Annotated in this window: 44 protein-coding genes and 2 pseudogenes; 15 read left to right on the top strand and 31 right to left on the bottom strand. The window is 62.4% G+C overall.

Features of this window, described 5'->3' with window-relative positions; genetic code table 11:
- Positions 1-128: 128 nt before the first annotated feature.
- Entirely contained in the window at positions 129-1,577 is a 1,449-nt protein-coding gene (gene cysS / locus LB577_RS28640; RefSeq protein ID WP_224689862.1) for a cysteine--tRNA ligase, read from the bottom strand.
- Between the two features lie 417 nt (positions 1,578-1,994).
- Between cysS and LB577_RS28635 the strand changes: the two genes are divergently transcribed.
- Complete coding sequence (locus LB577_RS28635; RefSeq protein WP_013896350.1) at positions 1,995-2,150, top strand: hypothetical protein; 156 nt, start codon at positions 1,995-1,997, stop codon at positions 2,148-2,150.
- Between the two features lie 79 nt (positions 2,151-2,229).
- Here LB577_RS28635 and LB577_RS28630 read toward each other — a convergent pair whose 3' ends face one another.
- Positions 2,230-2,991 (bottom strand): SOS response-associated peptidase, encoded by a 762-nt coding sequence (locus tag LB577_RS28630; RefSeq protein WP_224689861.1) that lies wholly within the window; start codon positions 2,989-2,991, stop codon positions 2,230-2,232.
- Between the two features lie 137 nt (positions 2,992-3,128).
- On the opposite strand from LB577_RS28630, the gene LB577_RS28625 reads away from it, so the two are divergent.
- The 4 genes from LB577_RS28625 (at position 3,129) to LB577_RS28610 (ending at position 5,526) form a co-directional block, all read left to right on the top strand.
- Positions 3,129-3,563 (top strand): NUDIX hydrolase, encoded by a 435-nt coding sequence (locus LB577_RS28625; RefSeq protein ID WP_013896352.1) that lies wholly within the window; start codon positions 3,129-3,131, stop codon positions 3,561-3,563.
- Positions 3,564-3,625: 62 nt separating this feature from the next.
- Positions 3,626-4,003 carry a TIGR02301 family protein gene (locus LB577_RS28620; protein ID WP_224689860.1) on the top strand — a complete coding sequence of 126 codons (378 nt, stop codon included), beginning with the start codon at positions 3,626-3,628 and terminating at the stop codon, positions 4,001-4,003.
- 409 nt (positions 4,004-4,412) lie between these two features.
- Positions 4,413-4,670: a hypothetical protein gene (locus LB577_RS28615; protein ID WP_008874920.1), complete on the top strand. Its 258-nt coding sequence runs from the start codon at positions 4,413-4,415 to the stop codon at positions 4,668-4,670.
- A gap of 70 nt (positions 4,671-4,740) precedes the next feature.
- Positions 4,741-5,526 carry an alanine and proline-rich secreted protein Apa gene (locus tag LB577_RS28610; protein WP_224689859.1) on the top strand — a complete coding sequence of 262 codons (786 nt, stop codon included), beginning with the start codon at positions 4,741-4,743 and terminating at the stop codon, positions 5,524-5,526.
- A 6-nt stretch (positions 5,527-5,532) separates the two neighbouring features.
- Here LB577_RS28610 and LB577_RS28605 read toward each other — a convergent pair whose 3' ends face one another.
- From LB577_RS28605 to LB577_RS28595, 3 genes are all read right to left on the bottom strand, one after another.
- Positions 5,533-6,270 carry a nucleotidyl transferase AbiEii/AbiGii toxin family protein gene (locus LB577_RS28605; RefSeq protein ID WP_224689858.1) on the bottom strand — a complete coding sequence of 246 codons (738 nt, stop codon included), beginning with the start codon at positions 6,268-6,270 and terminating at the stop codon, positions 5,533-5,535.
- 64 nt (positions 6,271-6,334) lie between these two features.
- Positions 6,335-6,541, bottom strand: coding sequence for a hypothetical protein (locus LB577_RS28600; RefSeq protein WP_224689864.1), 207 nt, complete (start codon positions 6,539-6,541; stop codon positions 6,335-6,337).
- A 70-nt stretch (positions 6,542-6,611) separates the two neighbouring features.
- Positions 6,612-7,943 carry a dihydroorotase gene (locus tag LB577_RS28595; RefSeq protein ID WP_224689857.1) on the bottom strand — a complete coding sequence of 444 codons (1,332 nt, stop codon included), beginning with the start codon at positions 7,941-7,943 and terminating at the stop codon, positions 6,612-6,614.
- Positions 7,944-8,018: 75 nt separating this feature from the next.
- On the opposite strand from LB577_RS28595, the gene LB577_RS28590 reads away from it, so the two are divergent.
- The 3 genes from LB577_RS28590 (at position 8,019) to LB577_RS28580 (ending at position 11,721) form a co-directional block, all read left to right on the top strand.
- Complete coding sequence (locus tag LB577_RS28590) at positions 8,019-8,879, top strand: YgfZ/GcvT domain-containing protein (RefSeq protein ID WP_224689856.1); 861 nt, start codon at positions 8,019-8,021, stop codon at positions 8,877-8,879.
- Positions 8,879-9,514 carry a YfbR-like 5'-deoxynucleotidase gene (locus tag LB577_RS28585; RefSeq protein ID WP_224689855.1) on the top strand — a complete coding sequence of 212 codons (636 nt, stop codon included), beginning with the start codon at positions 8,879-8,881 and terminating at the stop codon, positions 9,512-9,514. Before LB577_RS28590 ends, LB577_RS28585 begins: the two co-directional genes overlap by 1 nt.
- A 65-nt stretch (positions 9,515-9,579) precedes the next feature.
- A complete protein-coding gene (locus tag LB577_RS28580; protein ID WP_224689854.1) occupies positions 9,580-11,721 on the top strand; it encodes a putative bifunctional diguanylate cyclase/phosphodiesterase in 2,142 nt (713 codons plus the stop codon).
- Between the two features lie 10 nt (positions 11,722-11,731).
- On the opposite strand, the gene LB577_RS28575 is transcribed toward LB577_RS28580, so the two are convergent.
- Positions 11,732-12,622 (bottom strand): fatty acid desaturase family protein, encoded by an 891-nt coding sequence (locus tag LB577_RS28575; RefSeq protein ID WP_224689853.1) that lies wholly within the window; start codon positions 12,620-12,622, stop codon positions 11,732-11,734.
- A gap of 112 nt (positions 12,623-12,734) precedes the next feature.
- On the opposite strand from LB577_RS28575, the gene LB577_RS28570 reads away from it, so the two are divergent.
- The gene (locus LB577_RS28570; protein WP_224689852.1) at positions 12,735-13,652 is read left to right on the top strand and encodes a LysR substrate-binding domain-containing protein; all 918 of its coding nucleotides are present in this window, start codon (positions 12,735-12,737) and stop codon (positions 13,650-13,652) included.
- A gap of 20 nt (positions 13,653-13,672) precedes the next feature.
- Here the strand turns inward: LB577_RS28570 and LB577_RS28565 are convergent, their stop codons facing one another.
- From LB577_RS28565 to LB577_RS28515, 11 genes are all read right to left on the bottom strand, one after another.
- The gene (locus LB577_RS28565; protein ID WP_023768467.1) at positions 13,673-13,945 is read right to left on the bottom strand and encodes a DUF3303 domain-containing protein; all 273 of its coding nucleotides are present in this window, start codon (positions 13,943-13,945) and stop codon (positions 13,673-13,675) included.
- Between the two features lie 18 nt (positions 13,946-13,963).
- The gene (locus tag LB577_RS28560; protein WP_013896362.1) at positions 13,964-15,427 is read right to left on the bottom strand and encodes a RimK family alpha-L-glutamate ligase; all 1,464 of its coding nucleotides are present in this window, start codon (positions 15,425-15,427) and stop codon (positions 13,964-13,966) included.
- On the bottom strand, positions 15,427-16,524 hold the full coding sequence (locus LB577_RS28555) for a peptidase C39 family protein (protein ID WP_224689863.1): 1,098 nt from the start codon (positions 16,522-16,524) through the stop codon (positions 15,427-15,429). The genes LB577_RS28560 and LB577_RS28555 overlap by 1 nt, the downstream gene beginning before the upstream one ends.
- 206 nt (positions 16,525-16,730) lie before the next feature.
- Positions 16,731-17,522, bottom strand: a complete 792-nt coding sequence (locus LB577_RS28550) for an anti-sigma factor family protein (RefSeq protein ID WP_224689851.1) — start codon at positions 17,520-17,522, stop codon at positions 16,731-16,733.
- Complete coding sequence (locus LB577_RS28545) at positions 17,519-18,037, bottom strand: RNA polymerase sigma factor (RefSeq protein WP_013896365.1); 519 nt, start codon at positions 18,035-18,037, stop codon at positions 17,519-17,521. Before LB577_RS28545 ends, LB577_RS28550 begins: the two co-directional genes overlap by 4 nt.
- A gap of 163 nt (positions 18,038-18,200) precedes the next feature.
- Positions 18,201-18,617, bottom strand: coding sequence for a type II toxin-antitoxin system VapC family toxin (locus tag LB577_RS28540; RefSeq protein ID WP_224689850.1), 417 nt, complete (start codon positions 18,615-18,617; stop codon positions 18,201-18,203).
- The gene (locus tag LB577_RS28535; RefSeq protein ID WP_023768472.1) at positions 18,617-18,859 is read right to left on the bottom strand and encodes a type II toxin-antitoxin system VapB family antitoxin; all 243 of its coding nucleotides are present in this window, start codon (positions 18,857-18,859) and stop codon (positions 18,617-18,619) included. The genes LB577_RS28540 and LB577_RS28535 overlap by 1 nt, the downstream gene beginning before the upstream one ends.
- Positions 18,860-18,906: 47 nt before the next feature.
- The gene (locus LB577_RS28530) at positions 18,907-21,657 is read right to left on the bottom strand and encodes a DUF2339 domain-containing protein (RefSeq protein ID WP_224689849.1); all 2,751 of its coding nucleotides are present in this window, start codon (positions 21,655-21,657) and stop codon (positions 18,907-18,909) included.
- Positions 21,658-21,751: 94 nt separating this feature from the next.
- Entirely contained in the window at positions 21,752-22,270 is a 519-nt protein-coding gene (locus tag LB577_RS28525; protein ID WP_224689848.1) for a PaaI family thioesterase, read from the bottom strand.
- On the bottom strand, positions 22,267-23,043 hold the full coding sequence (recO, locus tag LB577_RS28520; RefSeq protein WP_224689847.1) for a DNA repair protein RecO: 777 nt from the start codon (positions 23,041-23,043) through the stop codon (positions 22,267-22,269). The genes LB577_RS28525 and recO overlap by 4 nt, the downstream gene beginning before the upstream one ends.
- A 133-nt stretch (positions 23,044-23,176) precedes the next feature.
- Positions 23,177-24,343 carry a porin gene (locus LB577_RS28515; protein ID WP_224689846.1) on the bottom strand — a complete coding sequence of 389 codons (1,167 nt, stop codon included), beginning with the start codon at positions 24,341-24,343 and terminating at the stop codon, positions 23,177-23,179.
- Between the two features lie 745 nt (positions 24,344-25,088).
- Here LB577_RS28515 and LB577_RS28510 point away from each other — a divergent pair.
- Both LB577_RS28510 and LB577_RS28505 read left to right on the top strand, forming a co-directional pair.
- A complete protein-coding gene (locus LB577_RS28510; protein ID WP_224689845.1) occupies positions 25,089-25,892 on the top strand; it encodes a CPBP family intramembrane glutamic endopeptidase in 804 nt (267 codons plus the stop codon).
- Between the two features lie 128 nt (positions 25,893-26,020).
- Positions 26,021-27,526, top strand: coding sequence for a winged helix-turn-helix domain-containing tetratricopeptide repeat protein (locus LB577_RS28505; protein WP_224689844.1), 1,506 nt, complete (start codon positions 26,021-26,023; stop codon positions 27,524-27,526).
- 74 nt (positions 27,527-27,600) lie between these two features.
- Here LB577_RS28505 and era read toward each other — a convergent pair whose 3' ends face one another.
- The 9 genes from era to rpoZ form a co-directional block, all read right to left on the bottom strand.
- Positions 27,601-28,533 carry a GTPase Era gene (gene era / locus LB577_RS28500; protein ID WP_224689843.1) on the bottom strand — a complete coding sequence of 311 codons (933 nt, stop codon included), beginning with the start codon at positions 28,531-28,533 and terminating at the stop codon, positions 27,601-27,603.
- On the bottom strand, positions 28,518-29,231 hold the full coding sequence (rnc, locus tag LB577_RS28495) for a ribonuclease III (RefSeq protein WP_013896375.1): 714 nt from the start codon (positions 29,229-29,231) through the stop codon (positions 28,518-28,520). Before rnc ends, era begins: the two co-directional genes overlap by 16 nt.
- 2 nt (positions 29,232-29,233) lie before the next feature.
- Entirely contained in the window at positions 29,234-29,983 is a 750-nt protein-coding gene (lepB, locus tag LB577_RS28490; RefSeq protein ID WP_224689842.1) for a signal peptidase I, read from the bottom strand.
- 78 nt (positions 29,984-30,061) lie between these two features.
- Positions 30,062-30,475, bottom strand: a complete 414-nt coding sequence (acpS, locus tag LB577_RS28485; protein WP_224689841.1) for a holo-ACP synthase — start codon at positions 30,473-30,475, stop codon at positions 30,062-30,064.
- Complete coding sequence (locus tag LB577_RS28480; protein ID WP_023768482.1) at positions 30,472-31,071, bottom strand: DUF2062 domain-containing protein; 600 nt, start codon at positions 31,069-31,071, stop codon at positions 30,472-30,474. Before LB577_RS28480 ends, acpS begins: the two co-directional genes overlap by 4 nt.
- 264 nt (positions 31,072-31,335) lie before the next feature.
- Positions 31,336-31,716, bottom strand: a complete 381-nt coding sequence (locus LB577_RS28475; RefSeq protein WP_411969350.1) for a VOC family protein — start codon at positions 31,714-31,716, stop codon at positions 31,336-31,338.
- A 126-nt stretch (positions 31,717-31,842) separates the two neighbouring features.
- On the bottom strand, positions 31,843-32,421 hold the full coding sequence (gene pyrE, locus LB577_RS28470; protein WP_224689839.1) for an orotate phosphoribosyltransferase: 579 nt from the start codon (positions 32,419-32,421) through the stop codon (positions 31,843-31,845).
- Between the two features lie 196 nt (positions 32,422-32,617).
- On the bottom strand, positions 32,618-34,846 hold the full coding sequence (locus LB577_RS28465) for a RelA/SpoT family protein (protein WP_013896381.1): 2,229 nt from the start codon (positions 34,844-34,846) through the stop codon (positions 32,618-32,620).
- 133 nt (positions 34,847-34,979) lie between these two features.
- Positions 34,980-35,381, bottom strand: coding sequence for a DNA-directed RNA polymerase subunit omega (gene rpoZ, locus LB577_RS28460; RefSeq protein WP_013896382.1), 402 nt, complete (start codon positions 35,379-35,381; stop codon positions 34,980-34,982).
- Between the two features lie 341 nt (positions 35,382-35,722).
- Here rpoZ and LB577_RS28455 point away from each other — a divergent pair, with 341 nt between their 5' ends.
- Both LB577_RS28455 and LB577_RS28450 read left to right on the top strand, forming a co-directional pair.
- A complete protein-coding gene (locus LB577_RS28455; protein WP_013896383.1) occupies positions 35,723-36,304 on the top strand; it encodes an NYN domain-containing protein in 582 nt (193 codons plus the stop codon).
- 11 nt (positions 36,305-36,315) lie between these two features.
- On the top strand, positions 36,316-36,972 hold the full coding sequence (locus LB577_RS28450) for a uracil-DNA glycosylase (RefSeq protein WP_224689838.1): 657 nt from the start codon (positions 36,316-36,318) through the stop codon (positions 36,970-36,972).
- A 46-nt stretch (positions 36,973-37,018) separates the two neighbouring features.
- Here LB577_RS28450 and LB577_RS28445 read toward each other — a convergent pair.
- From LB577_RS28445 to dapA, 4 genes and pseudogenes are all read right to left on the bottom strand, one after another.
- Positions 37,019-37,246: pseudogene (locus tag LB577_RS28445) on the bottom strand (zinc-binding dehydrogenase); the annotation flags it as partial.
- A 229-nt stretch (positions 37,247-37,475) separates the two neighbouring features.
- On the bottom strand, positions 37,476-38,186 hold the full coding sequence (locus LB577_RS28440; RefSeq protein WP_224689837.1) for a GH25 family lysozyme: 711 nt from the start codon (positions 38,184-38,186) through the stop codon (positions 37,476-37,478).
- 89 nt (positions 38,187-38,275) lie between these two features.
- Positions 38,276-38,755, bottom strand: a complete 480-nt coding sequence (gene smpB / locus LB577_RS28435) for an SsrA-binding protein SmpB (protein ID WP_013896388.1) — start codon at positions 38,753-38,755, stop codon at positions 38,276-38,278.
- Positions 38,756-38,906: 151 nt separating this feature from the next.
- Positions 38,907-39,788: a 4-hydroxy-tetrahydrodipicolinate synthase gene (gene dapA, locus LB577_RS28430; RefSeq protein ID WP_224689836.1), complete on the bottom strand. Its 882-nt coding sequence runs from the start codon at positions 39,786-39,788 to the stop codon at positions 38,907-38,909.
- Positions 39,789-40,089: 301 nt separating this feature from the next.
- Between dapA and LB577_RS28425 the strand changes: the two genes are divergently transcribed.
- Entirely contained in the window at positions 40,090-42,150 is a 2,061-nt protein-coding gene (locus LB577_RS28425; RefSeq protein WP_224689835.1) for a lytic transglycosylase domain-containing protein, read from the top strand.
- A gap of 278 nt (positions 42,151-42,428) precedes the next feature.
- A complete protein-coding gene (locus LB577_RS28420; protein ID WP_224689834.1) occupies positions 42,429-43,334 on the top strand; it encodes an alpha/beta fold hydrolase in 906 nt (301 codons plus the stop codon).
- Between the two features lie 45 nt (positions 43,335-43,379).
- Here the strand turns inward: LB577_RS28420 and LB577_RS28415 are convergent.
- Positions 43,380-44,042: pseudogene (locus tag LB577_RS28415) on the bottom strand (site-specific integrase); the annotation flags it as partial.
- Positions 44,043-44,173: the final 131 nt, after the last annotated feature.

Below are 44,173 nucleotides of genomic sequence, written 5' to 3'. Positions count from 1 at the left end.
CTCTGCAGACGATAAGTGACAAAACTGTTCGCGATGTCCTCGCACACCTGTTCGCGATGTCCCCGGTCCAAACACCCCCTTGAGGGGGAGATGCCCGGCAGGGCAGAGGGGGGCGCTTGGCGCCGCCCTCACCGCTTCACCTCCCACGTCGTCACACGTTCGCCGGTGACCGGATCCTTGCCGTCCTTCAACTGCACACCTTGCGCCAAGAGGTCGTCGCGGATGCGGTCGGCTTCGGCCCAGTTCTTGGCGGCGATCAATTCCAGGCGCCTGGCGATCAACCTCGCGACCTCGGCCTCGTCGACCCTGGCCGCGCCGATGTCGAAGCCGAGGAAGAGAAGTGCGGCTTTCAGCGAAGCGGCGGCGGCGTTCTCGCCATGGCCTTCGACTTCGCTCGCCTCGCCGGCAAGCTGGGTCAATTGCTGGAAGGCAGCGTAGGTGGCCAGGTCGTCGGAAAGGGCTTCCACGACCTTAGTCGGCAATTGTCCCGCCGCCGGCGCCAGATCGGCCGCGCGTTTCCATTTGCGCAGCGTGTTCTCCGCTTCCTCCAGCTTGCGCACCGAAAAGTCGATCGGCTCGCGGTAGTGCGTCATCAGCATCGCCAGCCGCAGAACCTCGCCCGGCCAGCTGCGGCCGCCGAAGGTCTCGGTCTCCAGCAGTTCGTGGATCGAGTAGAAATTGCCGAGGCTCTTCGACATCTTCTGCCCTTCGACCTGCAGGAAGCCGTTGTGCATCCAGACATTGGCCATGACATCGGTGCCGTGGGCGCAGCGCGACTGGGCGATCTCGTTCTCATGGTGCGGGAAGATCAGGTCGAGGCCGCCGCCATGGATGTCGAAGACTTCGCCGAGATAAGCCGCCGACATCGCCGAGCATTCGATGTGCCAGCCTGGCCTGCCCCTGCCCCACGGGCTCTTCCAACCCGGCTCTTCGGGCGAAGACAGTTTCCACAGCACGAAATCGCCAGGGTTCTTCTTGTGCGCGTCGACGGCGATGCGGGCACCAGCCTGCTGCTCGTCGAGATTGCGCTTCGACAACTGGCCGTAGTCGGGCATCGACGCCGTGTCGAACAGAACTTCACCTGCAGCGACATAGGCATGGCCGCGTTCGATCAGGCTTTGAATCAAGCTGATCATGTCGGCCTTGCCGTCGGCGCGAGGCTCGACGAATTCGGTGGCGCGCGGTTCGACGGTCGGCTCCAGGCAGCCAAGCGTGGCGACATCGCTGTGGAACTGGTCGGCGGTCTTTTCGGTCACCCGCCGGATAGCTTCGTTGAGCGACAGCTTTCCGGCTGATATCTCGTCGCCGAAATCGCGCAACGCGCGCGCGTTGATCTTGTCGTCGACGTCCGTGATGTTGCGCACATACGTGACATGCGTTTCGCCGTATACATGGCGCAGCAAGCGAAACAGCACATCGAAAACGATCACCGGCCTGGCATTGCCGATATGGGCGAAATCGTAGACGGTCGGGCCGCAGACATACATGCGCACATTCAGCGCATCGATCGGCGTGAAGTCCGCCTTCGTCCGCGTCAGCGTGTTGTAGAGGCGCAGGCCCTTCGATGCGTCAGACATTCCATGCCTTCCCGGTTCCGAACTTTTTGTCTGGATGGAGCCGGCCCCGCGCCGAGGCGCAAATCAGGCTCCAGCCTGCTGGCCGGGGCGTTTGTCCAATCTAGGGGAAGATGAGGCGAAAACGTCCGGACCAGCGCGAGGCTAGCCAATAATGCAAATGCCACAAATGGCGAAAGACGTTTTCATGGGCGGCTTTATCGCCTTGGCCAGTGTTGCCGTCAAGTCGCTGATCCCAGGAAAAACGTCATAAAGACGGGTAAGCGCGTCGCTCGATCACGCGGAATCAGGCAGTGAAACATTTTATTAAACATGTCGGCACAGTCATGAAACATTCGCCGGCTAGATCACCAAGCGTCACGATTTGGTCGGAATCAACCATCAAACGCAGACACGAAGACGTTACCAGGGAAGAGAAAGATGCCTCGAAGCAAGCAAGACGCCAACCGCGCCAAGCAACCGGCGCTGGCCAGCCACTATCGCGCAATCGGTCCGGCCGCGATCGTCGCCGCCCTTCTTCACACCGCTAAGAAGAAGAAGCCGGCGCAGAAGATCGTATCGCCCCGCGCCGCCTGAAGCGATGCGCAGCCGGCGCAACCGCCGGCGATCAGGGCGCGAACAGGCGCCTTGGAAATGAAGCCCTCGACGGGCTTGGCTAGAACAGCGTCATCTGATCGTCGTGCGCGCCAGGCTTCTGGCGCCTGACCTTCTCGGGCTCCGGTCCGGTCTCGCCCCTCTCCTGAATTTCCGGTCCGGTATTGGCGACCTTGTTGACGAGGTCGGACACGGGAATCGCTTCGAAGAAATCAACCTGCGCCGGCCGCAGCAGGTCGGCGACATCGCGCGGCTCGAGCGTGCGGCAATCCAGCCAGCGGGCGAAATCCCCGGGATCGACGACCACCGGCATCCGGTCGTGGATATGGGCGATGTCGGCATTGGCGTTGACGGTCAGGATCGCGCCGGTATCCATTTCCGAACCGCCCGGCTCGGCATAGGTTTCGATCAGGCCGGCAAAGGCCACCAACCCGCCATGCCGGGGCCGTATCCAGTAGGGTTGCCCCTTCTTGCCGCCGGTTTGCCGCCACTCATAGAAGCCGGATGCCGGCACCAGAGCGCGGCGATGGCGCATGGCCGCCTTGAACGAGGCCTTCTCGATCGCGCCTTCCGAGCGCGCGTTGAACAGCAGCGGAAACTCCCTGGTGTCCTTGACCCAGGTGGGAATGAGGCCCCAGCGCACCAGCATCGACTGGCGGTCCGGCAGGTTGGAGCGTGGCGCCCGCGGCACCCCGGAGAGCGCCATCAGCACTGGCTGCGTCGGCGCGATGTTGTAGCGCGCCGGAAATTCCTCCAGCTCAGCCAAGCCCAGAAAGGCGGCGGTCTGGCCCGGCGTGGCGGTCAAGGCAAAGCGTCCGCACATGATCGATCGTGGCTCTCGAATAATTCCGCCGAATGGTTCCGCAAGAAAGTGGCGATGGAACAGCCGCACTGCAACCGCTAAAGCTGTCCGGCACTGGCCGTCCACAGCGGGCTGCGGCGATCGAACGGTTGGGAGCCATGAACGAACAACGAAAGATACTGCCGGCAGTCTCGGTCGCGGTGGTGCGTGGTGACACCGTGCTCTTGGTCAAGCGCGCAAGGCCGCCTTCGCAGGGGCTCTACGCCTTTCCGGGCGGCAAGGTCGAGGCCGGCGAGACACTGGAGGTTGCCGCGAAGCGCGAGTTGCTGGAAGAAACCGGTTTGCACGCCGCCGGTTTTCGCCCGCTTCGGGAAATCCATATCGACGGCAGGGATGAGAGCCATCCGGTCGACTACCGCCTCACGGTCTTCGGCGCCGCTTATGCCGGCGGCGAGGCGGTGGCCAGCGACGACGCCGAGACAGCCGCGTTCTATACGCTCAGCGAGATGGCGGCGTTGCCGCTCGCCGGTTCGGTGTTCGCGGTGGCACAAGATCTGCTGGGGCGACCCGACGGTTCCCCTGCAAGCCGCTGAAATCCGCAACCGTCCCGCTGGAAACGCCTTGCAGGCGACAAATTGTTTGGCCAGATAGACATATGAGCCGCACTTCCCTTCTCGTCGTTTTGTGCCTTGCCGCCAGCACGGGCCTAGCGGTGCGGCCGGCATCGAGCGCGGAGGCGCCGTTCGAGCCTGGCTTGATGCGGCTGGCCGAGGTTTTGGGATCGCTGCATTTCCTGCGTAATCTGTGTGGCGAGAAGGGCGACCAGTGGCGCGTCGAGATGGAAAAACTGCTCGATTCGGAAAATCCGGATGCCGGACGGCGGGCCCGCTTCATCGCCAGCTTCAACCGCGGCTACCGCTCTTTCGGCGGCACCTATACGCAATGCACTGCATCAGCCACCGAAGCCATCAGCCGCTACATGAAGGAAGGCGAGACGCTGACGCGCGACATCGCCTCGCGCTACGGCAATTAGGTCAATTCCAGAAAAAGTGTGACGCGGTTTTCTCTGGGGACAACGGCGAAGCTCTCCAGGCGTCCATCAACAGATATCCGGGCAGTTGAGAGCGGCGGCGGGCATATCCGGCTTGTGCCAGCCAGTGTCTTGGTGCAATCCTGATGTTGCACTTCTGCAACAGCGTTAATCAAACGTTAGCACACAAATGTGGAATTAACTCAAACTGAAGGTTTTCGCCCCGCAGGCCGGCCTAATCGGCTAAGTTTGATCCGAGTTGAATGCAGCTTCGCCAAGCGCAGCCGCCCTTTGTAAAGCACGATCAAAAAAATGTCGTATTTACAAATACTTACTTGGGGCTGCGTGTAAACGAAACAGATCAAGCCTGATTCACACGGATGGATCGCCGCTTGAAAGGGTGGACATCGCTATGGAACATGGTGTCAACGACATCGACGCGCTGGTCAGGGAAGAAAAGCGCCTGACGGCGGTGGAGAGCCACAGCGAAGCTTGGGCGGAAGGCCTTTCGGCCGGCATCGAGCCCGAGATCATTGCCGAGGCGGCGCTCGAGACCGCATTCGGTGAAATGTTGCGCGCCAATGGCGAGACATCGGCCCTTGCCCTGCTCGACCGCATGCGCGAGAAGGTGATTGCTGGCGCCTTCGAACCCGAGCGGCTGCGGCACTGAACCGATATCAGGTTCTTTGACCATCAAGTGCCGTTCGGGCATCATGCCCGGAATCAGGGAGATACGGGCAGTGAATTTTCCGATGTCAGGCAAGCCGAAGGGCTTGGTCCTTTACATCCGTCTCGCTGCTTGCTGTGCCGCGTTTACACTGGTGGCTTGCCTTGAGAGCAGCCCTGCCCATGCGTTGAGCCAGATCCAGCGCGAAGAGCTTCCCTCCCCTGTCACGCCGCCGACGGATAGCGACAGTTCGGCACCCGGAAGCACAGTCCCGATGCCGGATCCCGTGGGGACGCCTTCGACCAGCCAGCCGGCTGCTCCGGACGCGGCAGAGCCCGACAGCCCATCGGATGGCAGCAGCAATAGGCCGCGCGTCGACCCCGAAGCGCCCCTGCCGGAGGTGGTCTATGACCTCGCCAAGCTGCCCGAGCCCGTGCGGCGCATGCACGACCTGATTATCGAGGCTTGCAGGACCGGCGACATCGAAAAGCTCAGGCCGTTGATCGGCACGGGCGACAGCATGACCCAACTGTCGCTGGCCGACATCGACGGCGACGCCATCGCCTTCCTCAAGGGGCTCTCCGGCGACCCGGACGGCCAGGAAATCCTGGCCATTCTGGAAGAAGTGCTCAGTGCCGGCTATGTCCATGTCGACGCCGGGACGCCGCAGGAACTCTATGTCTGGCCATATTTCTTCGCGCTGCCGCTCGACAAGCTCGACGCCAAGCAGCGGGTCGAACTGTTCAAGATCGTCACCGCCGGCGATTTCGACGACATGAAGCAGTTCGGCGCCTACATCTTCTACCGCGTCGGCATCACGCCCGCCGGGCAGTGGACCTTCTTCGTCGCTGGGGATTGAACCTGCCTATGTAGTCGGGCGTTCAGGACTCTTGTCTATGCCGGCATGCGGCCAGATACGAATGCCTTCCTTTCGAAGAGCGGCAATCGCATCGAGCGCCTTGTCGTCCTCCATCTGCAAAATCCTCGCTGCGTGGCGCAGTTCATCGGTCTCACCGAGTCTGTTCACCACCCAGGCGATTTTGCGCCGGATGTCAGCACCGTATGCGGTTTGCGCCTTGTCGACCGCATCGCCCGGGATCTCGCCGTAGGCATTGATAAGCATACCGAGGTCGAACGCATCGCGATAAGCCACCGACCGATCCTGACAACGATCGGCGTTAGCCAGCAGCTTCTCAGCGAACATGTCGGTGCAAACCAGTGCAGGCACATTCAGATCGGGGTCGAAATGCCCCTGCAAGGGGATACGGGCTTCACGCACAATTTCGAATTTGAACTGCTGCCCCTTCAACCGCACGACCGTCCTCAGACCGTATTGATCGATCTGGAAATCTCGGACGGCCTCGACAGGATCGGGAAAGAATGCCCTGACGCCACGTTCGACAGCCAATGTTCTCAGGTCGCGATACCCATTGGCATCCGCGCACAAAAAGTCGACATCCAAAGACCGCCGAAATTCCCCCAGTTTCAACACGATCGCTGTGCCGCCACCGAACCAGCATTGGCTCGCGAACAGGAAATTCCGGTCCATCGATGCGAGGGCTTCGCCGATGATGCGATGTTCAGGCCTCGTGAATTCCTTCATGATCCGCTCGCGCTCAGTTCAGTTCAGTGTTGCCAACGCGAGACGAAAACAGACAAGAGAGACTTCAGCCAGCCGTCAGAAGGATACCATGGCCGAATTCGTCGGCCAGATTTTGTATAAGCAGCTTTTCGCGCACCGTAAGCCGCGTTTGATCGACGAAACGCCAATTGCGTTCGTACAAGGCAAACGCTTCCTCTGCGGAGATCGGCCGGGTAACGTCACGGTTCCACAAGAGCGCCTGTAGCTCCGGAAACTCAGCGGGGACAATCATAGGTCGCGTATATGTGGCCATAGCGTCCTGAACATAGTGCAGAACGCTATAGAATCAAAGGCATGGCTGCCTATGCCGACAGCGCCTCGGAAAACTCGACGGGCCTGCCCTGGCTCGGCGTGACAATTTCGCCTTCCCACATGATGCGGCGACCACGAATGACGGTGCCGACCGGCCAGCCGGTGACCTGCTTGCCGTCATAGGGTGTCCAGCCCGCCTTCGAGCCGGCCTGCGCGTTGGTGATGGTTTCTCGCCGCTTCATATCGACGACGGTGAAGTCGGCGTCATAGCCGGCGGCGATGCGGCCTTTTCCAGCCATGCCGAAGATGCGTTGCGGGCCGTGGCTGGACAGGTCGACGAAACGCTGCAGGGTCAGCCGGCCGGCATTGACGTGGTCGAGCATGACCGGCACCAGCGTCTGTACGCCGGTCATGCCCGAGGGCGAAGCTGGATAGGTTTTTGCCTTTTCGGCCAATGTGTGGGGCGCATGGTCGGAGCCGAGCACGTCGACGATGCCTTGCGCGATGCCATGCCAGACACCGTCGCGGTGGCGTGCGGCACGCACCGGCGGGTTCATCTGGATCAGCGTGCCGAGCCGCGCATAGTCGTCGGCGCTCAGCGTCAGATGGTGCGGCGTCGCCTCGCAGGTCGCGACATCCTTGTGCTGCTCGAGGAACAGGATCTCCTCGGCGGTCGAAATGTGCAGGACATGGATGCGGGCGCGAACGCTGCGCGCAACGCGCACCAGCCGTTCGGTGCAACGCAAGGCGGCGATCTCGTCACGCCAGACCGGATGCGATTTCGGGTCGCCCTCGATGCGTTCGCCAAGGCGCTCGCGCAGCCGAAACTCATCCTCCGAGTGAAAGGCCGCACGGCGGCGGGTATTCCGCAGGATCGAGGCGACGCCTTCATCATCCTCGACCAGCAGGTCGCCGGTTGACGATCCCATGAAGACCTTTATGCCCGCCGCGCCGGGCAACCGCTCAAGTTCGTCAACGTCCTTGGCGTTCTCGCGGGTACCGCCGACCCAGAACGCAAAATCGCAATGCATGCGGCCACTGCCGCGCCGAACCTTGTCGGCAAGCGTTGCCTCGCTGGTGGTCAACGGATTGGTGTTGGGCATTTCGAACACGGCTGTGACGCCGCCGAGCACCGCCGCCCGCGAGCCGGATTCCAGATCCTCCTTGTGCTCCAGTCCGGGCTCGCGAAAATGCACCTGGCTGTCGACGACGCCCGGCAGGATATGCAAGCCGCGGCAGTCGATCGTCTCGCCGGCCGAGGCTTGGCCGAGGTCGCCTATCGCGGCGATCCGCCCGCCCTTCACGCCGACGTCGCGAAGACCCTCGCCGTCATGGTTGACCACGGTGCCGCCTGTCAGGATGAGGTCGTAGGTCATGGTCATGCTCTCTTGCGGGGGGAGTGTCAGCGGCTTACGTAATGGCCAACCGTTTTGCAAGATCAGGCTTTTATTCGCCCCATGCCCTTTACCCTTCTGAAAGACCGCGCGCTGATTTCCGTCTCGGGTCCGGATGCCGAGCACTTCCTGCAGAACATCCTCACCACCGACCTCGATGCGCTGGGTGAAAGCGAGGCAAGACCGGGCGCGCTGTTGACGCCGCAAGGCAAGATCCTGTTCGACTTCCTGATCTCGCGTGCTGGTGAAAACGCCTTCCGGCTCGAATGCCGTGCCGATATCTCGGATGATTTCGTTCGCCGGCTGATGCTCTACAAGCTTCGCGCCAAGGTCGAGATTGCCAAGTCGGAACAGGCACTTGTCTCTGTTGCGTGGGGAAACGAGTCAATCGCCTCACGAAGTGATTCAACGGCGGTTGCCGACAGGCGCTTTGATGACGAGAGCGTCACGCGCTCCTATGCCGGCGCTGCGCAAGCCGACGATGGCGCCGCATGGCAGGCCTTCCGCATCGCTCACGGCATTGCCGAAAGCGGGGCTGACTATGCGCTCGGCGATGCTTTCCCGCACGACGTGCTGCTCGACGAGACAGGCGGCGTCGGCTTCAGGAAGGGCTGCTATGTCGGCCAGGAAGTCGTCTCGCGCATGCAGCATCGCGGCACGGCCAGGCGGCGTGTGTTGATTGTCCAGTCCGAGCTTCCCCTGCCCGCCGCGGGCACCGAGCTGACCGTCGAGGGACGGCCGGTCGGCGCGCTCGGCTCGAGTGCTGGCACGATTGGGCTTGCCATCGCGCGCATCGACAGGGTCAAGGCGGCGCTGGACGCCGGCCGGCCGATCCTGGCGGGCGACGTGCCGGTGACGCTAATCATCCCCACCTGGGCCAAATTCAGTTTCCCGCAGGAAACCGTCGGCGCGGAGGAAGCCTGATGGCGGCGGACCGCACCGGCGCGCCGCCACGCGCCTGGCAGCGCATGCTGTCCGGCCGCCGGCTTGACCTGCTCGACCCATCGCCGCTCGACATCGAGGTTTCGGACATTGCCCATGGGCTCGCCCGCGTTGCCCGATGGAACGGCCAGACCAGCGGCGAGCATGCCTTTTCGGTCGCCCAGCATTCGCTGCTGGTGGAGGCGCTGTTCAACGAACTGATGCCCACGGCTTCGGCCGACGACCGGCTGGCGGCGCTGCTGCACGATGCACCCGAATATGTCATCGGCGACATGATCTCGCCGTTCAAGTCGGTGATGGGCGGCAGCTACAAGGACTGCGAATTGCGCTTGCAGCGCGCCATCCATCTGCGCTTCTCGCTGCCTCCCGACCTGGCGGCGGCGTTGCGCAAGGAAATCAAGCGCGCCGACCAGATCGCCGCCTATTTCGAGGCAACGCTGCTCGCCGGCTTTTCGACCGCCGAGGCAACGGAGTTCTTCGGCCGCCCGCGCGGTTTTTCCGCCGAACGTTTCGATTTCGCACCGCGTTCGGTGACCTGGGCACAGAATGCCTTCCTGAAGAGGTTTTCGGCGATCGAGAAATCGCGGCAGCAGGCCCCGGCACCCGCGATAGGGTAGAAAACGCTAAATTAACCGGAAGCGTCAACAGTGTGATGTTCGATCACGCACCGCAGGCGCGCCCCATGCCCGTCGTGGACGTCAAGGATGGTTCGATCGTCCCGGAACGGGCGGCCGAAGGCATGGAACGCTCACGCCGCATGGAAGACGAACTGCGCGAACAGAACGAACGCTTTTCGGCTGCTGTCGAGAACATGTCGCATGGCCTTTGCATGTTCGACGCCGACGAGCGCATGATCATCTGCAACGGCAACTACATCGACATCTTCTGCCTCGACGCCAAGGTGGTGCGGCCCGGCATCCGTTTCATCGACATCCTGCGGCACAGCGTCGACATTGGCGTCGCGTCGCAAAGCGCCAATGAACTCTACGCCATCCGCAAGCCCTATATCGACCAGGCGAAACCCTCGATCTACGAGGAGGCGCTGGCGGACGGCCGCATCATCCGCATTTCGCACCGCCCGCTGGCCTTGGGCGGCTGGGTCTCGATCTATGAGGACATCACCGAACAGCGCCGCGCCGAGCAGGATCTGAAGGAACAGCATCGCCGCTTCGACGCCGCGCTCGCCAACATGTCGCAAGGCCTGCTGATGTACGACGCCGACGGCAAGATGATCGTGCGCAACGAGCGTTTTCTGGAGCTTTACAAGGTCAAGGCGGCGGATTTCCCGCTTGGGACGACGCATCGCGACGCGCTCGAACGGTTGCTTGAACTCGGCATCTATACGCAGATCGACGTCGACAGCGAAGTTGCCAAGACCGAAGCCTGCCGGCGGGCGGGAAAAATCCATTCGGCCTATCGGCATCTTGCCGACGGCAGGACAATCCTGGTCACACGCCGGCCAATGAGCGGCGGCGGCTGGGTGGCGACTTTCGACGACGTCACCGAGCGCCGCCGCACCGAAGAGCGCATGACCCATCTTGCGCATCACGACATGCTGACCGGGCTGCCCAACCGCTCGATGTTTCGCGAACGGCTCGACCTCGCCCTGGAAGACGCGGCGGCCGCACGGTTGGCGATCTTCTCGCTCGATCTCGACCGCTTCAAGGCGATCAACGACAGCTGGGGGCACCTGGCCGGCGATTGGCTGTTGAAATGCGTCGCCGAGAGGCTGCAGCGTTGCCTGCGCAATGAGACAGACATTGTCGCCCGCTTCGGCGGCGACGAGTTCGTTGTCATGCAGTTCAATTTCAAGGGCATCGCCGATGCCGAGAAACTGGCGAAGCGCATCATCGAAGCGGTCGCAAAGCCGTTTCGCGACAAGAGCCGGGACATGCATGTCGGCATCAGCCTGGGCATCGCCGTTTTCCCCGACGACGGCAGGGACGCCGATGCGCTGTTGAAAAACGCCGATACGGCACTCTATCGGGCGAAGAGCGAAGGACGAAACCTCTATCGCTTCTTCGAACCCAAGATGGACGCCATGGTGCAGACCCGCCGGGCGCTTGAAGTCGACCTCGAGACAGCCTTGCCGCGTCAGGAATTCGATCTCGATTTCCAGCCCATCATGAACATCGCCTCCGGCGAGATCACCGGCGCCGAGGCCTTGATGCGCTGGCATTCCCCGGTGCGGGGGACTGTCGCGCCGGACCAATTCATTCCGGTCGCCGAAGACATCGGACTGATCGTGCCGCTCGGCGAGTGGGCGCTGAGGAAGGCCTGCGCGGCGGCGGCCGGCTGGCCACCAGGCCTGCGTATAGCGGTCAATGTCTCGGCCGTGCAGCTCAGAAGCGACGGATTTGCCCGCAGCGTCATCTCGGCACTGGCTTTTTCTGGGGTGCCGGCCGGGCAGCTGGAACTGGAAATCACTGAAACCGTGCTGATGGACGAGAGCAAAGCCGTCTTGAAGGCGCTGCGGCAATTGCGTGACCTCGGCATTCGCATCGCGCTGGATGATTTCGGCACCGGCTATTCCTCGCTCGGCTACCTCAGGCGGTTCCCGGTCGACAAGATCAAGATCGACCGTTCGTTCATCCGCGACATCGGCAATCGCGACACGGCGGCGATCGTTCGCACCATTATCGGGCTCGGTACGGAGCTTGGCATCGTCGTCACGGCCGAGGGCGTCGAGACGGAGGTGCAACTCGACATGCTGCGCGACAATGGTTGCACGGAGGCGCAGGGTTATCTGATCGGCGTGCCGTCGAAGGCGGCGGACATCCAGCGCCTGTTGAAATCGCGTGCGCCGCGCAGCCAGACCGGCTGAGACAGGCCGCTCAACGCAGTGTCTCGATGTAATTCTCGTGGAAGCTGACATAACCCGGTTCGACCACCTTGAGATGCCGTTCGATCAGCGCGTGAAACCGCGGCAGTTGATGAAACGGCACGCCGGGATAGGCATGATGCTCGGCATGAAAGGGCATGTTCCAGGCGAGCTTGCGCACCACCCAGTTGGTCAGTGTCGTCCTGGTGTTCTCCAGCATGTTGGCGACGAAGGGACAGCGGCCATGCTCGGCCAGCAGATAGAGGCGCAGGAACGGCTGTCCGAGCAAAGCGGGAACGATCCAGACATAGAGAAGCACGGAGAGCCGGAAATAGACGGCGAGCAGAATGACCACGGCATAGATCGCAATCATCACGCGCGCTTCGACCCGTACCTTGGGGCGGCCCTTCGGCGGCACATAGCTGTCCTGGCTGCGCCCAATGGCATTGGCATAGAGCGTCTTGAAATGGCCCCACCACACCGGAATGCCGGAAACATGCACGAGGTACTGCCGCAGCGTCTCCGGTTTCGGGGACGCCAGTTCCGGGTCGTTGTCCGGATCCTGTGTGAAGCGGTGATGGGCGAAATGGAAGTAGCGGAACCAGTCGGCCGGCAGCGCGATCGCCAAGCTGCACACCCGCGCCACCGCATCGTTCAGCCTTTGCGTCTCAAACGCCGTGCGATGAACCGTCTCATGAAGGAGCGTGAACAGGAACACGATCAGGATGCCTTGCGGCAGCATCAGCAGCGGCCAGAATGGCACCTTGGCCGCAATCAGCGCTCCAATGACCGCGATCGCGCCCCAATGGGCGCCAAGCTGAACGAGACCCGCGGCATCGGACTTGGCGGTCAGACGATTGCGCTCTTCCGGGGTCAATGACGCGATGATGTCGCGATGGTCCATCGGCTTCGATCCTGGCTGGGATTTGATGACATCCATTGTAGCCGATGAAAAAACTTTCCAAAAACGACCATTTCTGCGATTTAGATAAGGTGAACTTATCTATCCGGTGATCATGGTTACATCTCCATCGCTGAAAGGACTGCAGGCTTTCGAGGCAGCGGCGCGCACAGGCAGCTTTGCCGCGGCGGCGGAAGAGCTTTCGGTTTCGCCTGCCGCGGTCAGCCAGCTCGTCCGCTCGGTCGAAGAACAGATGGACCGCAAGCTGTTCCATCGCGTCAACCGCCGCGTCGTCCTCACCGAGGCGGGCGTGGAAATGCTGCCACGGCTAACCATGGCCTTCCAGGAAATCGGCAGCGTCGCGCGCGAACTGGGCGGCGACGTCTTCCGCCCGCGCCTGGTGGTGTCGGTCCCGCCATCCATGGCCATGGGTTGGCTTTCGCAGCGCCTGGCCGGCTTCGTCGCAAGCCATGGCGCCGCCGATGTTTCGCTCCGGGGCGATGACGATCCTGTGCCGTTCGATCGCGAGCTGATCGATGTCAGGCTGTCTTACGGCCCGCATTATCGCGAGCACCCGACCGAGGACATCGTCCGTGACGCGGTTTATCCCGTTTGCGCGCCAAAGCTTGCCAGCATGGTCAAGGCAGATGGCGGACCGCTCGCCGGGCTGCCGCTGATCCACACGGACTGGGGGCCGACCGGCGCGTCTTTTCCGTCCTGGGGCAACTGGTTCGACGCGGCCGGCATCCAGCCCGACCGGGCAACGCAGCGCGGCCTTTCGGCCAACTCGTCACGCGCGGCGCTCGACCTTGCCATTTCGGGATTGGGCGTGGCGCTGGCGCAAGGGGTCTATTGCGCCGAGGCTCTGGAGGACGGCAGGCTGGTCCGGCCCGCCGCCAGGGCGATCGCGCTGCGCCAGCCCTATTGCCTGACGATCCCGGAAAGAAGCGGCCGGCGCGACGTCGTGGCGGCGTTCCGCGATTGGCTGATCCGTGAATGCCAGCGCGCAGTGGGTTCGCCGGCATTCCGTTGACACAGCAGGCGGCGAGACGATCAGAGGTGCCCGCTCAATGCTTGCGTCATATCCTTGCTGGTTGCCACGGGAACGATCTCGAACTCGACCAGATCCGCCCATTCGATGACCCAACGTTGCAGCAGTGTGACGTCATCGGCTTCGACCAGCAGGAAGCAGCGGCTCATATCCGCCGCGATCCAGCTGTGGTGCACGACAAGCTCATCCGGCTTCAGGCGGCCCCGATCGCGAAAACGGCGGTAGATCTCCTTGCGGTCGCTGCCGGTGAAATCCTCGATCACGATGAACTGCATGGTTTCTCCTCGGTTGAATTACCGTCCCGGCCTGTCCAGCCGCTCCAGGAACCACTGCGTCAACCGCACCCAGACCTCATCCTTCTCGCCGGAATCCTCCCAGCCATGGTCGAGGTTGGGATTATCGTTGACCTCGATGACGAAGACACCATCCTTGGTCTCCTTGAGGTCGACGCCGTAGAGGCCGTCGCCGATGCATCGCGCCGCCTTGACCGCGGTCTCGACGACATGGGGCGGCGTCTCCTTCAGCGTGAAGGTCTTGATGCCACCCTGGTCGGGCTTGCCATTGGCCTTGTGGTTGACGATCTGCCAGTGCTTCTTGGCCATCAGGTAATGGACCGCAAATAGAGGCTGCCCACCGAGCACGCCGACACGCCAGTCATATTCGGTCGGGATGAATTTCTGCGCGATCAGAAGATCGGAATCCTCCAGCCACTCGGTCGCGAGCCGCGTCAGCTCCTCGAGGTTGGCGCATTTCTTGACGCCGCGCGAGAAAGAGGAGTCCGGGATCTTCAGAACCAACGGAAAGCCCAGCGTCTGCGCGGCGAGTTCGAGATCCGAGGTGCCGGCGATCATCACCGTGGGAGGCACCGGCACCTTGTTGTAGGCCATCAACTCGTTGAGATAGACCTTGTTGGTGCAGCGGATCATCGACAGCGGATCGTCGATGACCGGCATGCCCTCCTGCTGGGCGCGGCGGGCGAAACGATAGGTGTGGTTGGAGATCGAGGTGGTCTCGCGGATGAACAGCGCATCGTAGTTGGCGAGCTTGGCGAGATCCTTCCTGGTGATGGGCTCGATTTCGACCCCCATCTTTTCGGCGATCTTGGCCCAGTAGCGCAACGACGAGATTTCCGACGGCGGCAGTTCCTCATGCGGATCGACAAGCGTGGCGAAGGTGTAGCGCGCCGGCGTGCGGCCCTTGGTGTCGCGCCACTCGCGGTTGGTGTAGGTCTCCAGGCACTGGATGAAGCTTTTTTCCTCGTCCTCGGTCATGCGCGCCAGGGGATGGAAACCGATCTTGCGGATCGAGGCCCATTCGGCGCTGTCCTTGATGTGGACCTCCAGCGCCGGTGCCCTGAACCAGTCGAACAACAGCTTGGCGAAACGGTCCCAAACTTTCGACGGCCCGATGCCGAAAAAGATGCACACCTTCGCCGGAAAGGCGCCGCCGAGATCCTTGCGGCATTTGTTGAGCGCCAATTCCAGTTCCGGCAGCGCATGTTCGTAGAGCTTGCGCTCGGACAGATCGATCATCGTCTCGACGGTCGGGATGACCTTGTGGCCGCGCGAGCCCGCCAGCAGCGAGGCATAGTAGCCGCGACTCTGGTAACCGTAGTTGTTCGACAGGTTGATGACCTTCGGCCGCTGGCCGCGGAACAGCGAGGGATGCGCGAGATACTCGCGATTGGTGATGATCTTGTGCGGTGTCGCCACCTGGTCGAGATCGCTCTGCCTGCCGGTAAGAATGACCCAGGTCATTATCTCTTTCCCAAAGTGATGGCGGCACGCAGTCCGTCGCGGCCGAACTGCGCCATGTTCATGAAGATGCTGTAAGGCACGGGAATGTTGGCGGCATCAAGGATGGTTTCCTGCCTTTCATCCTCGACCCAGGGATCGTGGATCAGGATATGGTCGCCATCGTCGCCGATGGCCAGTACCCAGTGAGGCACCTTCTTGCCGAACATCAGGAAGCCGCTGATCAGCACCAGCACTAGCTTTCCCCCAGCGATCGCGGTTCTGATATCGTCGATGGTGAACGGACGGTAATTCACCGGGATACCGTAAAGTTCCGCGCGGCGGCGAAAGTCGACCTGGGCCAGCTCCATCACCCGGCGCTTGTCCTCGCTGCGCACCGACTGCAGGAACAGCGCGCCGTAGAAGGAAACGAAAATCTCCGCCGCGAGTCCGCTTTCGTAACCCGAGACCGCCAGGCCGAACGGCTCGCAGCCGCCAGGTCCAGACATCATGAAGACGGTCGTCGCCTCGCGCCAGAGGCGGATTTCCATCACCGGGTCCGGCACGAAGCCCCGGTCGAAATTGGCCATGGCCATCATCAGGCAGCACGGACCGCAGGTGAACTCGCAGGTCTGCTGATAGAACGGCACCTTGGTGGCGACCGGGAGATCGCCGCGCAGTGTCTTTTCATAACGAAGCGCGGTCTCGCCGTCGGAGTAGTAGCCCGGCTCGCGGCCGATCTTGCGATAGCCGGCCTGTTCGTAGATGCGGATGGCCCGGTTGTTGTCCTCGCGCACTTCGAGGCGCAGCATCATGCGGTCGTGCTCGAAGGCTGCCTCCTCGGCCGCCGACAGCAGCTGGCGGCCGACACCGAGTCCCCCGAAAAACGGGCCGACAGCTATGGAATAGAGCCGCGCGACCCCGCTGCCCTTGCGAAACAGCACGATCGAATAGCCGGCGACGCGGCCATCGATTTCGGCGACCAGCGCCTCGGCTGTCTCACGCTCGATGAACTGGCGAAAGGAGCGGCGGGAGATGCGGTCGCTCGAGAACACAGCTTTCTCGATGGCGGCGAGATCATCGACGTCGGACGCGCGGGCCGTGCGGATCTCGGCAGGCATGCGGCTTGAGGAAACCTCGATTGCGTTGCGGAAACGGCCCCGGTCAGAAACGTCGCGAACACCGGCCGAAGCGCCGGTATTCATCAAGCGCTATCGCTCCTTGATTAGGGCCGAATTGTGACAGTTTCGGTGACGGCAGCGAAGCCGGCAAGCTTTGCGCAAGATCGCCGTTTGAAGCCTGCCCGTTGCGGAAGATCACAGCCCGCTCAGCTCGCGAGACCAGCCAAAAGCTGGCCATAGGCATTTTTGGCCACGACCGCCAATTGCTCGCGCGGCAGCGAGCCGACGACGGCGCAGCCATAGCCCTTGTCCAGCCAATAGACGGCCTGCGGCCCGTCCTGCGCCGCAGCATAGGTGCCCTTGGCGTTCTCCGTCGATTCCGCGGTGACGAAGAGCGATATGCGCTCACCCTTGTCGTCCTCGTAGAGCAGCATCGCGGCCTTGCTTTCGCCGGCCGGCAGCAGCCGTCCGCCGATCAGTTGAAAACCGTTGGCTGTCAGGTCCGGGGCGACCAGCCTCAAGCCGACCCGATTGGACAGCCAGGTCTGCAAATGATCCTTGTCGCTGGCAGGCACTTCCACGGCATGCCGCTTCTCGGCGGCGAAGATGACATGGGCGGCGATCGCCTGTTCGGCGAGCCTGTCTTCAGCCGGATCCTCCTGCCCGATGCCGTCGATGCCGGCAAAGTAGCCGCCAAATCCGCCCGCGGCCAGAAGCACGGCCGCGGCAGCAGCAAGCCACCAGCGCGAGCGTGGCGCGGCGACCCTGAGCGGTGCCTCGCCGAGCACCACCTTGCGCAAACGCAGGGGTACAGCCTCATCCAGCACACCGCCAAAGGCGGCGCGCAATGCCTCCCGGTCGGCGCTGAAGCGGACGCTCCTGGCCTTCATCTCGGGATTGGCTTCGAGCCAGGCATCGTAGGCGGCACGCTCGTCGGCCGGCAGCTCGCCGTCGAGCGCCATGTGGATGTCACGTTCGGAAAAATCGCGGCGGATCATTTCTCGACGATCCTTATCGTGCGGCGGCGCGCCGTATCATCCAGCAACCCACGCAATTCCTCACGCCCACGCGCGATGCGTGACATCAGCGTGCCGGCGGGCACGCCCAGGATGTTGGCGGCTTCGGCATAGGAAAAGCCCTCGATCGCGACCATGACAAGCGCGGCGCGACGATCGGGGCTGATCGCCTGCAAAGCATTGATGATCTCGCGCGAGGCGATGCCCTCCAACTGTTCGGCCGGCTGGGCAACCGCCTCGCCCGCTTCCAGCGGCAGCATCGCCGCCTCGCCGCGGCGGTTCACCTTGCGCATCTGGTCGATGAACAAATGATGCATGATCGTAAACAGCCACCTCCTGGGGCTCTCTCCCGTCTGCCAGTTCTCGAGCCGCAGCAGTGCGCGTTCGAGGCAGTCCTGGACGAGGTCGTCGGCAGAATCGCGGTCGCGCAAAAGCGAGCGTGCGTAGCGGCGCAGGCGCGGTATTTCGCCAAGGATTGCTGCCTTCTTTTCGTCCATGACCGCTGGTTTCTGAGGTCGCCTTTGTTGATCTCGATTGAACGCGCCTTCCCGGCGCGGCGCAAGCGGCCAGCGCGAAGCGGTCCGCCGCCCCGGTCACCCAAGCAATGAGATAACGAGCCCGTCGGCCGATTTATTCCCGGCAATCAACAAGAAAGCCGAATTATCCCAAATCGGTAAACGGGAAATCATTGCCCTTGTAGAGCAGCGGAACATTGAGACTTTTGGCACAAGCGTAGGCGAAACAGTCGCCGAAATTCAGTTGGGCCTGATGGCCGACAGCCTTGCCATAGCGCCCACTTGCATCAATGGCCTGGGAGCCAATGTCTTCGCCGATGACCACATCTTCCGCGCCAATTTCCACAATGAAACGATCGATCAGATCGCGAGCCCTGAGAAGGGTTTCAGCATCCGGCCTGTGGGAGCCCGCGGCTGCGCGCGCCACTGCCTGCGTCGCCTCGAAACGCACCAGCGCAGATACGTAGAGCGGGCCGGCAAAACCGGAAAGCCGCTTGACCAGTTCCTCCCACCCAGGTTCCCAATAGAGAATTCCGACGATCACCGATGCGTCGACGAACATCAGTCTTCCCACATCTCGTCGGTGAATTTCTTCATGTCGAAATCGGGGTTGGGCAGGCCAAGCTTCCTGGCCTCGGCTTGCAACCTCGCAATCCGATCGCGAAGCGGCACCGTGGCGCGATTGCGCTCAAGTTCGTGTACCAAGGCGATCCGAACCGCCTCCGTTTTGCTCGGGGCGTTGGTCTCGCGCTGCAATTTGGTTGCCAGCGCATCCACCTCATCGTCACGGATGTAGAGCGGCATGGAATATCCTCCAATGGATATTCATATATTCTACCTTGCATATTCCTTCAAGATGCTACGCTTCCCTCCTTCGCCGCCCGCGTCAAAAGTCGCTGGTAAAACAGACCGATGCCGATCAGCACGGCACCAAGCCCGATAAAGGACAGCGCCCTGAGCACGCCCTCCAGTTCGGACATGTCGAAGAGGAAGACCTTCAGCACTGCGACAGCGATCAGCCCGGCGGAGGCAATGCGCAGCACCTGCGACTTCAGCCAGACGCCGGCGGTGAGCAGCGCCACGCCGATGACCAGCCAGAGCGCCGAATAGGTGTAGGTTTCCAATTGGCCAAGCCCGCTCCACAAGCCGATGAACTCGCCCTTGAACAGGCGCCTCACCGACAGCGTGGCATAGGCAAAGGCAAGCAGCGCCGCCACCAGCGCCAACATCTGCGCATACCATTTCGGCCGCTTGTCCCTGGCGTACAACGCCAGCCCGCCGGCGGCGACCGCCGGCAGGAGATAGGCGAGGAACAACAGGTTGAACACCGGGATCCGGCCTGTCGATTCGTCCGTGAGCAGCGGATTAAGCACCACGAAATGCCTGACAACGATGAAGGCGACCGAGACCACGCCGACGGCCATCGAACCATAGCGCAGCACCGAACTTGGCGAGCGCATGTCGATGGCGACCAGGATGGCGCCGGCGCCGATCGCGATCAGCGTGTAGATCGCCTGTTCGGCGAGCGTCATGGCACCCGTGTCGATGACGCCGCCATGCATGGCGTGACGCACCAGCATGGCAACGGTTAGCAGCGCAAACAGCGCCGCGGCCGCTTCCATGGCGAGGCGCGGCCGGCCATCGGTGGTGCGGGCGAGTTGCCAGGCGGCGAAGCCGAAGGCCAGCGCCGGTATCCCGTAACCCGGCAGCAGCCAGTTGAACACCGGTGTGGTGGAGAGGAATTCAGCGCCGACGATTGTCGGATCGAAGGCGACGCGGCCGAGCACCGCGATCACGGCGCCGACAGAAATCCAGCCGAGCGCCGGATAAGAACGCCAGCGTGTCGCCAGCGCCGGTATGATGGCCGCGGCACCCAGCAACATGGTGGTCCAGCCCGAGCCAAAAGCCATGTGCAGCATCAGGAGGCCGGCGATTGCCGCGCCGCCCAAGGCAAATGATACGGCCGTTCCACCCTTGAGCGGCGGCGCTTCGGCCCTTGCGATCCACTCGCCGCCGGCGGCGAAAATCACCACCAGTAGTGCCGCGATGGCGGCGTAAACAAAGTCGCGGTCGAGATTGCCGAAGGTGAACCAGAGCGCCAGCAGGATGACCAGCGGCACGACGACGGCCCATGCCGCCCAAGAGGCGGACCGCGGCCAGGAGGAGGCCGCGAACTTCCGGGCTGCCCAGAGACCGGCGCCAATGAAGACCAGGCCCAGCGCGATGCCGATGCGCCATGTCAGCGCGTTGGAGGTTGCAAGCGGCAGCCCATCGACACCAAGAGCGCCGCCCGAAAAATCGGAAGCGATCGAGGTCGGCGGTATGATGCCGAGATAGATCAGCACCGTCGCCAATCCGGCGGCGAAAAGCAGGGGCAGCGCCAGCGGTCGACAGAGCGCGACGGCCACCATCATGGCAAGCAGCACTGCCGCCGGCAAGGCATCGCCGGCGGCGGCGAAGACCGGGTCGACCGACAGGCCCAGCGCCGAGAAGGCGACGAACAGCCCAGGCACGATCGACGGCCAGTCGAAAACCCTGGCCCGTCCGGTCTCGTCGCCACGACGGCCGAGCCAGACAAAAGCGAGCACGGCAAGCGTGACCGCGTTGATGAACAGGATGGCGGAGAGGTTCGCCCCCGGTGCGTCGGTCATGTAGAGGATGGTCCAGATGCCGGTGCCGAAAAAGGCCGCCGCCATCAGCAGCTTCCAATCGCGCATGCGGGCGATGACGCCGGTGGCGGCAAGCACGATGGCCAGATAGCCGAACAGCGCCCATGGATTGGGCGCCTGCGAGGCGATCAGCACCGGCGTCACCATGGCGCCGACAAGGCCGATGCCCGCCAGCGCCTGGCCGTGGACGAGAGCGGCCGCGATGGTCGCCACGCCGATGGCGCCGAGCAGCGTGAAGGCGAGAGCCGGCCCGATGAAACCGTAAATGCCATGGGCGGCGTAGACGGTGCCGAACAGGATGAAGGCACCCGCCGCTGTCAGGATTGCCGGAATGTAGGCGCCCGCGGCGCCTTGCACGGGCATCTTGAAGCCGGTGCGGCGGATGAACTCGCCGCCCGCAACCAGCACCAGCCCGAGCACCGCAGCCATGATGAGCCGCACGCCGGGACCGAAAATACCAGCCTCGATGGTGTAGCGGATCAGGAACAACCCGCCCAGCGCCAGCGCGATGCCGCCCACCCAGACCGCCCAGCGGGTGCCGAGCGCCGTTTCGACATCGGATTGGCGGGCGGCTTTCGGCGTTGTGGCAGGTTCGGTGGGCTCCGTTGCCTTCGGCTCGCCCGCGGTCCATGGCCCGGACATGATCTCGCCGGACGGAGCTTCCGCTTCTGCAGCGGGCATCGGTGCGGCGGTCGGCTCGCTCACTGCTGCTGGAGCCAGATCGGCCGCTGCCGCCGGCACCGGCGCCGCGTCCTCCTTGCCATCGGTGGCCGCCGGTTCGGACGGCTTGACTGCAGCGGGCACGGCGCCTGAAAGCACAAGGCTGCGCAACGCACCAAGTTCGCGCTCGATCAGGCCGATGCGGCCTTGCTGGCGCGAAATGATGACGAACAAGGCGATGATGGCGACAAGGCCGATCAGGCTCTCAAACATGGCGGTTCCCCCAAACCAGGCCAGTTTTCACTGACGTTTCGTCTCACTGACATTCAAATACGGCGGCTAGGCGACGGCTGGACAGCTGGAAAACTCAACGCGACGCCAGATTGGCGGCTGGAAATATGGAACATGTCTCGGTGCCGAAAGCTAGCAGCTTGCCGCCAGCGTCTTTCAACGTCGCTTCCGAAACGGCAAGCGTTCGGCCTTTGTGGACAACCTTGCCTTCGCAGACCACCTCGCCGGTCCTGGGCGTGATCGGCCGTGTCAAATTGACCTTGAATTCCGCGGTCGTATAGGCCTCGCCCTTTTCGAGCAGTGTCTGCACGGCGCAGGCCAAAGCCGAATCGAGAAGCGTCGCCGCCCAGCCGCCATGCACGCTGCCGAGCGGATTGAGGTGACGCTCGCTCGGCATGCCATGAAAGACAGCGCGCCCTTCCGAGACTTCGGTGAGGGTGAAATTCAGCAGAAAGGAAATCGGCGGCGCCGGATGTTTGCCATCGACGATGCGCTGCAGCAATTCCAGGCCGGTGTACTCCAGGATGTCGGCATGCGGGATCGTGCCCAAGCCGAGCGGCGAGACGCGGCCCGGATAAAGTTCAACCTCGCTCATGTGATGATTTCTCTGCCGGCATTCTCTCCGGCAATGGTCTTGCGCGCTGCATGATGCTTGCGCAGTGCGGCAAGAAAGCCGGCGCGGGCATCGGGCTGCTCGATGGCGCGCGGCTCATAGACGTGGCGGGTGAAGAAGAAGCCGGTGAGCCGGAAGGCGTCCTCGACAGCCCCGGGATCCGCGCGCAGGCCGGAACCGCGCTGCAGAAAGGCCGGCAGCGCCAGCATCTTGTCGCGCCACGGCAAGCCTGCTTCACGCGACACCGCGCGCCCCGATTTCGGCGAGACATAGGCTAGGTTCTGTTGCGTGCCGGTGGCGGCGCAGCGGCTGAGATCGAGGCCGAAGCCGAGTTCATCGAGGATCAGAAGCTCGAAGCGTGCCACCAGTTCACCTGCGGCATCGGCGTCGTCGAGATGGATGATCATCACCGAAAGCGCCTCGTAAAGGCCGCCATGGGCGTCGCGCTCCGGCAGCAGACGCAGATGCGCCGCCATGGTCTGCAATCCGTAGACGGCGATGGCGCTGTCCATCAGCCGGGCGGCATTCATCTCGATCGGCTCGGCCTGGAAGGTGCCGAGATGCTCGTCAAGGCGTGCCCGCCACAAGAGATCGACGCGATTGCCTGGCTGCAGGACAGGCTGCTGCTTGCGCGAACGGCCGCCGCGAACGAGACCGAGATGGCGGCCATGCGTACGCGTCATCACCTCGAGAATGGCGCCGGTTTCGCCATGCTTGCGGGTGCCGAGAATGATTCCCTCGTCGCGCCATTCCATTTCTAGAGCTTTTCACCGATCGGGTGGCGAAATCAAGATATGGGCTTGCGCCGGAGCCGGCTTTCGCAACAACGCATAAAAAACCGCCCGCAGCGATATGTGCTGCGGGCGGGTGGTGAGGTCAGTCTACCCTTTAGAAGTTGCGCTGGAAGCGGAGAATGCCGCCGACATTGCTCTTTTTGGTGGCACCGGCCCATATGGAGTTCGCCGGGGTGTCATTGCCGACATTCTGGTAGTCGACTTCGGCCGTGACCGTGAAGCCGGGCACAACGGTATAGGCAACGTTAGCGGCGATGCCGAGGTTCTTCCAGTCGTCGTAAGAGACCTGAGCGTTGAACGAGGTCTTGGCGTCGAATTTGTAGGTGCCGCCGCCCCAGATTGCCCAGTTGCCGCCCCACTGCTTGTAGAAGCCGCGACCTTTGGCATCGATGGCGTTGGTCGGATCGGTGAGGTTGTCATCGGTGCCGTAACCGCCCATGACGAACAGCGAAAATTCCTTGCTGACGTTCACGTCCAAACGAACCTTGCCGGCAACTTCTTCGTAGTTGCTGTCATACGCGACGACGCCAGTGATCGCACCCCAGTCGCCCTTGTACTTCAAGCCGCCGACGACATGCGGAACATAGCTGTCGATGGTTCCGATCTTGCCGGCGCCTTCTTCGAGCGAGACCAGCCCGGTCAGCCCGTTGCCTGCATCGAAGTAGTACTGAACGACGTTGCTCTCCTGCCCGCCATAGGGCACGATCGTGTCTTGGATGACGTTCCCGGCATAGCCGATGAACGTATCGAAAGCCGTGTCGTCCTTGCCGACGCGCAGGCCGCCGAGCTGAATCCAGGCGAAACGCAGCGAGAGAGACTTGTTGCGGCCTTGCCAGTCGTCGGCATTGCTGGCTTTTTGATTGAGATAATCACCTGAGCTGTTGCCGTAGTTGAACCGGGTCTCGGTGTAGGTCTTCAACGTGCCGAGTTCGGTCTCCTGACCGGTCCAGGTCTTCAGCGTGAAGCGGGTGTTCTTGTAATAGGTCGAATGCGTGTCGCCGGCGCTCTGATGGTCAGGGACATGGTTGACACCATCGAACGTGCCGGCGTCGCCGACGCCAATGTCATAACGGACATAGCCGCCGATGCGCAGGCAGGTCTCGGTGCCCGGGATGTAGAAGTAGCCGGCGCCGTAGACGTCGCAGATCTTGACGTATTCGGCCGGTTCCGGCTCTGCAACGACGACAGCGTCCGCGGCGCGCGCGCCGGATACCGCGATCAGTGCCGCGGCTGAGCCGAGAAGGAGGCTCTTGATGTTCATTTTCTGACCTCTCCAGTCAAAGTTAAAAATGGCTTCGGATTTGTGGCTGGCGGATATGTTTTCCCGCCTCATCCCCACAACGAAAAAGGCTCGCACCGCGTCCCCTTTTCGCGGCGAACATACCCATCAATCGTCCGCCTTCAATGACGGTTTCGTAAATAACGTCGATTCCATGAACAGAATAATCCTGTGTTGCACAAATAACACTTGCCATTTTAGCGAATGGCACAATCGGAACAACGTCATATATTCAATATATATTCGGATAATTTCCTGGCTAAATAGCTGTATACGCATGGTACCGCCACAAAACACCGGAACTCGTGAGGCCATGCCTGTTCCAAATTACTAATACGCAGCTGTTTTTTTGCCCCACGCATCGCCAGGCGACATTCGTCCCTTTGGCAACGCCGACGGCCCGGGCATCTGCGGCGATACGGTCGGGAGGCCGTCCGGCAAGACTGTGAGATGGCGCCAATCGGGACGCGGTGCCCGGTAGCAGTCCGTGGCCGGATTCCACATCGGCTCCGCCCCGGCTGCCGAGCAATAGGCCAGCCCTTCAGAAATGTCGGAAATATTTCAGAAACTGCTCGGGATTTTTGGCGGCACAAGAAGCAATAAGGGCAGGTCGGCCAGAGCGGTCGATCAACGGCCGGACACATTAGGCTCGTTTCCACATGCAGGTCGACCGATCGGGCAGCCCGGCGACTTCTCCTGACCAATCTGCCCGTCGAGAGGACCTGACATGATTTCCCTCCTGAGCACGGTGCGAAGGCACCAACTGACCACCTTCTTTTCACTGGCGCTTGGCCTGACCTGGCTGGGCTTCATCCCGTTCTGGCTGTCGAATGGCGACAGTATTCCCTGGTTTACGTTTGGCCCGATGGCCGCCGGCTTCATCGTCGCCTCTCTTTCCGGAGGTTGGACTTCAGTCAAGGCGATCCTCGCCTCGATGGTAAAGTGGCGGGTGCATCCGACATGGTACCTGGTGGCCTTCGGCCTGCCGTTCGCAACACAGCTGACTTCCATCATGATCAATCCGCTATTTGGCGCCGCAGCACCAGCCTGGGCCAATATTCCAGCCTTTTCCGAGATGGTGCCGATCATCGCGCTCTACGCCATCTTCAGCGGCCCGCTCGGAGAGGAGCCCGGTTGGCGGGGCTTTGCGACATCACGTCTGCTCGCCAGTCATTCGGCGCTGGCCGGCAGCCTGATCCTCGGCGTGATCTGGGCAGTCTGGCACTTTCCGCTTGGGCTGGTCGGCGACCTCAGCCTGTACGGCACGATCAATGTCTTGCTGGCTGCCGTGGTCTTCACATGGCTCTACCAGAATACCGGCAGCGTGCTTCTCGCCTTCATCATGCACCTCACCCACCAGAACAGCGTGCGCTTCCTGGGCCAGGTGTTCACGGGCGGCGACTACGTACAGCAGCAATGGCTCGGTGTCGGCTTTTGGGCAGTCATCGCGGTCATCATTGTCGCCCACTATGGCACGGAAAGTTTCGTGCGCAGGCCAAAGATGCGGTTTGCCGTCGCCGGCACAGTCTAACGCAAACGCAATTGTCGCGGCGACCGAAGCCAGGCGCTGCGTCTTTCTGGCGATGAAAGTGCACTGGCCCTTGACCCAGCCCGCTCGCCGTAGCCCAATGCCGGCATGGCTTCAGGAGCGGGCCTTTGATGGCGGTCTCGGCCACCGATCAGGTTTTTCAATTCGGCGGTTTTACGCTCGATCTGGGCAAAGGCACGCTCAGCCGGGCCGACCAGCCGGCCTTCCTGCGCCCGAAAGCCTACGCGTTGCTGACCCACCTTGCCTGCCACATCGGCCGCGTGGTGCCGAAATCGGAGCTGATGGATACGGTCTGGCCTGGAGTTTTCGTCACCGAGGATTCGCTGACGCAGTCGGTGCGCGAAATTCGTAAGGTGCTGGGTGAGGAACGGGTGCGGACGGTGTCGAAACGCGGCTACATGTTGGTGCCGGAGACGGAAGCAGTACCCGAATCCGGTGCACAGCCAATCGTGGCGGTGCTGAGATTTCGCAACGACGGCGCGGTCCCAGCCAATCAGGAGATTGTCGACGGTTTTGCAGAAGACATCATCAATGGCCTTGCCCGCTTCGGCACGGTGACAGTGCTGGCGCGCAATTCGAGCTTTTCGTTCGCCTCTCATTCGCCCGCCGAGTGGCCAGCCATCCGCTCGCGCATCGGCGCCGATTATCTCGTTGAAGGCTCGGTGCGGCGACAAGCGGAGCGCATCATCGCCGCGGTCAGTCTGATCGATGCCGCCAATTCAGCGCAGCTCTGGGGCGATCGCTACCAGGCCGAGGCTGCCGGGCTGTTCGCGATCCAGCAGGACATCGTCGAGCAGATCGTCGGTCGGCTGGTGGTCAAGGTCAGCAATGCCGGACTGACGCGCGCCTCGCGGCGGCCGGTGACCAGCCTCGCCTCCTATGAGTTGGTATTGCGAGGCGTCGCCTTGATGCGCGACCCGGCGCAAAGCGACCTGAAGGCAGCTGCGGCACTGTTCGAGGCGGCGATCTCGAAGGATCCTTCCTATGGCCTCGCCCACACGTATTTGGCGCTGTCCCATGTGCTGAACAGCGAATTCGGACCCACCAGCAGTTCCGTGCTGGCAAAAGCCCGCGATCTTGCGGAAAGGGGTATCGCGCTGTCTCCCGACCAGGCGACGGCGCACCGCATTCAGTCGCTGGTCCGGCTCAGCATGCGCGACCATCCGGCCGCCGAGCATCATTTGCGGATCGCGCTCGAGCTTAATCCTGGCGACGCCGAATGCATCGAGCAGATGGGCCATCTTCTGACGATGCGCGGCCGACCGCTCGAGGCGCTCAGCTGGCTGGCGCGCGCCATCAGGATCGACCCGCTCAATCCTCACTGGTACCAATACGATCGATCGCTGGCGCTCTACATGCTGGGCGAATACCGGCCGGCCGCGGAGGCATTGGAACTGGCGACGCGGCCAACGCCGTGGATCCGCACGCGCCTGGCCGCCTGCTATGCGCAACTCGGCAACATGGAGGCGGCAACACGCCAGGCGGCGTTGATCAATGCCGGTGGCTTCGATTTTTCGCCGGTCGACTATGCGACAACAGTGGTCCCGTTCGAAAACGCCGTCGACGCGGAGCATCTTGTCAATGGCGTATTGCTGGCGCTGGGACGGCGACGTTAGATCCGGTGCCGTTACCTCACAGCTTATATGGCGTGGCGACCAACCAGCTGACGAGTGCTGTGTCGATTTCGACCTTAATGCGGGAACTCCAGTCCCATCTCGCGGTAGCGCTCGGGATCGTCGCCCCAGTTTTCGCGCACCTTGACGAACAGGAAGAGGTGCACCTTCTGCTCGAGAATGCCCGCGATTTCCATGCGCGCCGCCTGGCCGATGGCGCGGATGGTCTCGCCCTTGTGGCCGAGCACGATCTTCTTCTGGCTGTCGCGCTCGACATAGATGGTCTGGTCGATGCGCACCGAGCCGTCCGGCTTGTCTTCCCATTTCTCGGTCTCGATATGGGAGGAATAGGGCAATTCCTGATGGAGCCGCAGATACAGCTTTTCGCGCGTGATCTCAGCTGCGAGCTGGCGCATCGGCAGGTCCGAAATCTGGTCTTCCGGATAGTACCAGGGGCCGGCCGGCAGCGCCTGCGCCAGATAGTCGAGCAGGTCCTTGCAGCCGGAACCGGTCAACGCCGAGACCATGAAGGTGCGCTTGAACGGCACTTTCTCATTCGCCGCCGCGGACAGGGCCAGAAGCGTCTCGTGCTTGACCCGGTCGACCTTGTTGAGGATCAGCGCCATCGGCTGGCGCACATCCTTCAGCCGCTCGAGGATGGCGTCGGCATCGCCCCGGATGCCGCGCTCGGCATCGATCAGCAGCAAGACGATGTCGGCGTCCTTGGCGCCGCCCCAGGCGGTGGTGACCATTGCGGTGTCGAGCCGCCGCTTGGGCTTGAAGATGCCGGGCGTGTCGACGAAGACGATCTGCGCATTGTCATGGGTGGCGATGCCGCGCACGATGGCACGTGTCGTCTGCACCTTGTGGGTGACGATCGACACCTTCGCGCCGACCAACTGGTTGACGAGCGTCGACTTGCCAGCATTGGGCGCGCCGATCAGCGCGACAAAACCGGAGTGCGTGGCGGGGGGTTCAGCAGTTTCGATATCGGTCATGCCGCGTTCCATACACCTTCGCGCAGCAGAAGGGCAGCCGCGGCCGCCTGCTCCGCCTCGCGCTTGGAACGGCCGCTGCCGACTGCCGGCTGAAACGTGCCGACCCTGACGCTGACCGTGAACAGCGGGTCGTGGTCCGGCCCCTCGCGGCTGTCGATCTGGTAGGCGGGAACCGCGCTCGCGGCCTGATGCGCCCATTCCTGCAATTCGGTCTTGGCGTCGCGACGTGCCGCGCCCGAAGCTTGCGAACGCGGCAGCCAATATTTGTGGATGAAAGCCCGCGCCGCCTCCAGCCCACCGTCGAGATAGAGCACGGCGATCAGCGATTCCAAGGCGTCGGCGCGCAGATTGACGCGCTTGCGCCCATCGAGCCCGCGTATATCCGATCCGGCGCGGATCAAGTCCGGCAGCCCGATATGTTCAGCAATGTCCGAAAGCGCCTCGGCGTTGACCAGCGCGTTGAGCCGCAGCGACAGCTCGCCTTCCGCCGCATCGGGAAACGCGGCCAGCAGCATGTCGGCGACGACCAGGCCGAGAACGCGGTCGCCGAGAAACTCGAAGCGCTCGTAATCGATGCCGGCATTGGCCCCACGGGCACTGGCATGCGTGAGCGCGCGCTGCAGGCGCTGGCGGTCGGCAAAGGCATGGCCCGTGCGTTCCACAAGCGCTTCGGCGAGCGCATCGGCGGTCAGGCGTTTTGCCGCTGCCATCCCTAATTGACGAAGTGGAACAGGCGCGACGCGCGCATCAGCGACGGCCATTTCCAGATTTCGAGTGGGCTTGCCTTGCCGGCGATCGAGAAGAAAACGAGATTGGCGCGGCCAACCAGGTTTTCCGCCGGAACATAGCCGACCGTGAAACGACTGTCGGCGGAGTTGTCCCGGTTGTCGCCCATCATGAAATAATGGCCGGGCGGCACGTCGAATTCGCGGGTGTTGTCGCCGATCGAATTCGGCGACAGGTCCAGCGTGTCGTAGCTGACACCATTAGGCAGGGTCTCACGATAGACGTCGATCGGATAATCCTTTTCCGTGACGTCGGGATTATCGATCTGGCCGGTCTTCACACGCGGCACGCCCACGCCATTGATGAACAACTGGCCGTCCTTCATCTGGATCTTGTCGCCGGGCAGGCCGACCACGCGCTTGATATAGTCGACGGAAGGGTCCGGCGGGAACTTGAACACCACGACATCGCCGCGCTTGGGCTCGGAGCCCCAGATGCGGCCAGAAAAAATATCGGGGCCGAAAGGCAGCGAATAGCGCGAGTAGCCGTAGGACCATTTGGTGACGAACAGATAGTCGCCTTCCAGGAGCGTCGGCCGCATCGATCCCGACGGGATCGAAAAGGGCTGGAACAAGAGCGTGCGGATGACCAGGGCGAGCAAAAGCGCCTGGACGACGACGCTAATGGTTTCGCCAAGCCCGCCGGATTTCTTCTGGGATTTATCAGCCACGCTCATGTCGTCCTCGATTGTGCGTTGGATGGTATAGAGTCTCGGCGCGCGCTGGGCAACGTCAATGCCGGTCGTCAGAGGCAATCAATGTGGCGCTTCTTCGACGGGCAACGCTTCGATGATCACAAAGGCTTGAGCAAGCGGGAAATCATCCGTGATGGTGAGGTGGATCGCCGCGCGATGTCCCCGGGGCAGGATCTTTTCCAGCCGCGCCAGTGCACCGCCAGTCAGCGCCATCGTCGGCGCCCCGCTGGGCAGGTTGACGACACCCATGTCGCGCCAGAAGACGCCTTGCGCCAGACCCGTTCCCAAGGCCTTGGCGCAAGCCTCCTTGGCGGCGAAGCGCTTGGCGTAGGAGGCGGCGCGGGCGCGCCGGTTTTCCGAACGCGGCTGTTCGACCTCGGTGTAGATTCTCTGGATGAAGCGCTGGCCGTGGCGCTCCAGCGACTTCTCGATGCGCCTGATATCGATCAGGTCACTGCCGATGCCAATGATCATCGTGCGGCGGAGCCGATGCTTCCCGTGGGATGGGACGATTGGCCATGACGGCGTGCGCGCTCGGCAAGGCGCTTGCGACGCTGTTCGCGGAAAGCGTTCATGCCCCAGCGCGTGATGCCGTAGAACAAGAGGCCAAACACCAGCCCGAGCGGCACGGCGCCGATCAGCATGGGTTCCAGCACGGGGTGCCACAGCTTCGCAAACGAAAGCGTATGCATCATGTCGCCCAGTTGCGCAGGCGGTCCGTGCTTGGGCAGACGCTCATGCAGGATCAGCTTGCCGGTTTCCCAGGACGCGCCCCACAACAGGGGAAAGGTCAACGGATTGCCGAAGAAAACCGCGCCGAGGGCGGCTGCCACCAGATTGCCGGCGATCAGCCAGCATACGATAGCGGCAATGGCGAAATGAAAGCCAACCGGGAAGAACGATGCAAAGACGCCGGCGGCGACCCCGGCCGCCACAGCGTGCGGCGTGGCCTTCAGCCGCAGGATACGCTTGGAGAAATACTGGAGCGAGCGTGAAAACGAGCGGCGCGGCCAAAGATAGGTACGCACCCGCTCGAGAAGACCATCAGGCTTGCGGCGACGAAAAAGCACTCTATCCTATTCCCGGTAACGTACAGCTTACATACCGGCTGCTTCCAGCCCGGCTTCGACCGTCATATCTTGCGCTTTGCGGCCGCCTAAAGGCAATCGCGACTTTGATATAGCCATGCGCACCCCCGACAACAACCAAATGCCATCCGAACTGCGGCCATACAGCCTATAATCCTGGTAAGGTTCGCCTCCTCCAACACCGGATAATCACGGCGAATTTGAGAAGGGGCGTCGGCTTTTTGTCGCAGCCCAATACTTTCGATACTACCGCAGGTATTCGCTGACCTCGACAAGGTTGCCGTCGGGGTCGCGGAAATAGACCGACATCATCGGGCCGCGGGCGCCGGTGCGCTCGACCGGCCCCAGCTCCACCACCACATTGTCTGCCTCGAGACTGGCGATGACTTCGGCGAGCGGGCGATCGGTGATCAGGCAGAAATCGCCGGATCCGGCCGTCGGCAACCTAGCCTTCGGTTCGAAAGTCCGACCGATCTCGTGGACATTGATCTTCTGGTTGCCAAAAGCCAGCGCTGTCGGCTGGCCCGGCGTATCGATGCGCTCAAAACCCAGTACGCGCTGATAAAAGGCGCAGGTCGCGTCGAGCGACGCCACCGTCAAAACAAAATGATCGATCCCGACGATCATCGACGATCTGTTTTCATCCATGTCATCCTCTCAAAATCGCCGCGCATTCTTGGGCGATATGCACGGTTTGTTTCATGCATGTCGTCTCTCCCAAAACCGCTGCACACTTTTGGGCGACATGCACGGTCAAATGTTGCGGCTGCCGGGCTTGATTGCCGGTATGGCGGCAAGCTCCGGCGGCAGCCGGTCCGCGGGATAGGCCGGGACCTCATACTCGGCCAGCGCGATCAGCGGCACGCCGACATGGGTCTTGCCGGCCGAACGGTCGATGATGCAGGCGGCGGCGACCACTTCTGCGCCAAGCTCGCGCAGGCAGTGGATGGTTTCGCGGATCGACAGGCCGGTGGTGACGATGTCCTCGACAATGACGACACGCGCGCCGCGCGCAATCTCGAAGCGACGCAAGCGGAACTCGCCCCCTTCCCGCTCGACCCAGATCGCCGGCACGCCGAGATGGCGCGAGGTCTCGTAAGCCGGGATCAGGCCACCGATCGCCGGGCCGACGACATAGTCGATCTTGCCCGGCACCGCCGCGCGGATCTTTGTCGCAAGCGCCTTGCACAGCCGCTCGGTCTTGTCGGCGTGCATGAACACGCGCGCCTTCTGCAGGAAAACCGGGCTGCGCAGGCCGGACGTCAAGATGAAATGCCCCTCCAGAACAGCACCCGCCTCGCGGAAAATGCCCAGCACTTCATCGGTGTTCATTGTTCGCTCCAGTGAGTAGTGAGTAGTGAGTAGTGAGTAGTGAGTAGTGAGTAGTGAGTAGTGAGTAGTGAGTAGAAGGCAGAAGGCAGAAGGCAGAAGGCAGAAGGCAGAGGGTAGAGGGTAGAGGGTAATGCACTTCCTTCACCATTCACCATTCACCATTCACTACTCACTACTCACTACTCACTACTCCCTATCACCCATTCACACGCCGTGCATCGCTGACGCTCGAATTGTCCTTGAGCTGCGACAGCAGCCGGTTGAGATGCTTCAGATCCCAGACCTCGAGATCGATCAGCATTTCGGTGAAGTCGGGCGCCGTGCGCACCATCGACAGCGTATGGATGTTGGCGTCGTTGGAAGCAACGACCTGGGCGATGTCGGCGAGCGATCCCGGCGCATTGATGGCGGTGACCGAGACACGTGCGGGAAACCGTTCCTTGGTGCGTTCATCAATGTCCCAGCGCACGTCGATCCAGCGCTCGGGCTGGTCGTCGAAGGCCTGCAGCGCCGGCGACTGGATCGGATAGATGGTGATGCCGGTGCCCGGCTGGACGATGCCGACGATGCGGTCGCCAGGCACGGCGCCTTCCGGCGCGAAGCGCACCGGAAGATCGCCGCGCACGCCGCGGATGGGAACTGCGCCGTCGCGCGGCTGGTCCTTGTCCTTGCGCGCGGCGCGGCCCGGTATCTGGAACAGCATGCCGGCCGCGTTGCGGATCTTCGACCAGCCCTCCTCGCGCTGCTTGGGCGCTGCCGGCGTGACGCGCTCGTCCTTGTAGTCGGGGAACACCGCCTTCATGACGTCGGTCGAGGCCAGTTCGCCGCGACCGACCGAGGCCAGGACATCCTCGATGTCCTTGCGCGCCAGCCTGTGCAGCACCGGCTTCAGGCTATCCTTGGTGAAAGTCTTGCCGGCCCGTTCGAAGGCCCGCTCCAGAATGCGCGCGCCAAGGCCCGAATACTGCTTGCGGATGGCGTTCTTGGTGGCCCGGCGGATGGCGGCACGCGCCTTACCGGTGACCACGACCGATTCCCAGGCGGCAGGGGGCACCTGCGCCTTGGAGCGGATGATCTCGACCTCGTCGCCATTCTTCAGTTCCGTCATCAGTGGCATGATGCGGCCGTTGACCTTGGCGCCGACGCAGGTGTCGCCGACATCGGTGTGCACCGCATAGGCGAAGTCGATGGGCGTGGCGCCGCGCGGCAACGCAATCAGCATCCCCTTCGGCGTGAAACAGAACACCTGGTCCTGGAACAGCTCCAGCTTGGTGTTTTCGAGGAAATCCTCGGGATTGTCGCCTTCGGCGAGTTGCTCGATGGTGCGCCGCAGCCAGGCATAGGCGTTGGTTTCCTTCGAGATGGCGGGGGCGGCACCGTTCACCTTGCCGCCGGTATCCTTGTAGATGGAATGGGCCGCGACGCCATATTCGGCGATCTTGTTCATCTCGCGGGTGCGGATTTGCAGTTCGACGCGCTGGCGCGAAGGACCGACGATGGTGGTGTGGATCGAGCGGTAGTCGTTCTGCTTCGGCGTCGAGATGTAATCCTTGAAGCGGCCGGGAACCATCGACCATGTGGTGTGGATGGCGCCGAGCGCACGATAGCAATCCTCGACCGTATCGACGACGACGCGGAAGCCGAAAATGTCGGACAGCTGCTCGAAAGACAGGGCCTTGGCCTCCATCTTGCGGAACACCGACCACGGCTTTTTCTGGCGGCTTTTGACGCCGGCATTGATCGCATGTTTCTCGAACAGCGTAGACAGCGCCTTTTCAATGTCGGTCAGCACGCCCTTGTTGCGCTCGAAGATCTCGGCAAGCCGCGCGGTGACGGCGCGGTAGGCTTCAGGATTGATGAAGCGGAAGGCGATCTCCTCCAGTTCCTCGCGCATACCTTGCATGCCCATGCGCCCAGCCAGCGGCGCATAGATGTCCATGGTCTCCTCGGCAATGCGCAGGCGCTTGGCCTCCGGCATATGGTCGAGGGTGCGCATGTTGTGCAGGCGGTCGGCGAGCTTGACCAAAAGCACGCGGACGTCCTCCGAAATGGCCAGCAGCAGCTTGCGCAGGTTTTCCGCCTGCTCGGCCTTCTTCGACACGAGGTCCAGCTTCTTAAGCTTGGTCAGGCCCTCGACCAGCTTGCCCATTTCCGGGCCGAACAGATCGTCGATCTCGGCCCGCGTCGCCGTGGTGTCCTCGATGGTGTCGTGCAGCAGGGCGACCGCGATGGTCGCCTCGTCCATGTGCATTTCGGTCAGGATCGCCGCGACTTCGAGCGGATGCGAAAAATAGGGATCGCCGGACGCGCGCTTCTGGTGGCCATGCTTCTGCATGGCATAGACGTAAGCCTTGTTGAGCAATGCCTCGTTGACGTCAGGCTTGTAGCGCTGGACGCGCTCGACAAGCTCATACTGACGCATCATGGGCGGAATCTCTCGGCGATGAAATGAATCATGCGCCGCACTGCTGTACGGCGCATGTCATAGATAACCACGAAACTGCCAGGACGGAAGTGCGGAAGATTATTCCAGCAACCCCCGGAACAGAAGCTCGCTCTTAGTAGTCGTCGCTCTTTTCCGGCGGCACCAGACCCTCGATGCCGGCCAGCAGGTCTTCCTCGGTCATCCGGTCGAACGTGACATTCTCCTCGGCGTCGTCGGTGTCGGCGGCCGCAACGGCACCGCCGGTCTGGTCGGCAATCACTTCGCCATCGGCCTCGGGCTCATCGACCTCGACATGCTTCTGCAGCGAGTGGATCAGATCTTCCTTGAGATCGTCGGGCGACAGCGTCTCGTCGGCGATCTCGCGCAAGGCGATGACCGGGTTCTTGTCGTTGTCGCGCGGCACGGTGATCTGCGCGCCCTGGCTGATCTGGCGAGCGCGGTGGCCGGCAAGCAGCACCAGCTCGAAGCGGTTGTCGACCTTGTCGATGCAATCTTCAACGGTTACGCGGGCCATGGATTGCCCCTTTCATGCCTGGATTTGACGGAAAACAGGCGCGGTCCATAACCCGAACGCCGCCGAAATACAAGCTTCTTGGCAATGGCGGCGCTATTGGGCGCTCAATCCCCTGTCCAGACATTGGATTTGGCAAAGTCGGGGGATTTGGCAAAGTCGGGCCGCCTCCTTCGTTCGGTGCAGCGATCACAATTGCTTGCAGTGCTCCATCACGCCTTGGATTGCCACCAAACTGGCGTTATCTCGGATGGACAAGGTCAGCCGGTTTATTATGAGCCTGACCGGTAGTCGCTACCGCATTTCGTTTAGACGGCCCGCATTTTCGAAAAGGAATATTTTCCATGTTCGACCCTCGTGAAAAGATCGCCCTGTTCATCGACGGTGCCAATCTCTACGCCACGTCGCGGGCGCTCGGCTTCGACATCGACTATCGCAAGCTCTTGTCGAGCTTCCAGAAGCGCGGCTATCTCCTGCGCGCCTATTATTACACGGCGCTGGTGGAGGATCAGGAATACTCGTCGATCCGCCCGTTGATCGATTGGCTCGACTATAACGGCTTCAAGGTGGTCACCAAACCCGCCAAGGAATTCACCGACTCGACCGGCCGCCGCAAGATCAAGGGCAATATGGACATCGAGCTCACGGTCGACGCGCTGGAGCTCGCCGATGTCGTCGACCACTATGTCATCTTTTCCGGCGACGGCGACTTCCGCACCCTGGTCGAGGCGCTGCAGCGGCGTGGCCGCAAGGTGTCGATCGTCTCGACCATGGCCTCGCAGCCGCCGATGATATCGGACGACCTGCGCCGCCAGGCCGACCATTTCATCGACCTTGTGACACTGAAGAACGAGGTCGGCCGCGATCCCTCGGAGAGGCCCGTGCGCCGGCCCGAGCCGGCCGAAGTCGACGAGGACGACTACTGAGGCCGGTCGCCTTGACGGCCCTTTCCGCTTCCGAGCCGGACCGCGACTGCCCCCTCTGTCCGCGGCTGCATGACTTCATCGCCGAATGGCGGCAGCGCGAGCCGTCCTGGTTCAACGCGCCGGTACCGACTTTCTTGCCGCCGGAAGGTGATGGCGCGGTTCGATTACTGATCGTCGGGCTGGCGCCCGGCCTGCGCGGCGCCAACCGCACCGGGCGTCCCTTCACCGGCGACTATGCCGGCGACCTGCTCTACTCGACGCTGATCGCGCACGGTTTTGCACGTGGCGAGTTCAAGGCCCGGCCCGATGACGGTCTGGAGCTTGTCGGCACGGCGATCACCAACGCGGTGCGCTGTGTGCCGCCGGAGAACAAACCCGTGGGCGCCGAGATCGCCACTTGCCGGACGTTCCTGGTGCCGACGATCGCCCGCTTCCCCAATTTGCGCGCCGTGCTCGCGCTGGGATCGATCGCGCACCAGTCGACGGTGCGCGCGCTGGGCGAGCGTGTCGCCGCCTACCCGTTCAAGCATGGCGGGCAATTGCCGGCCGGCGGCATCACGCTGTTTTCCAGCTATCACTGCTCGCGCTACAACACCAATACGGGTGTGTTGACGGAAGCGATGTTCGTCAAGGTTTTGAGCGAGATCGCGGAATTCCTGCGGGAATAGCGCGATTCCGGACGGGAAACCGTTTCACAATTTTTCTGAAATTGCGTCAGAACCCCTCCAGCACGATTTTGCCCTTGGCCCTGTCGCTCTCGATCAGCGCGTGAGCACGCTTCAGATTGGCGGCATCAATGGGACCGAATGTCTCACCCAGTGTGGTGCGGATCGTGCCAGCGTCTACGCCAGTTCAGATGCTCTCCTGCGCAGCCATATCAGGCGCTTCGTACAGTGAGCGGGTGAACATCAGCTCCCAATGGATCGAAACGCTCTTGCGCTCATCATCGCGCTGAAAGTGTGGGGCGACGCGAATGTGACGCTGGCGCCAGAGGGGTCTCAAGCCGCGGCTTGAGGCGGTGGCGGCAGCGACCGGCAAAGCTCACACTGGCAGCAGTGCGTCCGGTTCCACGTCGCCGATCGAGGCATAGGTAAGTGCCACCGCAATCGTCATTGGATTCAATGGCATGGCTCGGCTTGTGAAGAAACAGATTCGGGCGCGCGCCAACACCTCAATGCGCGGATGCAAGCAGCGCCGCCAATCTCTCCTGCCCGCCTTGGAGAACGTTCAGGTCGACATCGCCCGCGATCCCGTCGACGCGGCCCCTGTTGTGATACTGCCAATAGACCCAGTCGTGGCGGTCCGGCTCGACGAGCAGCGAGCGAAGCCAGAGCGGACGAGCCGCGATCTGCCCGGCATAGGCTGCCTCGGCCTCATCCGTCAGATAGACGATCGCCGGCTTGCCGAACGCTGCCTCGACAGGTCCGAGAAAGGCCCGGAGTTCGGCATTCAATTGTTCGGGCGACGGGCGCTGCGGACAATTGCCGCCGAACTCGACGTCGACGACCGGCGGCAGCAAGGGCTGATCGCGTGGCACGACCGAGATGAAATTCTTCGCCTGATCGGCGCCAGGCCGGCAGAAGGTGAAGAAATGATAGGCGCCGACGGCTAGGCCGGCCGCGCGAGCCTCCCGCAGATTCCGATCGAAGGCATCATCGACATGATCACCGCCCTCGGTCGCCTTGATGACGGCAAAGGCGACATCGTCGGCGGCAACACGCCGCCAGTCGATCTGGCCCTGATGATGGGAAACATCGATGCCCCTGAGCGGATATTTGCCGCGGTCGGGAGAATAGGTCTGAAAGTAGAAGAAGCCGCCGGCGACGATGAGGGTTGCAAGAATCAGGCTAACCGATCCCCAGAGGATGATCCGGTTCTTCAAAACTGTCTCCCCCCGGTATCAGCTTGGCTCGGCTGCTCGCACCTGAAGGCCAAACGCTTGGCTTTTCCAGGGCTATCGCCCGATGTTTCTCACCCGCGCTCCTTCAAGAGCCGGCCCTTTTCACGCGACCAGTCGCGCTGTTTCTCGGTCTCGCGTTTGTCGTGCAGCTTCTTGCCGCGACCGACGGCAAGCAGCAGCTTGGCGCGGCCCTGGTCGTTGAAATAGATCTTCAGCGGCACCAGGGTCATGCCTTCGCGGTCGACACTCTGCGCCAGCTTTGCCATCTCGCGCTTGTTGAGCAGGAGTTTGCGGCGCCGCCTGGGCTCGTGGTTGAAGCGGTTGGCCTGCAAATATTCCGGCAGGTAGGAGTTGATCAGCCAGATCTCGCCGCCCTCGACCGAAGCGTAGCTGTCCTGGATGTTGGCCTGGCCCTGGCGCAGCGACTTGACCTCGGTGCCGGTCAGCACAAGGCCAGTCTCGATCGTGTCGAGCACCTCATAGGAAAACCGCGCCTTGCGGTTTTCCGCAACGGTCTTGTTGTTGGGATCGGCTTTTCTGACTTGATTCATGACGCTTAGAGTCCGTTTCGAAACTCGCTCCTGCGAGTCAGATGATGGTGTCATCGAGAACCGGAGCGGAGCGTACATATAGTACGTGAGCACCGGAAGCGCAGGTGACACCTTCAGGTGGCCGCAGGAGTAGAGTTTCCAAACGGGCTCGCTAATTAATCAAGCCGGCATGCTTCATGGCCGCATCGATCTTTTCGGCTGTCGAAGGCTCGACCGTAACCAACGGCGAACGCAGCACGTTCTCGACCTTGCCGAGCTTCGACAGCGCGTATTTGGCGCCGGAAACGCCAGGCTCGATGAAAATGGCCTTGTGCAGCGGCAACAGACGGTCCTGCAATTCCAGCGCCTTGGCGCTGTCGCCGGAGAGCGTCGCTTCCTGGAACTCGGCACAGAGCCGCGGCGCGACATTGGACGTCACCGAGATGCAGCCGATACCGCCATGCGCGTTGAAACCGAGTGCGGAGGCATCCTCGCCCGAAAGCTGAATGAAATCCTTGCCGCAAGTCATGCGCTGCTCGGAAACACGCTCGACCTTGCCGGTGGCATCCTTGACGCCGACGATGTTCTTGAAGTCATGCGCCAGCCGTCCCATCGTCTCCGGCATCATGTCGATCACCGAGCGCGGCGGGATGTTATAGATGATGATCGGCAGCTTGGTCGCCCTGGCGACGGCGGCGAAGTGCTCGTAGAGCCCGCGCTGCGTCGGCTTGTTGTAATAGGGCGTGACCACCAAAGCGGCATCGGCGCCGGCCTTCTCGGCATATTGCACGAGCCCGACGGCCTCTTCGGTGTTGTTGGAACCGGCGCCTGCGACGACAGGGGCGCGGCCCTTGGCCACCTCGATGCAGACCTTGACGACGTGGCGATGCTCGTCATGCGACAGCGTCGGCGACTCGCCCGTGGTGCCGACCGGGACCAGGCCCGTCGTGCCCTCGCCGAGCTGCCATTCGACAAACGCGCGAAAGGCTTTCTCGTCGAAACGCCCGCTCTTTTCGAACGGTGTCACGAGCGCAGTAAGCGAGCCTCTCAGCATATCGTCCAACTCCTTGGGACTTCTTTGTTGTGCATGTCGTTGTCCCAAAACCGGTAACCACTTTTGGGCGACATGCATCGGTGTTTTGTCGATTAGTTTGTCGTGCGCGCCTTCTAGCCGAAAGCGAAGCGGCGCACCATAGTCTCGACATGGTTGCGCGGCAAGCATTGCCTTGGTGCCACCGAGCGCAATTCGAACGGCCTCGATAAGCTTTTGTTTACGAGCCCTTCACGACCTAAGTTTAGGCTTCGAGGCATCTTCGCCTGCTGGCAAATGCCAGAGCAAGGAAAGACGTAGGATCATGCCGGCCAATCGGCCCCATTTCTTCGCGCTGCTTGGCGCCATTGCCGTGCTGGTGCCCGGCGTGGCGATCGGCGGCAGCGTCGATGTGCGGGTCACCTCGGCCATCCCCATGCCGGATCTGCAAGACCAGAACCTGCAAGACCCGAACCGGCAAGACGAGGCGCAGCAGGATCCCTCCCCCAGCGTCGCCCTGCTGAAAAGCGGGCTGGATGCGCTGGCGGCCGGTGATATTCCCCGCGCTCGCGGCGTGCGTGACGCCCTGCCCGCTCATGCACTCGACCAGCACATTCTGGCTTGGGCAATCGCGCTCTATGGCGGCGACAAGGTACCGAGCGGCGATATCGCCACCGCCGCGAAGGTGCTGCCCAACTGGCCGGGCACGGCTGCCCTGCGCAAGAACAGCGAGCGCGCTCTTTATCGCGAAAACCCCGCCCCCGACATCGTCGTCCGGGCGTTCGATGGCAGCCAGCCGCAGACATTCGAAGGCGTGATGGTTTTAGCCCGTGCCTACGTGGCATCCGGCGATATCAAGGCGGCGCGCTCGGTGCTGTCGCCGTTCTGGCACACGGCAATCCTGGAAGCCAAGGACGAGACGGCGCTGATCAAGGAGTTCGGCGGCCTGATCCCTGCCGCCGACCATCGCTTTCGCATGGAGCGCATGTTCTATGCCGACCGGGTGAATTCCGCCCTGCGCGTCGCCGGCCTTGCCGGCGCCCAGCAGCTGGCGGACGCCTGGGCCGCCGCCGACAGGGGCGACAAGAACACGCCGAAACTGCTCAAGGCAGTGCCAGCGGCGCAGCGTTCGGCCGGTTATTTCTTCGCCCAGGCCGAATATTTGCGCAAGCAGGAGGATCTTGCCGGCGCCGCCGCCATTGTCATGAAGGCGCCGACGGACCGCGAAGCACTTGTCGATCCGGACGCCTGGTGGGTCGAGCGCCGGGTGCTGTCGCGCGAGTTGGTCGACCAGGGCGACATGAAGATGGCCTACCGGATCGTCGCCATGCATGCGGCCGAAAGTGCTGCCAATGCGGCGGAAGCCGAATTCCATGCCGGCTGGTACGCGTTGCGCGGCCTGAACGACCCCAAGCTTGCCGCAACGCATTTCACGCGCATCGCCGACCTTGCCCAGGGACCGATGACCCTGTCGCGCGCTTATTACTGGCTCGGCCGTGCCGCGGAAGTCGGCGGCCCCGGCAATGCCAAGGACTATTTTGGGCGCGCAGCTGACTATGGCACGACTTTTTACGGCCAGCTTGCCGCCGAGCGTGTCGGCCGGCAGGCGCTGAATATCGTCTATCCCTCGCCAAGTGCGGCCGACCGGCAGAGTTTTGCCGGCCGTGAAGCGGTGAGCGCCATCAAGCGCCTGCAGGAGGCAGGCTATGATCGCTATGCCGAAACGCTCTATCGCGATCTTGCCGGACAGTTGACCAGCCCCGGCGAACTGGCACTGCTCGCTGTCCTTGCCGAGAAACAGGACAACCATTTCATGGCGTTGAAGGTCGGCAAGATCGCCGGCGCGCGCGGCATCGATGTCGGCGCGCTGTCGCATCCACTCGGCGTCATTCCCGATTCGGCCAATATTTCCGGCTCGGGCAAGGCGCTCGCCTATGCGATCGCCCGCCAGGAAAGCGAATTCAACGTCGGCGCCGTCTCCAGCGCAGGAGCACGCGGGCTGCTGCAGCTGATGCCGGGGACCGCCAGGCAATTGGCGAAGAAGGCCGGATTGCAATTTTCGCAGACACGCCTGACCACCGACGCCGGCTACAACGCCACGCTTGGCTCGGCCTTCCTTGGCGAACAGCTCAACCGCTTCAACGGCTCCTATGTGTTGACCTTCGCCGGCTACAATGCCGGTCCGGCCCGCGCCAGCCAATGGGTTGCGAAATACGGTGACCCACGCGGCAAGGACATCGATGCGGTGGTGGACTGGATCGAGCGGATTCCCTACACGGAAACAAGAAGTTACGTGCAGCGTGTGATGGAGAATTACGAGGTCTACAAGATGCGTATTTCCGGCAAATACGACATTGTGGGAGATCTGGTGAACGGACGGAGTTGACGGCAAGCACACCGTCGCCAAAGTTGCCGATCTCCCCCCTTGCGGGGGAGATGCCTGGCAAGGCAGAGGGGGGTGCTGTCCCTCGGCCTATCAGCTAATTTGTTGACTCGTTCCGAATTAGCCATTCAAGGTTGGCGATCCTTCACACCCCCCTCTGGCCTGCCGGCCATCTCCCCCGCAAGGGGGGAGATTGGCAGCTTCGGCGTCGCGCCTTCTATTTGACCGCTCCTGCACTCATCTGTAGCAGTCGGAAACAAGCCGGCCAGGAGTCTTTTCCAATGTCGAACCACGAAGGCTTTTCCGACTTCTTCTACGCCGCGTCCGATGGGCTCAGACTTCATGCGCGCGTCTATGGCGAAGCGAATTCCGGACACTGGCCGGTCGTCTGCCTGCCTGGCCTGACCCGCAACGCGCGGGATTTTCACGAGCTGGCGCTGCGTCTGTCGACAGGATCCGATCCACGCAAGGTGGTTGCCTTCGACTATCGCGGACGCGGGCAGTCGGCCTACGATCCCGATCTCAGCCACTATAATGTCGGCGTCGAGGCCGGCGACGTGCTTGCCGGGCTGGCAGCGCTCGGCATCGAGGAGGCCGCCTTCATCGGCACCTCGCGCGGCGGGCTGATCATCCATGTGCTCGGCGCCCTGCGGCCAGCCGCGCTGAAAGCCATTGTTCTCAACGACATCGGGCCCGTGATCGAGCCGGCAGGCCTCGCGCATATCCAGTCGTATCTCGAGCGCGCGCCGAAGCCGAAGACCGTCGCCGAGGTGATGAATGCTCAACGCAGCGTTCACGGTCGGGACTTTCCGGCGCTCACCGAAGCTGACTGGAAGCGGATGGTGGCGGCGCTCTACCGCGAGACGGATCTGGGGCTGTTGCCGGACTTCGACCCGAGACTGGTCGACACGGTTGCCGGTCTCGACCTGTCGCAGCCATTGCCGGCCTTGTGGCCGCAGTTCGATGCGTTGGCGGCGATTCCCTTGCTCGCCATACGCGGCGCCAATTCGAGATTGCTGTCGGTGGACACGCTGCGGCGGATGCGAGAGCGCCATCCGATGACGGATACGATCACGGTCGAGGGCCAGGGTCACGCCCCTTTCCTCGAAACCGGCAGCTTGCCCGACGACATCGCGGCTTTTCTCGCCCGTGCGGAAAGGCAGGGAGGCTCGAAGCAAGAAGCCTAGGGTCAAATCTTGACCCCATGAATTGCGGTCGCCCGCCCCATTGCACCGAGGCGTCTCCAGCACGGTAACGCAGCCGTCGAGATCGTTGGTGGCCAGATGCGCGTAACGCATGGTCATCGATAGGGTCTGATGGCCGAGCCACATCTGCACGCGCCTGATGTCGATGCCGCCCTGGACAAGACGCGAAGCGCAGGTGTGACGCAGGATGTGCGGCACGACCTGGTCGTCGGCGCCAAGTCCGACCTCGGCTTTCGCCGCGTTCCAGATGGCACGGAACTGTGCCTGGCTGAGCTTGGTGAATGGGCCCTTCGGCCGACGGCCTTCGGCCGGAGGCAGCTTGATCACCTCCTTGACCCGCTCGGTCATCGGGATGGTGCGGCTGCGGCCGGATTTGGTGATCCAGAAGGAGACGCGATGCTCCTGGAGGTCGTTCCAGATCAGCCTCAGCGCCTCGCCGAGACGGCAGCCGCTATCGACCAGGAAGACGGAAAGCCTGTAGGCATCCTCGCTGCGGCTCTTGATAGCGGCGAACAGCCGCGCCTCTTCGTCCCTTTCCACGAAACGAATCCGCCCCGCCCGTTCCTTCTGGCGACGGAACTCGGGCAGGCTGTGAATATCCCCCATCTTGTAAGTCTTGCGCAGCAGTTTGCTGAGGGCAGTCATCTTTCGATTGATGGTTGCGTTGCTGTTGCCGCGCTGGCGCAAGGTGACATCCTGCTTCGCGGGGAGGTCTGGGCTTGTCCTGCGAAGCTCGAAGAGCGATGCCCTTCCCGAGAGATGGGTGACAGTTCATTCCGGATAGATGGGTTACACTTTCGGCCCTTTGCAAGGAGAGCAAG

The organism is Mesorhizobium sp. B283B1A (assembly GCF_020165735.1).
In the GTDB taxonomy this organism is placed as follows: domain Bacteria; phylum Pseudomonadota; class Alphaproteobacteria; order Rhizobiales; family Rhizobiaceae; genus Mesorhizobium; species Mesorhizobium opportunistum.
This window is presented reverse-complemented; position numbering and strand designations above follow the sequence as displayed.

Excerpts from the sequence above, each read along its gene's own strand:
- cysS (WP_224689862.1), bottom strand. The coding sequence starts at position 1,577 with ATGTCTGACGCATCGAAGGGCCTGCGCCTCTACAACACGCTGACGCGG.
- LB577_RS28635 (WP_013896350.1), top strand. The coding sequence starts at position 1,995 with ATGCCTCGAAGCAAGCAAGACGCCAACCGCGCCAAGCAACCGGCGCTG.
- LB577_RS28630 (WP_224689861.1), bottom strand. The coding sequence starts at position 2,991 with ATGTGCGGACGCTTTGCCTTGACCGCCACGCCGGGCCAGACCGCCGCC.
- LB577_RS28625 (WP_013896352.1), top strand. The coding sequence starts at position 3,129 with ATGAACGAACAACGAAAGATACTGCCGGCAGTCTCGGTCGCGGTGGTG.
- LB577_RS28620 (WP_224689860.1), top strand. The coding sequence starts at position 3,626 with ATGAGCCGCACTTCCCTTCTCGTCGTTTTGTGCCTTGCCGCCAGCACG.
- LB577_RS28615 (WP_008874920.1), top strand. The coding sequence starts at position 4,413 with ATGGAACATGGTGTCAACGACATCGACGCGCTGGTCAGGGAAGAAAAG.
- LB577_RS28605 (WP_224689858.1), bottom strand. The coding sequence starts at position 6,270 with ATGAAGGAATTCACGAGGCCTGAACATCGCATCATCGGCGAAGCCCTC.
- LB577_RS28600 (WP_224689864.1), bottom strand. The coding sequence starts at position 6,541 with ATGATTGTCCCCGCTGAGTTTCCGGAGCTACAGGCGCTCTTGTGGAAC.
- LB577_RS28595 (WP_224689857.1), bottom strand. The coding sequence starts at position 7,943 with ATGACCATGACCTACGACCTCATCCTGACAGGCGGCACCGTGGTCAAC.
- LB577_RS28590 (WP_224689856.1), top strand. The coding sequence starts at position 8,019 with ATGCCCTTTACCCTTCTGAAAGACCGCGCGCTGATTTCCGTCTCGGGT.
- LB577_RS28585 (WP_224689855.1), top strand. The coding sequence starts at position 8,879 with ATGGCGGCGGACCGCACCGGCGCGCCGCCACGCGCCTGGCAGCGCATG.
- LB577_RS28580 (WP_224689854.1), top strand. The coding sequence starts at position 9,580 with ATGCCCGTCGTGGACGTCAAGGATGGTTCGATCGTCCCGGAACGGGCG.
- LB577_RS28575 (WP_224689853.1), bottom strand. The coding sequence starts at position 12,622 with ATGGACCATCGCGACATCATCGCGTCATTGACCCCGGAAGAGCGCAAT.
- LB577_RS28570 (WP_224689852.1), top strand. The coding sequence starts at position 12,735 with ATGGTTACATCTCCATCGCTGAAAGGACTGCAGGCTTTCGAGGCAGCG.
- LB577_RS28565 (WP_023768467.1), bottom strand. The coding sequence starts at position 13,945 with ATGCAGTTCATCGTGATCGAGGATTTCACCGGCAGCGACCGCAAGGAG.
- LB577_RS28560 (WP_013896362.1), bottom strand. The coding sequence starts at position 15,427 with ATGACCTGGGTCATTCTTACCGGCAGGCAGAGCGATCTCGACCAGGTG.
- LB577_RS28555 (WP_224689863.1), bottom strand. The coding sequence starts at position 16,524 with ATGCCTGCCGAGATCCGCACGGCCCGCGCGTCCGACGTCGATGATCTC.
- LB577_RS28550 (WP_224689851.1), bottom strand. The coding sequence starts at position 17,522 with ATGATCCGCCGCGATTTTTCCGAACGTGACATCCACATGGCGCTCGAC.
- LB577_RS28545 (WP_013896365.1), bottom strand. The coding sequence starts at position 18,037 with ATGGACGAAAAGAAGGCAGCAATCCTTGGCGAAATACCGCGCCTGCGC.
- LB577_RS28540 (WP_224689850.1), bottom strand. The coding sequence starts at position 18,617 with ATGTTCGTCGACGCATCGGTGATCGTCGGAATTCTCTATTGGGAACCT.
- LB577_RS28535 (WP_023768472.1), bottom strand. The coding sequence starts at position 18,859 with ATGCCGCTCTACATCCGTGACGATGAGGTGGATGCGCTGGCAACCAAA.
- LB577_RS28530 (WP_224689849.1), bottom strand. The coding sequence starts at position 21,657 with ATGTTTGAGAGCCTGATCGGCCTTGTCGCCATCATCGCCTTGTTCGTC.
- LB577_RS28525 (WP_224689848.1), bottom strand. The coding sequence starts at position 22,270 with ATGAGCGAGGTTGAACTTTATCCGGGCCGCGTCTCGCCGCTCGGCTTG.
- recO (WP_224689847.1), bottom strand. The coding sequence starts at position 23,043 with ATGGAATGGCGCGACGAGGGAATCATTCTCGGCACCCGCAAGCATGGC.
- LB577_RS28515 (WP_224689846.1), bottom strand. The coding sequence starts at position 24,343 with ATGAACATCAAGAGCCTCCTTCTCGGCTCAGCCGCGGCACTGATCGCG.
- LB577_RS28510 (WP_224689845.1), top strand. The coding sequence starts at position 25,089 with ATGATTTCCCTCCTGAGCACGGTGCGAAGGCACCAACTGACCACCTTC.
- LB577_RS28505 (WP_224689844.1), top strand. The coding sequence starts at position 26,021 with ATGGCGGTCTCGGCCACCGATCAGGTTTTTCAATTCGGCGGTTTTACG.
- era (WP_224689843.1), bottom strand. The coding sequence starts at position 28,533 with ATGGAACGCGGCATGACCGATATCGAAACTGCTGAACCCCCCGCCACG.
- rnc (WP_013896375.1), bottom strand. The coding sequence starts at position 29,231 with ATGGCAGCGGCAAAACGCCTGACCGCCGATGCGCTCGCCGAAGCGCTT.
- lepB (WP_224689842.1), bottom strand. The coding sequence starts at position 29,983 with ATGAGCGTGGCTGATAAATCCCAGAAGAAATCCGGCGGGCTTGGCGAA.
- acpS (WP_224689841.1), bottom strand. The coding sequence starts at position 30,475 with ATGATCATTGGCATCGGCAGTGACCTGATCGATATCAGGCGCATCGAG.
- LB577_RS28475 (WP_411969350.1), bottom strand. The coding sequence starts at position 31,716 with ATGATCGTCGGGATCGATCATTTTGTTTTGACGGTGGCGTCGCTCGAC.
- pyrE (WP_224689839.1), bottom strand. The coding sequence starts at position 32,421 with ATGAACACCGATGAAGTGCTGGGCATTTTCCGCGAGGCGGGTGCTGTT.
- LB577_RS28465 (WP_013896381.1), bottom strand. The coding sequence starts at position 34,846 with ATGATGCGTCAGTATGAGCTTGTCGAGCGCGTCCAGCGCTACAAGCCT.
- rpoZ (WP_013896382.1), bottom strand. The coding sequence starts at position 35,381 with ATGGCCCGCGTAACCGTTGAAGATTGCATCGACAAGGTCGACAACCGC.
- LB577_RS28455 (WP_013896383.1), top strand. The coding sequence starts at position 35,723 with ATGTTCGACCCTCGTGAAAAGATCGCCCTGTTCATCGACGGTGCCAAT.
- smpB (WP_013896388.1), bottom strand. The coding sequence starts at position 38,755 with ATGAATCAAGTCAGAAAAGCCGATCCCAACAACAAGACCGTTGCGGAA.
- dapA (WP_224689836.1), bottom strand. The coding sequence starts at position 39,788 with ATGCTGAGAGGCTCGCTTACTGCGCTCGTGACACCGTTCGAAAAGAGC.
- LB577_RS28425 (WP_224689835.1), top strand. The coding sequence starts at position 40,090 with ATGCCGGCCAATCGGCCCCATTTCTTCGCGCTGCTTGGCGCCATTGCC.
- LB577_RS28420 (WP_224689834.1), top strand. The coding sequence starts at position 42,429 with ATGTCGAACCACGAAGGCTTTTCCGACTTCTTCTACGCCGCGTCCGAT.